Annotated in this window: 44 protein-coding genes, 1 tRNA gene, 1 other RNA gene and 2 pseudogenes (1 of these 48 running past the window's edge); 42 read left to right on the top strand and 6 right to left on the bottom strand. The window is 64.6% G+C overall.

Annotated features, from left to right (window positions below; translation table 11 throughout):
• On the bottom strand, positions 1 to 113 hold the 5' end (the start) of the coding sequence (locus HMPREF1316_RS01655; protein ID WP_021725119.1) for an adenine deaminase. 1,699 nt of this gene lie to the left of the window's left edge; the window shows 113 of its 1,812 coding nt (coding positions 1-113); it begins with the start codon at positions 111 to 113; the stop codon falls past the left edge of the window.
• A 159-nt stretch (positions 114 to 272) separates the two neighbouring features.
• On the opposite strand from HMPREF1316_RS01655, the gene ffs reads away from it, so the two are divergent.
• The 5 genes from ffs to HMPREF1316_RS01635 all read left to right on the top strand — a co-directional run bounded on the left by ffs (position 273) and on the right by HMPREF1316_RS01635 (position 7,489).
• An RNA gene (gene ffs / locus HMPREF1316_RS12990) (signal recognition particle sRNA small type) lies at positions 273 to 368 on the top strand.
• A gap of 66 nt (positions 369 to 434) precedes the next feature.
• Positions 435 to 1,082: a DedA family protein gene (locus tag HMPREF1316_RS01650; protein WP_021725146.1), complete on the top strand. Its 648-nt coding sequence runs from the start codon at positions 435 to 437 to the stop codon at positions 1,080 to 1,082.
• A gap of 241 nt (positions 1,083 to 1,323) precedes the next feature.
• Positions 1,324 to 4,335: a glycoside hydrolase family 3 N-terminal domain-containing protein gene (locus HMPREF1316_RS01645; RefSeq protein ID WP_021725113.1), complete on the top strand. Its 3,012-nt coding sequence runs from the start codon at positions 1,324 to 1,326 to the stop codon at positions 4,333 to 4,335.
• Between the two features lie 57 nt (positions 4,336 to 4,392).
• Positions 4,393 to 6,957 (top strand): beta-glucosidase family protein, encoded by a 2,565-nt coding sequence (locus HMPREF1316_RS01640; RefSeq protein WP_021725139.1) that lies wholly within the window; start codon positions 4,393 to 4,395, stop codon positions 6,955 to 6,957.
• Position 6,958: 1 nt separating this feature from the next.
• Complete coding sequence (locus HMPREF1316_RS01635) at positions 6,959 to 7,489, top strand: GtrA family protein (protein ID WP_021725124.1); 531 nt, start codon at positions 6,959 to 6,961, stop codon at positions 7,487 to 7,489.
• Between the two features lie 14 nt (positions 7,490 to 7,503).
• Here the strand turns inward: HMPREF1316_RS01635 and HMPREF1316_RS01630 are convergent, their stop codons facing one another.
• The 3 genes from HMPREF1316_RS01630 to HMPREF1316_RS01625 are packed head-to-tail and all read right to left on the bottom strand — an operon-like array spanning position 7,504 to position 8,784.
• Positions 7,504 to 8,022 carry an ATP-binding protein gene (locus HMPREF1316_RS01630; protein WP_198009540.1) on the bottom strand — a complete coding sequence of 173 codons (519 nt, stop codon included), beginning with the start codon at positions 8,020 to 8,022 and terminating at the stop codon, positions 7,504 to 7,506.
• On the bottom strand, positions 7,949 to 8,416 hold the full coding sequence (locus HMPREF1316_RS14235; protein WP_051332869.1) for a hypothetical protein: 468 nt from the start codon (positions 8,414 to 8,416) through the stop codon (positions 7,949 to 7,951). The genes HMPREF1316_RS01630 and HMPREF1316_RS14235 overlap by 74 nt, the downstream gene beginning before the upstream one ends.
• The gene (locus tag HMPREF1316_RS01625) at positions 8,413 to 8,784 is read right to left on the bottom strand and encodes a LytR/AlgR family response regulator transcription factor (protein ID WP_021725133.1); all 372 of its coding nucleotides are present in this window, start codon (positions 8,782 to 8,784) and stop codon (positions 8,413 to 8,415) included. Before HMPREF1316_RS01625 ends, HMPREF1316_RS14235 begins: the two co-directional genes overlap by 4 nt.
• A gap of 145 nt (positions 8,785 to 8,929) precedes the next feature.
• On the opposite strand from HMPREF1316_RS01625, the gene dnaX reads away from it, so the two are divergent.
• From dnaX to HMPREF1316_RS01575, 10 genes are all read left to right on the top strand, one after another.
• Entirely contained in the window at positions 8,930 to 10,969 is a 2,040-nt protein-coding gene (dnaX, locus tag HMPREF1316_RS01620) for a DNA polymerase III subunit gamma/tau (RefSeq protein ID WP_021725164.1), read from the top strand.
• Between the two features lie 103 nt (positions 10,970 to 11,072).
• Entirely contained in the window at positions 11,073 to 11,381 is a 309-nt protein-coding gene (locus HMPREF1316_RS01615) for a YbaB/EbfC family nucleoid-associated protein (RefSeq protein ID WP_021725154.1), read from the top strand.
• Positions 11,382 to 11,392: 11 nt separating this feature from the next.
• Positions 11,393 to 12,028, top strand: coding sequence for a recombination mediator RecR (recR, locus tag HMPREF1316_RS01610; RefSeq protein ID WP_021725122.1), 636 nt, complete (start codon positions 11,393 to 11,395; stop codon positions 12,026 to 12,028).
• 68 nt (positions 12,029 to 12,096) lie between these two features.
• Complete coding sequence (locus tag HMPREF1316_RS12980) at positions 12,097 to 12,993, top strand: hypothetical protein (RefSeq protein WP_156900963.1); 897 nt, start codon at positions 12,097 to 12,099, stop codon at positions 12,991 to 12,993.
• Between the two features lie 79 nt (positions 12,994 to 13,072).
• Positions 13,073 to 13,149: transfer RNA gene (locus HMPREF1316_RS01600), tRNA-Asp, on the top strand.
• A 292-nt stretch (positions 13,150 to 13,441) separates the two neighbouring features.
• The gene (locus HMPREF1316_RS01595) at positions 13,442 to 14,116 is read left to right on the top strand and encodes an HAD family hydrolase (RefSeq protein WP_040650846.1); all 675 of its coding nucleotides are present in this window, start codon (positions 13,442 to 13,444) and stop codon (positions 14,114 to 14,116) included.
• A gap of 36 nt (positions 14,117 to 14,152) precedes the next feature.
• On the top strand, positions 14,153 to 14,623 hold the full coding sequence (locus tag HMPREF1316_RS01590; RefSeq protein WP_021725167.1) for an RrF2 family transcriptional regulator: 471 nt from the start codon (positions 14,153 to 14,155) through the stop codon (positions 14,621 to 14,623).
• A 1-nt stretch (position 14,624) separates the two neighbouring features.
• Positions 14,625 to 15,533 (top strand): HhH-GPD family protein, encoded by a 909-nt coding sequence (locus tag HMPREF1316_RS01585; protein WP_021725116.1) that lies wholly within the window; start codon positions 14,625 to 14,627, stop codon positions 15,531 to 15,533.
• Positions 15,534 to 15,632: 99 nt separating this feature from the next.
• Positions 15,633 to 16,178: a rubrerythrin gene (gene rbr, locus HMPREF1316_RS01580; protein ID WP_021725159.1), complete on the top strand. Its 546-nt coding sequence runs from the start codon at positions 15,633 to 15,635 to the stop codon at positions 16,176 to 16,178.
• A 216-nt stretch (positions 16,179 to 16,394) separates the two neighbouring features.
• Positions 16,395 to 17,714 (top strand): O-acetylhomoserine aminocarboxypropyltransferase/cysteine synthase family protein, encoded by a 1,320-nt coding sequence (locus HMPREF1316_RS01575; RefSeq protein ID WP_021725153.1) that lies wholly within the window; start codon positions 16,395 to 16,397, stop codon positions 17,712 to 17,714.
• Positions 17,715 to 18,153: 439 nt separating this feature from the next.
• Here the strand turns inward: HMPREF1316_RS01575 and nth are convergent, their stop codons facing one another.
• Entirely contained in the window at positions 18,154 to 18,843 is a 690-nt protein-coding gene (gene nth / locus HMPREF1316_RS01570; RefSeq protein ID WP_021725117.1) for an endonuclease III, read from the bottom strand.
• 179 nt (positions 18,844 to 19,022) lie between these two features.
• Between nth and glgB the strand changes: the two genes are divergently transcribed.
• The 23 genes and pseudogenes from glgB to HMPREF1316_RS01450 all read left to right on the top strand — a co-directional run bounded on the left by glgB (position 19,023) and on the right by HMPREF1316_RS01450 (position 53,610).
• A complete protein-coding gene (gene glgB, locus HMPREF1316_RS01565) occupies positions 19,023 to 21,305 on the top strand; it encodes a 1,4-alpha-glucan branching protein GlgB (RefSeq protein WP_021725134.1) in 2,283 nt (760 codons plus the stop codon).
• Positions 21,306 to 21,498: 193 nt separating this feature from the next.
• Positions 21,499 to 23,922: a glycogen/starch/alpha-glucan phosphorylase gene (locus HMPREF1316_RS01555; RefSeq protein ID WP_021725137.1), complete on the top strand. Its 2,424-nt coding sequence runs from the start codon at positions 21,499 to 21,501 to the stop codon at positions 23,920 to 23,922.
• 36 nt (positions 23,923 to 23,958) lie between these two features.
• Positions 23,959 to 25,107, top strand: a complete 1,149-nt coding sequence (locus HMPREF1316_RS01550; RefSeq protein ID WP_021725147.1) for a glucose-1-phosphate adenylyltransferase — start codon at positions 23,959 to 23,961, stop codon at positions 25,105 to 25,107.
• A gap of 3 nt (positions 25,108 to 25,110) precedes the next feature.
• On the top strand, positions 25,111 to 26,202 hold the full coding sequence (glgD, locus tag HMPREF1316_RS01545) for a glucose-1-phosphate adenylyltransferase subunit GlgD (RefSeq protein WP_021725132.1): 1,092 nt from the start codon (positions 25,111 to 25,113) through the stop codon (positions 26,200 to 26,202).
• A 75-nt stretch (positions 26,203 to 26,277) separates the two neighbouring features.
• Positions 26,278 to 27,759, top strand: coding sequence for a glycogen synthase GlgA (gene glgA / locus HMPREF1316_RS01540; RefSeq protein ID WP_021725130.1), 1,482 nt, complete (start codon positions 26,278 to 26,280; stop codon positions 27,757 to 27,759).
• A 100-nt stretch (positions 27,760 to 27,859) separates the two neighbouring features.
• Positions 27,860 to 31,066: a 4-alpha-glucanotransferase gene (locus HMPREF1316_RS01535; protein ID WP_232204387.1), complete on the top strand. Its 3,207-nt coding sequence runs from the start codon at positions 27,860 to 27,862 to the stop codon at positions 31,064 to 31,066.
• A gap of 98 nt (positions 31,067 to 31,164) precedes the next feature.
• Positions 31,165 to 34,623 carry a transcription-repair coupling factor gene (gene mfd / locus HMPREF1316_RS01530; protein WP_021725144.1) on the top strand — a complete coding sequence of 1,153 codons (3,459 nt, stop codon included), beginning with the start codon at positions 31,165 to 31,167 and terminating at the stop codon, positions 34,621 to 34,623.
• Positions 34,624 to 34,711: 88 nt separating this feature from the next.
• Entirely contained in the window at positions 34,712 to 34,984 is a 273-nt protein-coding gene (locus tag HMPREF1316_RS01525) for a type II toxin-antitoxin system Phd/YefM family antitoxin (protein ID WP_021725128.1), read from the top strand.
• 23 nt (positions 34,985 to 35,007) lie between these two features.
• Positions 35,008 to 35,292: pseudogene (locus tag HMPREF1316_RS01520) on the top strand (type II toxin-antitoxin system RelE/ParE family toxin); the annotation flags it as partial.
• Between the two features lie 226 nt (positions 35,293 to 35,518).
• Positions 35,519 to 36,499: an SIS domain protein gene (locus tag HMPREF1316_RS01515; protein ID WP_021725125.1), complete on the top strand. Its 981-nt coding sequence runs from the start codon at positions 35,519 to 35,521 to the stop codon at positions 36,497 to 36,499.
• A 126-nt stretch (positions 36,500 to 36,625) separates the two neighbouring features.
• Positions 36,626 to 37,543, top strand: a complete 918-nt coding sequence (locus tag HMPREF1316_RS12975; protein ID WP_021725143.1) for a PTS mannose/fructose/sorbose transporter subunit IIAB — start codon at positions 36,626 to 36,628, stop codon at positions 37,541 to 37,543.
• A 53-nt stretch (positions 37,544 to 37,596) separates the two neighbouring features.
• Positions 37,597 to 38,406 (top strand): PTS mannose/fructose/sorbose/N-acetylgalactosamine transporter subunit IIC, encoded by an 810-nt coding sequence (locus tag HMPREF1316_RS01505; RefSeq protein WP_021725150.1) that lies wholly within the window; start codon positions 37,597 to 37,599, stop codon positions 38,404 to 38,406.
• Between the two features lie 13 nt (positions 38,407 to 38,419).
• Positions 38,420 to 39,277: a PTS system mannose/fructose/sorbose family transporter subunit IID gene (locus HMPREF1316_RS01500; protein ID WP_021725135.1), complete on the top strand. Its 858-nt coding sequence runs from the start codon at positions 38,420 to 38,422 to the stop codon at positions 39,275 to 39,277.
• 49 nt (positions 39,278 to 39,326) lie between these two features.
• Positions 39,327 to 40,310 (top strand): SIS domain-containing protein, encoded by a 984-nt coding sequence (locus HMPREF1316_RS01495; protein WP_021725131.1) that lies wholly within the window; start codon positions 39,327 to 39,329, stop codon positions 40,308 to 40,310.
• Positions 40,311 to 40,386: 76 nt separating this feature from the next.
• Positions 40,387 to 41,037 carry an HAD family hydrolase gene (locus HMPREF1316_RS01490; RefSeq protein WP_021725165.1) on the top strand — a complete coding sequence of 217 codons (651 nt, stop codon included), beginning with the start codon at positions 40,387 to 40,389 and terminating at the stop codon, positions 41,035 to 41,037.
• 86 nt (positions 41,038 to 41,123) lie between these two features.
• On the top strand, positions 41,124 to 41,843 hold the full coding sequence (locus HMPREF1316_RS01485) for a GntR family transcriptional regulator (protein ID WP_040650817.1): 720 nt from the start codon (positions 41,124 to 41,126) through the stop codon (positions 41,841 to 41,843).
• A gap of 311 nt (positions 41,844 to 42,154) precedes the next feature.
• Positions 42,155 to 45,163, top strand: a complete 3,009-nt coding sequence (locus HMPREF1316_RS01480) for a bacterial transcriptional activator domain-containing protein (RefSeq protein ID WP_021725121.1) — start codon at positions 42,155 to 42,157, stop codon at positions 45,161 to 45,163.
• Positions 45,164 to 45,321: 158 nt separating this feature from the next.
• Positions 45,322 to 48,099: a preprotein translocase subunit SecA gene (gene secA / locus HMPREF1316_RS01475; RefSeq protein ID WP_021725163.1), complete on the top strand. Its 2,778-nt coding sequence runs from the start codon at positions 45,322 to 45,324 to the stop codon at positions 48,097 to 48,099.
• Positions 48,100 to 49,215 (top strand): peptide chain release factor 2, encoded by a 1,116-nt coding sequence (gene prfB, locus HMPREF1316_RS01470; RefSeq protein WP_021725126.1) that lies wholly within the window; start codon positions 48,100 to 48,102, stop codon positions 49,213 to 49,215. It begins immediately after the preceding gene.
• Complete coding sequence (locus HMPREF1316_RS01465) at positions 49,208 to 50,083, top strand: YitT family protein (protein WP_021725166.1); 876 nt, start codon at positions 49,208 to 49,210, stop codon at positions 50,081 to 50,083. The genes prfB and HMPREF1316_RS01465 overlap by 8 nt, the downstream gene beginning before the upstream one ends.
• 197 nt (positions 50,084 to 50,280) lie before the next feature.
• On the top strand, positions 50,281 to 52,791 hold the full coding sequence (locus tag HMPREF1316_RS01460; RefSeq protein WP_021725123.1) for a phosphoketolase family protein: 2,511 nt from the start codon (positions 50,281 to 50,283) through the stop codon (positions 52,789 to 52,791).
• A 182-nt stretch (positions 52,792 to 52,973) separates the two neighbouring features.
• Positions 52,974 to 53,159: a PTS sugar transporter subunit IIA gene (locus HMPREF1316_RS14230; RefSeq protein WP_051332867.1), complete on the top strand. Its 186-nt coding sequence runs from the start codon at positions 52,974 to 52,976 to the stop codon at positions 53,157 to 53,159.
• 145 nt (positions 53,160 to 53,304) lie between these two features.
• Positions 53,305 to 53,610, top strand: a complete 306-nt coding sequence (locus HMPREF1316_RS01450; protein ID WP_021725129.1) for a PTS sugar transporter subunit IIB — start codon at positions 53,305 to 53,307, stop codon at positions 53,608 to 53,610.
• Positions 53,611 to 53,677: 67 nt separating this feature from the next.
• On the opposite strand, the gene HMPREF1316_RS01445 is transcribed toward HMPREF1316_RS01450, so the two are convergent.
• On the bottom strand, positions 53,678 to 54,451 hold the full coding sequence (locus HMPREF1316_RS01445) for a DeoR/GlpR family DNA-binding transcription regulator (protein ID WP_021725149.1): 774 nt from the start codon (positions 54,449 to 54,451) through the stop codon (positions 53,678 to 53,680).
• 297 nt (positions 54,452 to 54,748) lie between these two features.
• Between HMPREF1316_RS01445 and HMPREF1316_RS01440 the strand changes: the two genes are divergently transcribed.
• From HMPREF1316_RS01440 to HMPREF1316_RS01425, 4 genes and pseudogenes are all read left to right on the top strand, one after another.
• On the top strand, positions 54,749 to 55,213 hold the full coding sequence (locus tag HMPREF1316_RS01440; RefSeq protein ID WP_021725141.1) for a PTS sugar transporter subunit IIA: 465 nt from the start codon (positions 54,749 to 54,751) through the stop codon (positions 55,211 to 55,213).
• Between the two features lie 34 nt (positions 55,214 to 55,247).
• Complete coding sequence (locus tag HMPREF1316_RS01435; protein WP_021725114.1) at positions 55,248 to 56,897, top strand: PTS ascorbate transporter subunit IIC; 1,650 nt, start codon at positions 55,248 to 55,250, stop codon at positions 56,895 to 56,897.
• A 120-nt stretch (positions 56,898 to 57,017) separates the two neighbouring features.
• Complete coding sequence (locus tag HMPREF1316_RS01430) at positions 57,018 to 57,329, top strand: PTS sugar transporter subunit IIB (RefSeq protein WP_040650826.1); 312 nt, start codon at positions 57,018 to 57,020, stop codon at positions 57,327 to 57,329.
• A 29-nt stretch (positions 57,330 to 57,358) separates the two neighbouring features.
• Positions 57,359 to 57,671 (top strand): annotated as a pseudogene (locus tag HMPREF1316_RS01425) (hypothetical protein); the annotation flags it as partial.

Genomic DNA, 57,671 nt, shown 5'->3' with positions numbered 1-57,671 from the left:
CTCACGAGGCGGACGTCCTTGATGACGGTGTCGGCGGCCTGTTGGCCCTGGGCCACCCTCACGAGCGTCCCATTGCATTCCCAGAGCGGCTTCTTGCAGTAGCTGTTGATCATGGATCCCCCCATCAACGTGGCCATCCGTGGATAGGGTAGCGCATGCGCACGGTATCCCCGTCCCCTGTGCTCGGGGATGGTGGCCCAGGCGTGGCCTGCCCATTCATGCAGTTTTGGCAGACGAGGCGGAGCTTTGGTAAAGTGTAGCTGCGAGTGCGCTCGATGGGTGCGGGCGACGCTACACCTCGAACCTGGTCAGGGTCGGAAGGCAGCAGCCATAAGGGGCCTCTGGCGGGCGCCCGTTCCCATCGAGTGCACTTTTTTGCGCGCATTGCCGCGCGTTGCCTGCCAAGAGGGCCAAGCGAGGGGGAGCTGCGCCGCATGGGATTCTTCAACTTCATCGCCGAGCTTCTCAAGGATCCGCGCGGTGCCATCGCCGGTGCCATAGCCATGGGACCCCTTGCGGCGTACGGTCTGGTCTTCGTCATCGTGTTCATCGAGACGGGCGTGGTGTTCTTCCCCTTCCTGCCGGGGGACTCCCTCCTCTTTGCCTCGGGCTTCTTCGCTCAGGGTGGCGGGTTCAACATCATCGCGCTGCTTGCCGTCGCGTGGTCGGCGGCCATCCTGGGTGACCAGTGCAACTTCATGATCGGCCACTTCTTTGGGCGTCGCATCATCGCATCGGGCAAGGTCAAGGCCATGACGCCCGAACGCATCGAGAAGAGCCGGGCGTTCCTGGACAAGTGGGGCCACCTGGCCATCTTCCTCGGGCGCTTCTTCCCGTTCATCCGCACCTTCGTGCCCTTCATCGCTGGCATGGGCGGCATGCACTGGCGCAACTTCGTCGTGTGGAACGTGCTGGGCGGCATCACGTGGTCCACGCTGTTCACCTTGTTGGGCTTCTTCTTTGGCGGCATACCCGTGGTCCAGGAGCACTTCGAGCTGCTCATCGTGGGCATCGTTGTCGTCTCGCTCGTGCCCACGGTCGTGGGGCTCGTGCGCGCACGGCTCAGGCCCCGTCGCACCTAGGTCGGGTGTCGGCACCTCCCTGCCGTTCGCGGTGGACGAACGGCACCTGCCTCACCAAACCTGCCGTCTGCGCTACCGAATCCGTCAGGCCCCCTCGTTCCCGTGGGGGCCTTCCTACAGTGAGGGGGCAAAGGCGTGAGGGCGGGGCCATGCCTCGGTGTGGGGCGTCCGGCCCATCGCCCGTCAGGGTCGGTGACCTTGGAGGAGGTCGCCTGAGAGCGCCCAGGGAGGGAGCGGCAGCATGCTCAGCATCAACTGGTCCGACGTCATGGCGGTCATTCAGTCGATCGTCCCACAGCTTGTGGTCATCGGTGCGTTTCTCGTCCTCGCCCTCGTGCTCACCATTGCGGTGAACAAGAGGACCGTCAAGGATGGGGCCGTGCGCAAGCTCGTTCACTCCACCGGATGGATTGCGGCATGCGCCGCGCTGATCATCTCGGTGGGCACCATGCTCTATGGCCCGCTCAACACGCTGGTCGCCCAGGTGGGCGGTGTGAGGTACCAGCTCTCCGACGAGACCGTCAGCCAGACCAAGCAGTTTGCCATCGATGCCGAGGGCGAGGGCATCGTCCTGCTCAAGAACGACGGCTCCACGCTGCCGCTGCGGTCGAACAAGGTCAACGTCTTTGGCTGGGCGTCCTCCAACCCCGTCTACGGGGGCACCGGTTCCGGCTCCATGAACGCCCAGTATCCCACCACGAGCCTCATCCAGGGCCTCAACGACGCCGGGATCGAGACCAACTCCGAGCTTACCGACTTCTACACCCAGTACTGCTCGACGCGGCCGAAGGTTGGCATGATGGGGCAGGACTGGACGCTTCCCGAGCCTCCCGCGTCAACCTATGGCGATGACCTCATCAACGATGCCAAGGAGTATTCCGACACCGCCGTCATCGTGCTCGCACGCTCCGGTGGCGAGGGTGCCGACCTTCCCGCGGACATGGGCGCCATCATCAAGCACGAGCGCGACTACGCACCCGACGCCTCCAGCTCGCACTTCGGCTCCACCGAGGTCTACTACAACGAGAACAGCGACGAGTACTCCGACTGGACCCCTGGCCAGGGCTATCTTGACGCGACGAAGTCCGAGCGGGATATGATCGACCTCGTCTGCAGCAACTTCGACAACGTCGTGCTCGTGTACAACGGCGCCAACGCTCTCAACCTGAGCTTCGTGGAGGACTGTCCCCAGATCAAGGGTGTCGTCTGGGCGCCTCCTGCGGGACAGACCGGCTTCGATGCGCTGGGCTCCATCCTCAAGGGCGACGTGAACCCCTCCGGCAGGGCCACCGACACCTTCCTGCGTGACTTCTCGCAGGCGCCGTGGCACAACAACATTGGCTCATACCAGTACACCAACATGTCCGACTACCATGTGGATCAGATGTTCGGCTCCTCGGACCCCACGTACGTCAACTACGTCGAGGGCATCTACGTGGGCTATAAGTACTACGAGACCGCCGCGGCCGAGGGCGTCCTCGACTACGACGCTGCCGTGCAGTACCCGTTTGGCTACGGTCTCTCCTACACCACGTTCTCACAGGAGATGGGTCCCGTCACCGCTGACGGGGACAGCGTGAGCTTCGACGTCACGGTCACCAACATCGGCGACGTGGCCGGCAAGGATGTCGTCGAAGTCTACCACAACCCGCCCTACACCAATGGCGGCATCGAGAAGGCAACGGCCAACCTCGTGCACATTGACAAGACCAAGGTGCTCGGCCCCGGTGAGTCCCAGGTCATCAAGGTGACCTTCGACAAGGAGGACATGGCCTCCTACGACTCCAAGGGCGCGCAGGCGTACGTGCTCGAGCAGGGCGACTATGCGGTGTCCATCAACTCCGACTCCCACACCGCCATCCAGAGTGCGACGGTTACCATTCCGTCCACCATCACCTACTTCGGAGACAACAAGCGCTCCGTGGACCAGACGGCTGCGACCAACGAGTTCCAGGGCGAGTACGGTGAGGGCGACGGCTCCATCACCTACCTGTCCCGCGCGGACCACTTTGCCAACCGCGACCAGGCCCTTGCAGCCCCTGGCGACACGGCGCTCAACGAGCAGTACAAGGCCGGCTTCGTGAACGCCTCCAACTACCGGCAGGGCATGCAGGACGATCCCAACGCCACCGCCATCACGACGGGTGCGCACAACGGCGTCCAGCTCTACCAGCTCTATGGCAAGGACTACGACGACCCGCTGTGGGACCAGCTCCTCGACGAGCTCACGCTCCAGGACATGGGCGACCTCATCTCGTTTGCCGGCTACAACAACGCTGCCGTGAACGCCATCGGCAAGCCGCGCCAGTCCGACGTCGACGGTCCCGCGGCCCTCAACAACAACTTCACGGGCGCCGGCTCCATCGGCTTCCCCGCCTCCGTCGCCATCGCCAACACGTTCAACCCCCAGCTGGCCTACGAGTACGGCGAGTACATCGCCCAGATGGCCAAGGAGCTCAACGTGACGGGTTGGTATGCCCCCGCGATGAACATCCACCGCTCCCCCTATGCCGGCCGTAACTTCGAGTACTTCTCCGAGGACGGCTACCTGTCCGGCATCATCGCCGCCCAGGAGTGCAAGGGTGCCTCTGACAACGGCGTGTATCCGTTCATGAAGCACTTTGCCCTCAACGACCAGGAGACCAACCGTACCAACATGCTGTGCACCTGGGCGAGCGAGCAGGCCATTCGCGAGGTCTACCTCAAGCCCTTCCAGATGTCCGTCACCGATGGCCACGCCACGGCCGTCATGAGCTCGTTCAACTATATCGGTACGCAGGCCAATTGCCGCAACAGCCACCTGCTCAACGACGTCCTGCGCGGCGAGTGGGGCTTCCGGGGCTTCGTGGAGACCGACTACTATAGCGGCTACGGCTACCAGAACGCCAACCTCGCCATCCGCAACGGCAACGATGCCATGCTCGCGACCACGCAGGTGCAGGGTGACGCCACCAACGTCATCACCGACACGGACAACGCCACCACGCAGCAGGCCATGCGCACCGCGGCGCACAACATCCTCTACACCGCGGCCAACAGCTGGCTCTATGCCAACGGAGCCCCTCAGCTTGCCACGGCTCCCTGGGAGATCGCGTTCCGCATCGTCGCCATCGGTGGAGGCGTGATCCTCGCCCTGCTCCTTGTTCTCGCCATCCGCAGGTTCCTCAGGCGCCGTGCAGGCCCACAAGGCGTAAGGTCTGACCCAGGCGCACCCGTCACGGGTGCCCCGGCGGGTGGCCACCCAGACGAGTGAACCGTGCGGGCCAGGCACGCAAGCTGCCTGGCCCGCACATCTGAAGGGACCCCTTCGATGAAACACACGCATCAGGACCTCATCTATCGCATGGACCTCGAGCAGAAGTGCGCCCTGCTCTCAGGCAAGTCCGCCTTTGGCACGCGCGCCTATCCCAAGCTTGGCATCCCCGAGCTACAGTTCTCCGACGGGCCGCATGGCATACGCCACCAGGACCCGAAGCTGGCCAACCACCTGGACATTGGTGGCTCCCTGCCCGCCACGTGCTTCCCCACGGCGGTGACGGTTGCCAACAGCTGGGACCCGTCGCTAGCGGAGCGCCTGGGCAGGGCGCTGGGCGAGGAGGCGGCCGACCAGGGCGTGGGTGCCGTGCTGGGGCCGGGGCTCTGCATCAAGCGCAGCCCGCTCTGCGGTCGCGACTTCGAGTACCTCTCAGAGGACCCGTTTCTGGCGGGACGGATGGCCGCAGGGTACGTGCGGGGCATCCAGGCCAATGGCGTGGCGGCCTGCCCCAAGCACTTTGCCGCCAACAGCCAGGAGACGCGCCGCCAGGCATCCGACTCCGTGATGGACGAGCGCACCCTGCGCGAGATCTACCTGCAGGGGTTCGAGATCGTAGTGCGCGAGGCCAGGCCCTGGCTCGTCATGAGCAGCTACAACATGGTCAACGGCGTCTATGCCAACGAGAACGATCACCTGCTCAAGCAGATTCTGCGTACGGAATGGGGCTACGAGGGCGCCGTCGTCACCGACTGGGGTGGGTCGAACGACCATACGGCGGGCGTGCGCGCGGGCTCCACGTTTGAGATGCCCGCACCGGGTCTCGATCCCGTGCGCGATCTCATGAGGTCGGTCAAGATGGGCACGATCACGCAGGACGAGATCGACGCCCGCGTGGACGAGGCCCTCGAGCTCATCCTCAAGACGGCGCCTGCCGTCCAGGCATCCACGGGTCTGCCCTTTGACGAGGACGCGCATCATGCCCTGGCGCGCGACATCGCCTCCCAGGGCATCGTGCTGCTCAAGAACGACGCACCCGAGGGGGCGCGCCCGCTGCTGCCCCTGGCGCCCGGTGCGCGTGTCGCCCTCATTGGCGACTTTGCCCAGACGCCGCGCTACCAAGGAGCTGGCTCCTCGCTGGTCAACTGCACCAGGCTCGACACGCTGCGGGACGCCGTCAAGGCGTCAGACCTTGACTGCGTGGGGTTTGCCCAGGGCTTCGTGCGCACGGGCTACGCAACGGGGGTGGCCGGCGGTACGGACGTGGCGCTGCACGACGAGGCCGTGGGCCTGGCACGGCAGGCCGATGTGGCCCTCGTGTGCCTGGGCCTGGACGAGCTCGCCGAGAGCGAGGGCATCGACCGCGCGGACATGCGCCTCAACCAGAACCAGATCGACCTGCTTGCCGCCGTGAGCGCGGCAAATCCCCAGGTGGTCGTGCTGCTGAGTGCGGGCAGCTCCGTGGAGACGGGATGGACGGACCGTGCGCGCTCCGTGCTGTACCTGGCCCTGGGCGGTCAGGCGGGTGCGTCCGCTGCCGTCGACGTGCTGACAGGTGCGGTGAATCCCTCGGGCAAGCTGGCCGAGACCTGGGCCGCCAGCCTGGGAGACACCCCGACCTATGGCACCTTCCCGAGCGGCGAGATGGTCGCCACGTATCGCGAGGGCATCTACGTGGGCTACCGCTACTACCAGAAGGCACGGGTGCCCGTCGCATACCCGTTTGGGTACGGCCTCTCCTACACCACGTTCCGGTACGACGACGTGCAGGTGAGCTGCCTCGGCGCGGACACGGAGCTCGAGGTCTCCTTCGACCTCACCAACACGGGCTCCGTCGCAGGGGCCGAGGTTGCCGAGGTCTACGTCTCGAAGCCGGACGTCACGGTGTTCCGCCCGGTGCGCGAGCTCAAGGGCTTCGCCAAGGTGTACCTGGATCCCGGCGAGACACGCCGCGTGCGCGTTGGCTTGGACGACCGCTCGTTCAGCTACTTCAACGACCGGACCAACGCCTGGGAGGTGGAGGGCGGGACCTACCGCGTGGAGGTGGGCGCCTCGGTGGAGGACATCCGGCTTTCTGCGCGCGTGAGCGTGCAGGGCACGGATGCCCCCAACCCCTACGAGGGACGTGACGTCACTCCCTACGAGACGGCCGACATCCGCCATGTGAGCGACGCGCAGTTTGCAGCGCTTCTGGGTCACGAGGTTCCCACGGAGCGCTTCAGGATCGACCGCAACGTATGCTTCCGCGACCTCGGTCGCTGCCGCAGCCCGATCTTCTGGGTCGTGGGTGCCGTGCTGCGCGTCCTCAAGAGGCGCTCGCAAAGGGTGGGCGTGCCCGATCTCAACGTGGAGTTCATCTACAACATGCCCATCCGCGCGCTCGCCAAGAACGCGGGCCAGCTCATCTCGATGGGCATGGTGGACGTCCTTGTAGGCGAGCTCAGGGGCTGGGGCCTTGCGGGTGTCGTGCCTGCGGCCGTCGTGGGCCTTCTACGGCACGACATGGTCATCTTCTGGGGCGTCTGGGCGGCGTGGTTCCTTCTGCCTCCCGTGTGGGAGCTTCTGGTGAATGCCGTGCGCAATGCCGCAGGCGAGCGGCGCCTGGCGAGGAAGGGGAACTGACGTGTCGTTCAAGGAGTGGACCCAGCAGCACGAGGGCGTGTGGCAGTCCATCCTGTTCAACGTCCTGAGCAACATCTCCACCATCACGCGCTTCGCGTGCACCTGGGTCGGCACGGCCGTCCTCATTGGTGCCATGGGGCTCACGACCCCGTTCTCTTTCCTGATCTTCAACTATCCTGGTGCAGCCAGTGGCGGCACGGGCCTGGGCGGCTTCATCACGTTTCTCATCGCCGAGGTGGCGGCCCAGGTGGTCAACTTCTTCATGCAGATGAAGCTCGTCTTCAGGTCCACGGCCGACTTCTCTCAGGCGGCGCCGAAGTTCGCGGTGCTGGCCGTGGTCATCGTGGTGGTCAACCTCATCCTGCCGGGTCATATCACCGCGCTCTGCCAGAACTCCTTTGGTATGGAGGCGGGGCTCTCGGGCACCATCGCCTCCGTGGCCAACACGCTGCTCGCGGTGGTGGTGAGCTTCCCGGCGCTCAAGTTCTGGATCACCGTTCCCAGCAACGATGGGAAGGCGGCCACCAGCTAACCGCCCCAGCTCGCCTAGGTGGCGGGCGCGGGCTGGGGGAGGGGCAGCAAAACGTCAAGGCAGAAGGTGCCGCCGTCGTGGGAGAACACGATCGTTCCCCCATAGCGCGCTGCGGTGGCGCGCATGGATCGGGTGCCGAAGCCGTGGCTCATGCGGTCGCTTTTGGTGGTCTGGGGCAGGCCGCCCTCGAAGTCGAGGTGGGCATCTGGCGCACAGAAGTTCTCCATGTGGATGGAGGCCATGCCCGCCTGGCGGCGCACGAGAAGCGAGATGCTGCGCATGGCGTCGTCGGGAAGGGCACCGATGGCCTCAAGGGCGTTGTCGAGCGCATTGCCGAAGAACGAGTAGATGTCCACCGCGGCCATGACGGCCAGTGCGGAGCCATCGGCCATGCAGGTGAGCGTGACGCCCCGACGCTCGCAGAGCAGGCTCTTCTCGGTGAGGATGGTGTCGAACGCGTCATTGCCGGTGTGCACGCTGGAGTCGTACACGGCCACCTCGCGCGCGATGTCGGCGAGGACGCCCTTGTCCACGACGGCCGCGCCGGTGTCGGAGAGGTGGCGGATCTGGTGGCGCAGGTCGTGGCATTTGAGGTTGATGGCCTCGATGCTCTCGCGAGAGGGCGTATTGGCGCTCGCGCTCGGCCATGAGGCGCTCGGTCGTCTCCACCTCGCCCTCAAGCTGCCGGTTGATGACCATCTCCACCTCGACGAGGAGCACGAAGAGGCACACCACGGCATGAAAGGCGCGCAGGCAGAGCGCCACCAGGGGGCTGAGCAGCGCGAGCACGCTCGCCTTCAGCAGCAGGTCGAAGCCAATGACGGCGAGGATGACGATGACCACCAGCTCTGCCACGAGGATCTCGATGCAGGAGAGCATGCCCGCGCTCGCCCACCCCAGCGCCCCCCAGAACGACGAGCCCGTCATATCGTCCCCTCGAAGAAGCGGGAGAGCTCCTCGAGGCAGGGCTTGCGGCGCGAACGGCTGAAGTACAGCTGCGTTCCATCGTCGAGCTCGATGGAGTCGCCCCGGATGGTGCGCACGTGAGACATGTTGACGATGCAGCCCTGCGAGAGCTTTACGAAGAGCGCCGCGGGCAGCTCCCGTGCGGCGCTCGTGAGGCTGCCGCGCCGCCTGAGCACCCTGTGCTCCAGATGGTACTGCAGGTCGTGCTTGATGAGGTCAACATAGAGGATGTCGCGCAGGGGCACGACGTGCACCTCGTCTGCCGACGAGATGACGAGCGTCTGCCCCCTGTTGCGCTCGAGGACGCGCATGGCCCGGCTCATGCGCATGGCTCCCCTCTGATATGCATCCTACCCAGCATACCAGGCATGGGGGCGGGGCGTACGCGCGCCTGTCCTGGTTCCGTGGCGTTACTCAAGTCGCGTGCATGCCGCAGGTATACTTGAGGTCTCAGGCAACGCCCCAGGAGGCATCATGGAATCGCTCTACAGAACGTACCGCCCACAGAGGTTCGAGGATGTCATCGGACAGCAGCACGTGGTCTCGACCCTCGAGCATGCCGTGCTCGAGGGCCGTACGAGCCATGCCTATCTCTTCTGCGGGCCTCGTGGCACCGGCAAGACCACCATGGCGCGCCTGCTGGCCAAGGCCCTCATGTGCGAGCAGGGTGCGGGCCACCTGCCGGATGGCAGCTGCGAGAACTGTCGGCTCATCGCCGCGGGCGAGCACCCCGACGTCTACGAGCTCGACGCCGCGTCGCGCACCGGTGTGGACAACGTCCGCGAAGAGATCATCAATCGCGTGAGCTATGCGCCCGTGCGGGGCAACTACAAGGTCTACATCATCGACGAGGTGCACATGCTCACGACGGCGGCGTTCAACGCGCTGCTCAAGACCTTGGAGGAACCGCCCGACCACGTGGTCTTCGTGCTCTGCACCACCGATCCGCAGAAGGTTCCCGCGACGATCCTCTCGCGCGTGCAGCGCTTTGACTTTCACGCCATCGGAAACGACGAGATCCTGGCCCATCTCAAGCAGGTGTGCGAGCGTGAGGGGTTCACGTTTGACGAGGCCGCCCTCGACCTGGTGGTGCGCCATGCGCGTGGTGGCATGCGCGATGCCCTCTCCACGCTGGAGCAGCTCTCGACGTTTGGCGGGGGGGACGTGTCGCTGCAGGCGGCGCGCGACCTCTTGGGCGAGGTCTCGGGCTCCACGCTGGCCACGATGGCCTGCGCCCTTGCCCAGCGTGACGTGCCGACGCTCTTCGCCACGGTCGGGGAGCTCGTGGACGGCGGGCGCGACCTGCTACACCTCTCGCGCGAGCTGGCCGCCCACCTGCGCGACGTGTATGTTGCGAGCGTGGTGGGGGATGGGACCGCGAGCGTCCTCGACCTGGGCGCCGAGGAGGGACGACGCCTGCGCGACGAGGCACTGGCCTTTGGCTCGCCCGACCGCATCTCGCGCGCCCTCATCGTGCTGAGCGACGCATCAAGCGAGATGCGTACGGCTCCCAACCAGCGCCTGGTGCTGGAGGTGGCCCTCACGCGCATCGCCCGGCCCAAGGCGGACCTCACACTCGAGTCGCTTGCGGACAGGGTTGCCCAGCTCGAGCGCAGCCTGGCGCCCGCAACGGCTCCCCATGGCGCGGGCGCCGCGCCCGCGGCGCCCGCAACGCGACCCGTCCCACCCGCACAGTCCACCCCGGCGCGGCAGCCGGCTCCGGAGCCGATTCCGGAGCCGGCTCCCCCGGCCTCCCAGTCCGACCTGGTCCCACGGCCCACACCCACTCCGGCCCCCACACCCCAGCCCGTGCCGTCCCCAGCCCCCACACGGAAGCAACGGCCCGATCCCACGGCTTCGGGGGTCACGGGTGCCGTCAGCGATCCCGGCGAGCTCCAGCGCCGATGGAAGCAGGTGGTCGACGGACTCGTCCACAGGGACCCCCCGCGCGGGTCTTTGCTGCTCTCTGCCATCGCCCTTGATGACGATGGCACGACCCTGCAGGTGGGCCTGCCGAGGGGATCCACCTTTGCCACCAAGATGCTTGAGAAGGATGACGTGCGCTCTGCGGTCGGGACGGCCATCGAGGAGGTGTTTGGCACGCGCGCGGTTCGGTACGTCGAGGCGAGCGACGCAGCGACACACGCTTCGGTCCCGGCTGTGGGCACGGCTCCCGCACCGGCCCCGGACGTGCCTCCGCAGCCCGTCTCCGCCCCCAGCGCGCCGTCCGAGGCGCACCCCGAACCGGCATCTGAGGAGGGTCCGGTGGCTCCTTGGGAACCCGAACCGGCGTCACAGCCGGCGTCCCCGTCCGACTCCGCGTCCACCTCGCAGGCTGAGACCGTCCCCCCGTCCGCCCCGGATCCCAAGCCCGAGCCCACGTCGTCCTCTGCACCAGAGACGGCCCCTACGGCCGAGGGGCAGTCCTCCGAGCTCGGCGACATCCTCGACATGCTCACGGACGTGTTTGGCGATGGCGTGACGGTCAAGTCCGACCAGGGTCCCCAGGGATGAGGCGTACCGCCGGCCCGCCCTGCGCCCATCCTCGTGATGGGCTAAGATTCGTAGTGTCGTTTTGGCACCCCCCATTTGACGTCGTACAAGGAGACGTGTGCGCATGAACATGCAGCAGATGATGAAGCAGGCCCAGAAGATGCAGAAGCAGCTTGCGGATGCGCAGGACAGGCTCGGCGACATCGAGGTCTCGGCCTCCGCGGGTGGCGGGATGGTCAAGGTCACCGGTACCGCCGACATGAAGATCACCTCCGTCACCATCGACCCCGAGGCGGTCGATCCCGAGGACGTCGAGCTCCTGCAGGATTCCGTCCTTGCCGCCGTCAACGAGTGCCTCTCGAGCGCACAGGATGCCGCCAACCAGCAGCTGGGGGCCATTACCGGTGGCATGGACGTCCCCGGCCTCTTCTAGGCCCGCCGCGCATGAGTGACGCTTCTGACAGCGACGCCTCATATGGGGACGGCCACGCCCTGCGACGCCTGCTCGACGAGCTTGGTCGCCTGCCTGGCATTGGCCCCAAGTCGGCACAGCGCATCGCCTATTGGATCCTGGAGGCCGATGACGAGACGGCCCACCGGCTTGCGTCGGCCATCATGGACGTCAAGCGGCAGGTGCACTTCTGTCCCATCTGTTTCTCGTATGCCACGCGCGACACCTGTGACATATGTGCCGATGCCACGCGCGACCACAGCCGCATCTGCGTGGTCTCCGAGCCGCGTGACGTGTCCGCCATCGAGCGGACGGACAGCTATCATGGGCTCTACCACGTGCTGGGCGGCGTCATCTCTCCCATGGACAGGATCGGCCCCGACCAGCTGCACGTGCGCGAGCTCTTGGGGCGCTTGGCGGATGGCGGTGTGGAGGAGGTCATCCTTGCCACGAACCCAGACGTGGAGGGGGAGACGACCGCAACCTACCTCTCGCGCATCATCCAGCCCCTGGGTGTGGCCGTCTCGCGCCTGGCCAGTGGCTTGCCCGTGGGCGGTGACCTCGAGTATGCGGACGAGGTCACGCTTGGGCGCGCCATGGAGGAGCGGCGCGCCATCCCGCATGCGTAGGCGTCATCATTGGTTGAGCCAGGCGGCCGACGCGGGCTATACTTCTGGTATTCGATAGGAGGCCTGACATGGCACAGGACACAGCGCCCTCGGCGCCGCATGGAAGACACGCCGCGCGTGCGCAACGGCCCGCACGGGCGTCGCAGACGCGGGAGCGCCCGGCACAGGGTGCTGACCAGGGGGGCCGCGGCGTGCGTGCGTCCAACGTACCGATGGTGGACACCACGGACGAGCAGGATGCCCCGCGTCCCATTGGGGTCAACCCCTCCGAAACCGGTTCGCTCCAGCGCATCTCCGCGAGTGAGGGGGCACGGGTCGAGAATCGCGACAATGTGGGCAGTGTTTCGGCGGACTCCACATCGTCCTGGTCCAATGTGGGGATGGGCGCCCGGAAGCGCATGGGCAAGGCCCATCGTCCCCTCCGTCGCAAGGAGGCGGCCGACGGCAGGCCCATGGGCGGCAGGATGCGGTGGATCGTCGCCCCTTTGGCGGTCCTGGTGCTCGTCATCCTGTTCTTCCTGCTGCGCGGCTGCCTTGACGCCAAGCAGACAGATGTGCCGGAGCAGGCTCAGGTCGAGCAGACCCAGACCACGCCGGCCGGCTCCATCGAGTACCGGGGCACCACCTACTCCATCGAGAAGCAGGATGATGGTGCCTATGCACTGGTCGGCCGCACCGAAGGCGCCACGGATGCCACGGTCTTCATGCAGTTTGACGGAGAGCCCATTCAGCTTGTCCTCTACAACGGCGCGTTCATCATCCCCGAGAACACCAGCGATGGCTGGGACGTCATGGCCTACACCATAGGCAGTGGCTCGGTTGGGGCCCAGGTGGTGGATGCCGATGGCGAGCCCGTCGGCGGGACGGGCCACTCGATCTCCTCGGTCGAGCTCAAGGAGAGCGAGGGCACCATGCTCGTGACGGACGACGCCGGCACCGTGACCACCGTCGCGCTGGCGTTCTGAGTCGCTCAAAATTTCTCGCGATTGGCGCTGGACAACGGAGTGCGCTTCTGGTTAGAATAGCTTCCGCACCACATGGAACGGGGTGTTAGCTCAGCTGGTTAGAGCGCCGGCCTGTCACGTCGGAGGTCGAGGGTTCAAGTCCCTTACATCCCGCCATCGCATTGTCTGGGGCTCCGGTAGCTCGGGGCCTCTTTTTTGTTCGTCGTACCCGTCGGCACCCCATCGGGCGGCGGACCGCATCCTGGCGTCCGGGAGCGCGGCCAGACGGGTACGATAGGAGGGGATCTGTCAGAACTGCTCCTTTTGGTAGCCTATTTTAAGAGGCCATTCAGCATGGACGGAGCCTCTCAGGAACGGGTCGAGAGGGTGCGTGGCGTTGAGCGAAGCCAGCGTTAGCCAGGAGATGTCGGTGGCCGTCAGTCGGGCTACGCCAGCTGCCGCCCAGGCTATGCCAGCTATCATCCAGGTTGCCGTGTTCGATTATGACGGCACGGCCATCAATGGCCAGTCCGGGGCGCTCTTTGCCCGCTACCTGTTTGCGCGCGGCCTGCTCAGCCCGCTGCGCGCCCTCAGGTTGGGGTGGTGGGGCATCCGCTATGTGCTGCATCTCCCCTGCCGCCAGGGGGAGGCGCGCGAGCAGATCTTCGACACGCTGCGTGAGCATTCGTCCCAGGAGGTCAAGGAGATCATGTGCGACTTCCACGACCAGGTGCTTTCTCGGCGCTATCGGCAGGAGGCCCTCAACGAGGTGCGCCGTCGGAAGGAGGAGGGCTGCGTGACGCTCCTGGTGTCCGCGACCTTCAGGGACATCGCCGAGCAGGCCGCACGGCGGTTGGGCGTCGATGGCCTGGTGGCAACGGACATGGAGCGCGACGCCCAGGGCAACTACACCGGCAATGTGGAGGGTGCGGTGGTGGCGGGGCCAGAGAAGACGCGTGCGGTGCGGCGCTGGGCAAACGAGCATTTGGGGCCGGGAACCTGGGAGATCGCCTATTCCTACGGCGATCATCACAGCGACGAGGATCTGCTCAGCGTGTCCAAGCAGGCGTTCGCGGTGAGTCCCGGAAAGGCGCTCAGGCGCAAGGCCAAGCAGATGAACTGGGTCGTCTTGGATTGGAGCTGACCGAGCCGTCTCTGGGGCCTCTAGGGAGGGACCTCGATGGAAATCTCAAGGAAGACCGACTATGCGCTGCGCATGCTGGCGGAGCTCGTCGAGCACGAGGGTGAGGTCGTGTCCGTGCGGCTGGCCGCAGAGAAGCGCGACGTCCCCTATTCGTTCGCGCGATCCATCCAACGCGAGCTTACCGCCGCGGGTCTCATCGAGAGCCTGAGGGGGTCAAAGGGCGGCATGCGCCTGCTCGCCGACTCCCGCCACACGACGATTCGCGCGGTGGTCGAGGCGCTCCAGGGACCCATCCTCCTGGCTGACTGCGACCGTGCCGGCGTCGACGACGGCCCCTGCCCCTTCATCGAGAGCTGCCATTTCAATCCGGTCTGGTGTGAGGCCCAGAAGATGCTCGTGCGGTACTTCGACTCCATCACCATCTACGAGGTGGTGTGCGAGCACAAGCACCCCATCATGGCCCCGGGGGAGGCGTTCGTCACCGTCGGCCCTTGCGAGGACGACTAGCATGTCCGCTCGCATAGATGGCGGCGGAGCCCCCGTGGCGTCCTCACGAGGGCTCGACGGCTTTCGCCGGCACGTGCTCGCGCAGGGACGTGCGCTCTACCGTGACCTCCCCTGGAGGCGCACGCGTGACCCCTATGCCATCTGGGTCAGCGAGGTCATGCTCCAGCAGACCCAGGTCGCGCGTGTCGATGGGCGCTGGCAGCGCTGGCTCGGGCGCTTTCCGACACCGGATGCGCTGGCTGCCGCCGACGCCGCGGACGTGTTGGAGGAGTGGCAGGGTATGGGCTACAATCGCCGGGCGCTCTCGCTCTGGCGGGCGGCGACCCAGGTGAGCGATGCGGGCGGCGTCATGCCCATGGACTACCAGGGGCTTCTGTCCCTGCCCGGCATCGGTCCCGCGACAGCGGCGGGCATACGTGCGTTTGCCTACGACCTTCCCGGCGTCTACCTGGAGACCAACGTGCGCACGGTGTTCCTGCACGAGCTCTATCCCGATGCGGTTGGGGTGACGGACGGGGAGCTTGTGCCCCTGGTGAGGAGCACCTGCCCACCCGATGCCCATGACGGTGACGATGACCCCCGTACCTGGTACTACGCCCTTCTTGACTATGGGGCCCACCTCAAGCGGACGCTGCCCAACCCGTCTCGGCGCTCGGCCACGCACACGCGCCAGTCACGCTTCGAGGGCTCGCATCGCCAGAAGAGGGCGGAGTTGGTGCGCCTGCTGTTGGCGCATCGAACCGCGGACGAGGACGGCGCGGTGGACGGCGAAGCCCTGACCGAGGAGCTCTCGCAGTTGGAGGAGCATGCGGGCAGGGACAGGCTCTCGTATGGCGAGGTGGGATCCCTGCTGTGCGAGTTGCAAAAAGAGGGTTTTTGTCACAAAGAAGGTACCAAATGGTGGGCCTAGGGCCTATCATGGTCTGAGTTGAGGCGGGCCATCAAGGGGGTGGCCCACTGCGGGGCGCGGAGGACATCCGCGCGCATATCCAAGGGAGAGGGGTTTGTCATGGCAGTGGCGTTCGAGAGCTCTCAGACGAAGAAGAACCTTGAGGCGGCCTTTGCGGGCGAGTCTCAGGCCCACACCAAGTACGAGTACTATGCCAGCAAGGCCAAGAAGGAGGGCTACGAACAGCTCGGCGAGATCTTCACCGAGACCTCGGGCAACGAGAAGGAGCACGCCAAGCTCTGGTTCAAGTACCTCCACGGTGGCGAGGTGCCCGACACCCTGACCAACCTCAAGGATGCCGCTGCCGGCGAGAACTACGAGTGGACCGACATGTACAAGGGCTTCGCTAAGACCGCCGACGAGGAGGGCTTCAAGGAGATCGCCGCCAAGTTCCGTCTGGTGGGTGAGGTCGAGAAGCACCACGAGGAGCGCTACAACCGGCTTGCCGAGCGCGTCGAGAGGGGCGAGGTCTTCAGTCGTCCGGGCGTCAAGGTGTGGAAGTGCCGCAACTGTGGCCACCTGCACGTTGGCGAGACCGCTCCCAAGGTCTGTCCCGTATGCAACCACCCGCAGTCCTTCTTCGAGGAGCAGGCGCTCAACTACTAGGCGCCTGACCGCACGCATCCAGGCCCGCCTCCACGGAGGCGGGCCTTTTGCGTGACGGTTTTCATTTCCGTTATCTCATTTTAAGATAACAGATGTCATGAACCATATATAGCTTTTTACCTGCTATTTTTGACTCCTCTCACTAGACTATTCTAATAGTCAGTCGTACAAACCAGAACGGTAAGGCATGTTGTTATCGTACAGAGAGGACACCTCATGGCCTTCGAGCTTGACCCCACCTTTGCCCAGGATCCCGAGAGGCACTTTGACACCCTGCAGGTGCATGCGGGCTTGGCACCAGACCCCGTGACGGGCTCTGCGGCACTGCCCATCTATGCCTCCGCCGCCTTTCAGTTTGATGATGCCGAGGACGGTGCGGCCAAGTTCGCCCTCGCCAAGCCCGGCAACGTCTATGGGCGTCTCACCAACACCACGACCGACGCCATCGCCGCCCGCGTGGCCGCCGTCGAGGGCGGCACGGGTGCCGTGGCCGTCGCCTCGGGCCATGCGGCCGAGATGCTGGCCATCACCAACATCGTGGGTGCCGGTGGGCACATCGTGGCCTCCGACTCGCTCTATGGCGGCACCTGGAACATCCTTTTGCACACCCTCACCGAACTCGGCGTCAAGACCACCTTCGTCCGGAACAACGACATCGACGCCTTCGTGGCCGCTACCACGGAGAACACCAGGCTCTGGTATGTGGAGACCATCGGCAACCCCCTCGTGGACGTGGCGGACGTGCCTGCCCTCGTCGATGCGGCCAACGCGCTTGCCTCACCGGTTCCGGTCTTTGTGGACAACACCTTTGCGACGCCCTATCTCTATCGGCCGGCCGAGGATGGCGCAGCCGTGGTCATCGAGTCTCTCACCAAGTGGATGGGGGGCCATGGTGCCACGCTCGGTGGTGCCGTCGTGGACACGGGCGTGTATGACTGGAAGGCCCAGGCGGACAAGTTTCCCACCATCACCCAGCCCGATCCCTCCTACCATGGCGTGGTGTTCGCCGACGCCGCCCCTGCGGCGCCCTTCTCCACGCGCGTGCTCGCCAACAAGCTGCGCGACTTTGGCCCGACCCTCTCGCCCTATGCGGCGCAGCTCATCGGTATCGGTCTGGAGACGCTGTCCCTGCGCGTCCAGCGTCATTGCGACAACGCCCTGGCGGTCGCCCAGTTTCTTGCCGGTCATCCCAAGGTGAGCTGGGTGCGCTACTCTGGGCTCGAGGATGACCCCAGTCACGAGGTGGCCAGCCGCATGCTGCGCCACGGCTTCGGTGGCGTGGTGGTCTTTGGCGTCAGGGGCGGGCGTGCGGGTGGCCTTAGGGTGGTGGACAGCGTCAAGCTGTTCACGCACCTGGCCAACGTAGGCGACGCGAAGTCGCTCATCATCCACCCGGCGTCCACCACGCACTCGCAGCTCACGGACGAGCAGCTTGCGGCCGCCCACCTCTCCGAGGACCTCGTGCGCCTCTCCGTGGGCATCGAGGATGTGGGTGACCTCATCGCCGACCTCGACCAGGCGTTGGCCAAGGCATAGGGGCTGCGCGCGCTTGGGCCAGGGTCGTGCGGGCAGGCCAGAGGCCGATGATGGCGACGCGGTCCGGCGGACGGCCACCCATCCCCGCGTTGTCCCTGTGGTGTCGCCGCAGTCGGGGCGTCCCGTGCATGCGCACGGCCCTCCGAGGAGCGTTTGGGCCCCAAGTGCGTGGTGGGGTGCCGGAATGCGCCCCCTGAGATGCCCGTTTCGTGGGTCAGAAGGGGGTCGCATGCCCCTGTGGGGCCGCTTTTGGGGGCTGTCCCGTCCCCAAGGGCACGTTCGACGCCCAGACGCGAGGAATTCCATCACGCACTTGGGGCCCAAACGTTCCTCGGCGGCGAGAAGACAGCTGCGGGTGCGCACAGGGAGCAAGGACGTCGTGCCGCGAGGCCGTTGCGGGCGCCCCCTCGTGCCGAGGCGTACCCGCGACGGTCTCGCGCTACCCTTGGGCCCTCCGCCTGCGCTTGGGGTTTCCGTTGACCCGAAAGGCCGACGGACAGATGTCCTGGCAGGGACACCGCTCACACGCAGGGTGCTGTGCGGTGCAGAGCTCGCGCCCAAAGTGAATCCACTGCTCGTTGACGTGTCCCCAGAGCTCGTGCGGCAGCAGCTTGAGCAGGTCCTGCTCCGCGGCGAGCGGCGTGGGGGCGTTCGTGAACCTGAGCCGTGTGGCGATGCGGTACACGTGCGTGTCCACGGCAATGCCATCGACCGTATCGAAGGCCTTCTCGAGCACGATGTTGGCGGTCTTGCGTCCCACCCCGGGCAGGCGGGTGAGCTCGTCCATGGTGTGGGGGACCTCGCCCCCAAAGTCGCCGACCATCATCCGTGCGGCCTCCACACAGTGCCTCGACTTCGACCGCCAGAAGCCCAGCCGGCGAATGACCTCCCCCACGTCAGCGGGGTCGGCCGCGGCCAGCGCCTGGGGCGTGGGCCAGCGTCCGAAGAGCTCGGGCGTCACGCCGTTGACGGCCACATCGGTGGTCTGCGCCGAGAGCAGCACGCTGATAACCAGTTCAAAGGGGTTGCCAAAGTCGAGCGCGCCGCCCACGTCCCCATAGCGCTCCTCCATGCGACCGCAGAACTCCACGGCACGCTCGCGTTTTGACCGCATCGACTCGCGCGGCATGGCACCCTCCTCCGCGTGGGGCGGGAAGACCGCCACCCACGATTCGCTGCCGATAAGTTGCAGCCATTCTTGTGGATTTGAAATAGAATAGGCCTTGCTCCATGCAACCGTCACATTGTCCCTTGCGCGGTGCTTACCAGAAGGCGGGCAACGCCCCGGACATGTCAGGGGAGGGCTCAATGAGTGTCCCGACAAAAGATCTGATCGTTACCAACGATGATCTCTATATGATGGGGGAGGGGAGCTGGTATCGGAGCTACGAGAAGCTCGGCGCCCACCCTGCGTCCGCGGCGGGGACGACAGGCTACCATTTTGCCGTCTGGGTGCCAAAGGCCAAGAGCGTCCGCGTCATCGGTGAGTTCAATGGGTGGGACCAGGATGCCAACTACCTTGAGCCCAGTTCGACGGGGGACATCTGGCGTGGCTACATCGCCGATGTCGAGACCGGCCAGCTTTACAAGTATCTGGTGGAGACCGCCCAGGGGGACTTCCTCTACAAGGCAGACCCCTATGCCTTCCAGGCCGAGTGTCCTCCCGGCACCGCGTCGCGCACGGCGGACATCAGCGGCTACGAGTGGAAGGACGCCGCCTATCTCAGGGAGCGCGCCGGACAAGACATGTTCAAGAGGCCCCTCAACATCTTCGAGGTGCATCTGGGCAGCTGGCGGCGTCACGACGATGGCCTGGCCGGCAACGGCGACCCCGACAGCGACGATACGAGCGGCTCCTATCTCACCTACGACGAGCTCTCCGTCGAACTGGTGGACTACGTCAAGAGGATGGGCTACTCGCACATCGAGGTCCTGCCGGTCATGGAGCATCCGTTCGATGGCTCCTGGGGCTATCAGGTGACGGGCTACTACGCGCCGACGAGCCGCTATGGTGACGCCAAGCAGTTCAAGCACTTTGTGGACGCCTGCCATCAGGCGGGCATCGGCGTCATCCTCGACTGGGTGCCGGGTGGCTTCTGCAGGGACGAGCACGGCCTGGTGCACTTCAATGGCAGCAAGCTCTACGAGAAGGAGGTGCACCCCAACTGGGGCACCTTCAAGTTTGACCTTAGCCGTCCCCAGGTGCGCACCTTCCTCATCTCCAACCTGCTGTACTGGGTGGGCGAGTACCATGCCGACGGCGTGCGCATGGACGGCGTCACCTCCATGCTCTACCTCAACTTTGGCGTCGACGATCCCAGCCAGAAGAAGTTCAACGAGAAGGGTACCGAGGAGGACTTCGTCTCCATCAAGTTCGTGCAGGAGTGCAACGACACGATGGGGAGGTACTACCCCGACGTCATGATGATCGCCGAGGAGTCCACGGCGTGGCCGCTCGTGACGTACCCCACCAAGGACGGTGGCCTCGGCTTCCACCTCAAGTGGGACATGGGCTGGATGAACGACACCCTGCACTACATGCAGACCGACTTCCCGTGGCGCCCGGGCAACCACAAGCTGCTCACGTTCTCCGCCATGTATCAGTTCAACGAGAACTTCGTGCTACCGCTCTCGCACGACGAGGTGGTGCACGGCAAGTGCTCGCTCATCACGCGCCAGCCCGGTGACTACTGGCGCCAGTTTGCCGGCATGCGCACGCTCAACCTGTACCAGATGACTCACGCCGGCGGCAAGCTCAACTTCATGGGCAACGAGATCGCGCAGTTCATCGAGTGGCGCTACTACGAGGGCATCCAGTACTTCCTCACCGAGCAGTACGAGAGCCACGCCCACATCCAGAAGTTCGTTGCGGCCATGAACGGGTTCTACAACGAGCACCCCGCGCTGTGGCAGCATGCCTACTCCTCCGAGGGCTTCGAGTGGATCGATGCGGACAATGCCGACCAGTCGGTGATCAGCTTCGTGCGCAAGGGCGACAATCCCAAGGATGACCTGGTCATCCTCATCAACTTTGATGTCAACCCGCATGAGGAGTTCCGTATCGGCCTTCCTAAGCCTGGCTATTGGCGTGAGGCATTCAATTCGGATGCCATCGAGTTCGGCGGTTCGGGCGTCACCAACGAGGGCGTGCGCTTCGCCTCTCAGGAGAAGTCGTGGAACATGCGTGACACCTCGATCGAACTGCGCGTTCCGCCTCTGGCGGGCCTGATCCTCTCGTACGACGGCCTACTGCCCACCAAGAGGGCCAAGAGGCGGAAGGCGACCGCACGGCCTGCGGCCAAGAAGGTCACCAGGGCAAAGAAGCCTGCCGCATCGAAGGGGACTGCCTCCGCACAGAAGGTGGCCACCAAGGCCGAGGCTGCTGCAACGCCCAAGACGTCTGCCACCAAGGCGAAACCTGCGGCCAAGAAGGCCCCTAGGGCCAAGGGGGCGACCTCTCCCACGAAGGCATCCACCGAGGCGCAGTCCGTGGCCAAGGGGACATCGACGACCAGTTCCTCCGCGTCAGCGGCCTCACGAAGGACCAAGGGCGGCCCGTCGGCTAAGGGCCGCAGGAAGGCAAGGGGGTAAACCATGCCATCCGCGCGTGAGGCGTGGCCCGTCCCCGCACGCGGATGGCATGCATGACATCGGGGAAACCCGATGGCAAAAAGTTGTCACCATTACTGGTGGTTGATGTCACAGTGTGAGATGCTGTAGTGGCGAGGATATCAGCGGTGCACAGCGGTTGTTCTGGCTACATACACCGGAGAGGCATTGGCACATGTCAGAGACTTTCTTCAAGGACAAAGACGATTTCATCGCGCAGTATCGCGACAGCTGTCGCAAGATGCTGGGCAAGAGGTACGAGGATCTCAACGAGCGCGATCGCTACTTCGTGCTTGCGAGCCTGATTGCACACAAGGCACGCGACCTGCGCAGCAGTGCGGCAGACCTCAAGGACGAGAAGCAGGTCTACTACTTCTCCATCGAGTTCCTGCTGGGGCCGCTGCTTGACAACTATCTGCTCAACCTTGGCATCCGAGATGTGGTGAAGGCAGGGTGCAGGGAGCTTGGCACCCCACTTGACGAACTGGAGCAGCGCGAGGTCGATCCCGGCCTCGGCAACGGAGGTCTCGGCCGTCTCGCCGCATGCTTCCTCGACTCCATGGCCGCCGTTGGCATCAATGGACATGGCAACGGCATGCGCTACCGCTATGGCCTCTTCCGCCAGGAGATCGATCATGGGCGGCAGGTCGAGAAGATGGACAACTGGCTGGAGAACGGCTTCTCTTGGGAGGCGCGCAAGGGCGAGTCATCCGTGCTCGTGCGCTTTGGAGGCAATGTCGTCCGCCATGAGGACGATGGCCGCTACTGGTTTGAGACGGAGGGAGGCCAGATCGTGAAGGCCGTCCCCTATGACGTCCCCATCGTTGGGTACGGCGGGGACAAGGTCAACAACCTGCGTATCTGGAGCGCAGAGCCCGCGAGCGAGGACTTTGACCTCCAAGCCTTCAACAACGGCGACTACGCACAGGCGATGCGCTTCCGCGCGGACGTCGAGGCGATCAGCCAGATTCTATACCCCAACGACGCGGGCGAGCACGGCAGGCTGCTGCGCCTCAAGCAGGAGTACCTCTTCGTGAGCGCCGGCCTGCAGACCGTCCTGCGTGACTTCGAGCGCGCCCACGGGAAGGACGACTGGTCCGAGCTGCCCACCTACGTTGCCATCCACACCAACGACACGCATCCCGCCATGTGCGGCCCCGAGCTCATGCGCATCCTCGTCGACGAGAGGGGCATCGACTTCGACGAGGCATTCCAGATAGCGTCTGCCTGCATCTCCTACACCAACCACACGATCATGCCCGAGGCCCTGGAGAAGTGGCCCATCGACATGTTCCGCAACCTGCTGCCGCGCCTGTATATGCTCATCGAGGAGATCGACCACCGCTACCGTGACACCTTCCCGCATGACAGGGACAACTGGCAGGACCTCCTGGCAGAGACGGCCATCCTGTGGGACGGCCAGGTGCGCATGGCCAACCTCTCCGTCATCTTCGCCCACTCCGTCAACGGCGTCTCCGCACTGCATACGGGCATCCTCGAGGACACCACGTTGCATGGCTTCTATGAGCTTACGCCCGAGAAGTTCAACAACAAGACCAACGGCATCAGCCACAGGCGCTTTTTGGGCAACTCCAACCCGCCCTACGGCAAGCTCATCACCGACACCATCGGCGACGGTTGGCTCAAGGATGCCACACAGCTCTCCAGGCTGGGGCAGTACGAGGACGACCCCTCCTTCCAGGAGGAGTTCGCCAAGGCACGCCAGTGGAACAAGGAGCGCCTGGCCTCTTATGTCAAGAGGACCTCGGGTGTCGAGCTGGACTGCTCCATGGTGTTCGACGTGCAGGTCAAGCGCTTCCATGCCTACAAGCGCCAACTGCTCAACATCATGAAGGTCATGGATCTGCGCAACCGTCTGCTTGACGATCCCAGCCTCGAGGTTCGCCCCACGGCCTTCGTCTTCTCGGGCAAGGCTGCCCAGAGCTACACGTTCGCAAAGGAGGTCATCCGCCTCATCAACGCGGTGGCCGACGTGGTCAACAAGGACGGGCGCGTCAACGACAGGATTCGCGTCGCCTTCGTGCCCAACTTTGCGGTGTCCAGCGCCCAGCTCATCTACCCGGCCGCGGACATCTCCGAGCAGATCAGCTGGGCCGGCTCCGAGGCATCGGGCACCTCGAACATGAAGCTCATGATGAACGGTGCCATCACGCTGGGCACCTATGACGGTGCCAACGTCGAGATCGCCAAGCTGGTGGGCGAGGACAGCATCAAGATCTTTGGTCTGCGCACCGAGGAGGTAGACGCCCTGCGCGCCTCGGGCACCTGGTTCGCATGGGACGTCTACAACAAGGATCACGAGCGTCTGGGACGTATCATCGACCAGCTCAACGACGGCACGTTCGCGGAGCTCTCGGGCAGCTTCCAGAGCGTGCACGACGAGCTCATGATGAGCAATGACCACGACCTCGTCCTGGCGGACTTCTACTCCTATGTCAAGGCATGGGAGGAGCTCGTCCAGACGTATGGCGACAGGAGGAGCTGGATTCGCGCATCAATCCATAACACGGCGCAATCGGGATTCTTCTCGAGCGATCGTACGGTTCGCGAGTACAACTCCGAGATTTGGCACGCATAGGAACGGTCCTAGTATTCTCGATAGAGGGGAGATGTCATGAGCAAGAAGGAATGCATCGCAATGCTTCTTGCGGGCGGCCAGGGGAGCAGGCTCGGCGCGCTCACCAAGGACGTCGCAAAGCCGGCCGTCTCGTTCGGCGGGAAGTACCGCATCATCGACTTTGCACTGTCCAACTGCGCCAACTCCGATATCAACACGGTGGGTGTGCTCACGCAGTATCGTCCGTACCTCCTCCACTCCTATCTGGGAACGGGCGATGCCTGGAACCTCAACGAGAGTGGTGGTGGCGTGTCCATCCTGCCGCCGTATGCCACGCAGGCGGGTGGCGCGTGGTATGCCGGCACGGCGGACGCCGTGACCCAGAACATCGGCTTCATCGAGCAGAACGATCCCGAGTATGTGCTCATCCTGTCGGGTGATCAGCTCTATAGCATGGACTACCAGAAGATGCTCGAGAACCACAAGCGTCACAACGCCGACCTCACGGTTGCGGTCATGCCCGTACCCTGGGAGGAGGCCTCGCGCTTTGGCATCATCACGCAGGACGATGACGAGCGCATCCTCAAGTTCACCGAGAAGCCCAACAAGCCTGACAGTAACCTGGCCTCCATGGGCATCTATGTCTTCAATACTCAGCTGCTGGTGGACACCCTCAGGGCCGATGCCATCGACCAGACCTCCGAGCACGACTTCGGCAACGACATCATCCCCAAGCTGCTGGCGGACGGCAAGCGCCTGTACACCTACGAGTACAACGGCTTCTGGCGCGACGTGGGCACCATCTCGAGCTATCACGAGACGAGCATGGATCTCCTGGGCACCAACCCCGACTTCGACCTGTTTGACACCAGGGTTCCCATCATGAGCAACGTCTCCACGAGGCCGCCCGCGTACGTGGGCCCCGATGGTTCCATCGAGGACTGTCTCGTGGGCAACGGCGCCGACATATTTGGCAGGGCCAAGCACTCCATCATCTCGACGGACGCCTACATCGGCGAGCGTGCCGTGGTGGAGGACTCCGTCCTGCTGCCCGGCGCCTACGTCAAGGCGGGCGCCCATGTGGTGCGGGCCATCCTCGGCGAGAACGCCGTCGTGGAGGACGACGTCGTCCTCGGCAGCGTCGATCAGACGCGGGACACGGCCGTCATCGGTAACAACGTCGTAGTTGGAAAGGGGGAGGAGTAGCCCATGAAGGCGATTGGCGTCATCACTGCGAACTATTCCACCAAGTACCCGACCATCCTCTCCGAGGCCAGGCCAGTGGCTTCCATGCCGTTCCTCGGCCGGTACCGCGTGGTCGACTTCGCTCTGTCCAACATGGTCAACTGCGGCATCAGGACCGTGGGCATCATCATGCCGTACAACTACCGCTCGCTCATCGACCATGTTGGCTCTGGTCGCGAGTGGGACCTCAACCGCAAGAAGGGCGGTCTGTTCGTGCTGCCAGGCTCCGCCTTCGGCACCTCGCGCACGGGTTCGCGCTTCCTGCTGCGCGACTTCGCGCACAACAGAACCTACCTTGAGCGCAGCAGCGCCGATTACGTCGTTGCGACGTCCGCGAGCTTCGTCTACAACGCCGACTACCGCAGGATCATCGAGGCGCACGAGAACTCTGGCGCCGACATCACGGTGCTCACCAAGAGGGTCGAGGACAAGGACGTAGACGTCTCCGGCTTCTCCGTGGAGGAGGGCCGCGTGACGGGCGTCAAGCATGGTGTGGAGTTCGGCGATACGGCGTTCCTCGACTGCTTCGTGGTCGGGCGTAACCTTCTGCTCCAGATGCTGGAGTGGTATGCGCAGACCGACTACCTCGATCTCTTTGAGGCCCTGGCTGCTGACTACGCCCGTGTCAAGGTGCTCACGCTCGACTATCCCGGCTACGTTGCCGCCATCTTCAACAAGGATTCTTACTTCACGGCAAACATGGACCTGCTCGACCCCCGGGTCTCGGCGGAGCTCTTCCCCGTGGAGCGTCCAGTGCGCACCAAGGCGCACGACAACGCGCCGGCAAAGTTCGAGGCCGGCTCCCGTGCGAGCAACGCCCGCATTTCAGGAAGCTGTCGCATCTACGGGTCGGTCACCAACTCCATTCTCGGGCGCAGTGTGATCGTGGAGAGTGGCGCCACCATCAACAACGCCATCGTCATGCAGGGTTGCGTCGTCGAAAGCGGTGCGCGCATAGAGAACGCCATCGTCGACCGTGACAACAGGATTCCTGCACGCACGGAGCTGAGGGGCACGCCCGACGCCCTCTTCATCAAGGGCAAGGGCGCGGAGTAGTTCAAGGCCGGATGGCGAGGGGTCGCCCTGTGAGGGGCGGCCCCTTGCTCATCCCAGAGAAAGATAGGGGTGGCCATGGCAGACAAGGTCAGAAGGAAGATCAAGGTCCTCTTTGCGGCATCCGAGGCCGTGCCCTTTGTGAAGACGGGTGGCCTGGGCGATGTCGCGGGGTCACTGCCCGTCGCGCTCAAGGAGGCTGGCGCCAAGGTCTCCGTCATTCTGCCCAAGTACGGCTTCATTCCCGCCGAGTACCGGGAGCAGATGCGGCATATCGCCGACTTCTACGTGCCCCTGGCATGGCGCAGCGTCTACTGCGGCATCGAGAAGCTCACGTACGACGGCGTGAGCTTCTACTTCGTGGACAACGAGGCCTACTTCAAGCGTGACGCCGCCTATGGCTACTTCGACGACGGCGAGCGCTTCGCGTTCTTCTCCAAGGCCATCTGCGAGGCCATCGAGCTCCTACCGGAGCTGCAGGTGGACGTCCTCCACTGCAACGACTGGCAGTGCGCCATGGCGCCCGTCTTCATCCGCGAGTTCTATCAGGCATCCAAGGCCTGCTGCAACGTGAAGACCGTCTTCACCGTGCACAACGTCAAGTTCCAGGGCCAGTTCTCTGAGAAGGTGCTCTCTGACGTGCTGGGCCTTGCGGACAACCCCACCGCCGCCAACCAGCTGTACTGCAACCGCGACACCATCAACTTCATGAAGGGGGCCCTCTGCTACTCTGACGTCATCACCACGGTGAGTCCAAGCTATGCCAACGAGCTGCAGATGCCCTTCTATGGGGAGGGGCTGGACGGGCTCTTCCGCAATCGCTCCAACGTGCTGCGCGGCATCCTCAATGGCATCGACCTCGACGTCTGGAACCCTGCGACCGATGGGCTCATCGCCCAGACATACTCCGCGGACACCCTGGACGGCAAGGCCGCCAATAAGGCCGCCCTCCAGCAGGAGCTGGGCCTCAAGCTCGATCCGGGATGCCCGCTCGTCGTGATGATCGGTCGCCTGACCAACCAGAAGGGCCTGGGCCTGGTGCGCTATGCCATGAGCGGGCTCATGGAGCATGGCATACAGATGGCCGTGCTGGGGACGGGGGACAAGGATCAGGAGGATGCGTTCTCCTACTTCGACTGGACCTATGGTGACATGATGTGCGCGCGCATAGCCTTCGACAATGCGCTCAGCCATCGCATGTATGCGGGCGGAGACATCCTGCTGATGCCGTCGGAGTTCGAGCCGTGCGGCCTCTCGCAGATGATCGCCATGCGCTACGGCACGCTCCCGGTGGTGCGCGAGACGGGTGGCCTGCTTGACAGCGTCACACCGTACAACCAGTTCACGGGTGAGGGTACCGGCTTCCGCTTCACGAACATGAATGCCGATGAGATGGCCGACTGTCTGCTTGGAGCTTGTGAGGTCTTTTGGACCGATCCCGATGCTTGGGGTAAGCTACAGCAGCAGGCGATGCGGGTCGACTTTTCGTGGGATCGTGCCGCAGGCGAGTACTTGAGCATCTACCACGACCTGCATCCCGAGGTCATTCGGTACAGGTGACGGCAGTGAGAGGGAGATCTGTTTGAGGGCCAGACACGTTACGTCTGATGCGGCCTATAGAGTACCCTTCGGCGCTGTGCGAGTTGGCAGCGCCGTTACTTTGGGCATCGACGTTTGGGATGAACCTGATGCCTCGGTACAGCTGCGTCTCTGGGTGGACGAGAAGGGCGAGATCCTGCTCGACATGGCTGCCGCGCCCGAGGAGGACCACGTCCACTTCTCGGTGACCTTCGAGCCCGAAGAGCCTGAGATCATCTGGTACAGCTTTCGCATCACGGCTTCCGACGGTGCCGTGATGCGCTACGGCGCCAGGGGGGACGTGAGCTGTGGCGAGGGGGACCTTTTCTTCGGTGATCCCGCCTCCTTCCAGATCACGGTGTACGACCGCGGGCGCGAGGTGCTGCCCGACTGGTACAAGAATGGCGTGGTCTACCAGATCTTCCCTGACCGCTTTGCGCGAGGCAGGGGCTGGGAGAAGCTCTCCGGTGACGATTTGGCCAGATCCTACAATGGCCCCAAGCGGCGCCTGGTCAAGGACTGGGACGCCTCTCCCAGCTATGAGCGCGACGGTGACGGTGCCATCGTCGCTTGGGACTTCTACGGTGGCAACCTCGAGGGCATTCGCGAGAAGCTGGGCTATCTCGAGGGGCTGGGCATCACCGTCATCTACCTCAACCCCATCTTTGCCGCGGCGTCCAACCATCGCTATGACACGGTCGACTATATGCGCATAGATGGCATGCTCGGCACGGAGCGGGACTTCTCGCGTCTGTGCGCGGATGCCAAGGCGCATGGCATATCGATCATCCTGGACGGCGTCTTCAACCACGTGGGCGCCGACTCCCTCTACTTCAACCGTGCCGGCTTCTTCCCCGATCTGGGGGCCGCGCAGGGTGAGGGCTCCCTCTACCGCAGCTGGTTTACGTTCCACGAGGACGGGAGCTACGACTCATGGTGGGGCAATCCCGACCTCCCGGCCGTGCGGGAGGATTGCCCCGAGTTTCGAGAGCTCATCTGCGGGCGTGACGGCGTCGTGCGCAAGTGGCTGCGCCTGGGCGCCCGGGGCTGGCGTCTCGACGTGGCCGACGAGCTGTCGGACGGCTTCATCGAGGACATCAAGGCTGTCGCCCTTGCCGAGCGCGAGGATGCCGTGGTCATTGGCGAGGTGTGGGAGGACGCCTCCAACAAGCGCGCCTACGGCAGGCTGCGTCGCTACTTCCTGGGCCTCGAGCTCGATGGCACCATGAACTATCCGCTGCGCCATGCCATCATCAGCTTCCTCCGGGGAGAGGGGACGGCGCACACGCTGGCAGACACGCTGGAGTCACTCTACGAGAACTACCCACGCGAGAACTTCATGAGCGAGCTCAACCTGCTGGGGAGCCACGACCGCATGCGACTCCTGACGCTTTTGGGGGGCGCCCCCCTGCCCGACGGTCTCTCGGACGACCAGCGTCGCACCTATCGCTTGGACGAGGGGGCGCACGGGCTTGCCGTGAGCAGGCTGTGGGTCGCCGCGTTCCTGCAGATGTGCCTTCCTGGGGTGCCGAGCGTCTACTACGGTGACGAAGCCGGCCTGGAGGGCTACGCCGACCCCTACTGCCGCGCGCCCTTCCCGTGGGGCAGGGAGAATGCCGACTGCTTCAACGTGTACCGCAATGCCATCGCGCTGCGTAAGGCCCTTCCTGTGCTGGTGGATGGTGACTTCGAGCCGTTCGCACCCAATGATGACGTGTTCTGCTTCTGGCGCCGTGACGAGAGCGATGAGGTGTGCGTGTTGGCCAACGGCTCGCGCTCCGAGAGCCATACGATACGCATCCCCACAGGTGAGCTCGAGGTGACGGACGTGATCTCCGGGCGTGTCGTCACGGTCAGGGATGGTGTGGCCGAGGTCTTCCTCTGGCCGCTGGGAACCTCCGTGATCGCGCTCCATCAGGAGCGGCGGCTCCAGAGGCCCATGAGGCGCGGCATGGGGGTGCTCTGCCACGTGACGTCGCTGCCCAACGAGGACCAACCGTCACTGCCCGGAACGCTAGGCGAGCCCGCCCGGCGCTTCGTCGACCGGCTGGCCGAGGGGCATATGCGCTACTGGCAGGTGCTGCCCGTCAACCCCACGGATGGCTTTGGGTCGCCCTATGCGGGCCCCTCCGCCTTTGCGGGCAACGTCTCGCTCATGTGGGGCGTGAGTCCCGATGGCACCACATCGCTTCCCTCCGATCTTGAGCACTCCGTGCCCTATCGTCGCTTTGTGGAGGGGAACGAGTCATGGCTGCTGCCCTATGCCACCTTCATGGCCATCAAGAAGGTGGAGAAGGGCAGGCCCTGGCAGGAGTGGCCCAACAAGTTTCGTACCTGGAAACCCGCCCTCGCCAGTGACAGGCGCCTCGCAGGTGCCGTCGAGCATGAGTGCGCCCTGCAGTTCTTCTTCATGCGCCAGTGGCTGCAGATCCGTGCCTATGCCAACAGGCGAGGCATTCAGATCATTGGTGACGTGCCCATGTACGTCTCGACGGACTCGTCCGACGTCTGGGCCAACCCCGAGCTCTTCGAGCTGGACGCCAAGGGCTATCCTGCCGTGCTGGCCGGCACGCCGCCCGACGCATTTGCCCAGGAGGGCCAGGTTTGGGGCAACCCCACCTACAACTGGTCGCTCATGCGCGCCGATGGGTACTCGTGGTGGCTCCGTCGCCTGGAGCGGGCCTTTGAGCTCTATGACTACGTGCGCCTCGATCACTTCCTGGGGTTCTCGTCGTACTACGCCATTCCCAAGGGCCAATCAGCACGGGCGGGACAGTGGAACTTTGCCTGTGGCCTGGACCTCTTCCGTACGGCCTACCGCAAGTTCGGCCCCCTGCCCGTGGTGGCGGAGGACCTGGGCAGCGTCACGCCTGCCGTGCGTGCGCTCCTGGAGCAGACGGGCTTTCCCGGCATGGACGTCATCCAGTTTGCCGATGAGGACGTGCGTGCGGGGTATCATCCGGCCCCAGACAAGGTGGTCTATAGCTCCACGCATGACACCAACACCCTGCTTGGCTGGGTGGAGGAGCACTTTGGCTTCGACAAGGGCGATCCCGAGGGCATGCGTCAGGCGTGCGAACTGGCGGAACGGCTGGTGGGGGAATGTCTCACGAGTCCGGCGGACGTGGTGATCCTGCCGCTCCAGGACCTGTTGATGCTGGGTGCGAGCGCCCGCATGAACGTGCCGGGCGTGGCGACGGGCAACTGGGGCTGGCAGGCGAGACCGGATGCGCTCGTTGACGCAAGTCATGTGATGTCCGAGCTTGCCAAGTCGAACGACCGTGCCTAGGCGGGGCCCTGCGGGTGTCCTGCCAGGGCGGCGTCCTCCGTGGACCCTGTGCGGGGCGACGTCCGGGGCGCCACCTCGCATCGTACGATTGGGTTGAGATGTTCATAAACCGTGTGGCACACCAGCTGCTCTCGGCACCGGAGCTTGCGCCGCTCATCCATGAGCTCTCCTTGGGGCACGATGCCACACTGGCCGTGGCCCAGAGCGCCCGTCCGCTCATGGCGGCGGCACTCTGGGCATACGGCCCCCGTCCCTGCCTCATGGTGGTCTCGGGCGAGGAGGCGGCCGAGCGCACCGCGCGCGCCCTTGCCGCATGGCTGGGCATGGATGTGGTCGCCCGCTATCCCCAGCGCAGGGATCGCCCATGGGCGGATGTCCCGGCGGACGACGCCGTCATTGGCGCCCGCACGAGTGCCATCATGCGCCTCGCGGCGGGCGAGGCGTGCCTGGTCGTTGCCAGCGCGGCGGCCCTGCTGAGGCGCGTGCCACCCGTCGGGTCCGGCTACTTTGCCTCCAGCACCTTCTCTGTGGGCGACGAGCTGGAGCTTGCGGACATGAGTCGCCTGCTGGTGGGCATGGGCTATGAGGACGCTGGCGACAGCGCCAGCGTGAACGCCCCCGGCAGCTTCCACGTCCACGGCGATGCCGTGGACGTCTTTCCCGCGCAGGCGACCTCACCGGTGCGCATCGAGTTCTTCGGCGACGAGATAGACCGCGTGCGCGGGATGGTGTCATCCACGGGGCAGACCATCGGTGACCTCGAGGGCGTCACGGTGCTGCCCTGTCGCGAGATCGCCCTCACGAGCGAGACCATCGGCGCCGCGCGCAAGGCGCTCTACCATCGTGCGCTGGACTCCACCAAGGTCGCGGCGGATCTCGAGCTCATCGAGCAGGGGTCCGTGGCCCCATCGCTCGACAAGTACCTGGTCGAGCTCTATGGCTCCTCGGCGAGCCCCATCGAGCACATCTCCCGGGACGCGCTTGTGATCCTTGCGGAGCCACGCGCCCTCTTCGATGACTGCCAGCGGGCCACGGACGAGATCGAGGCATCGGCTGCGGCGGCGCACGAGCGCACGGACGGACTGTTCACGCCCCCGCGCGCGTTGGACTTCGGCCACCAGCAGCGCCTGAGCCTCTCGTCCCTCATGCGCTCGGGCGCTGCGACCACGGCCGAGCTTGAGGTGCGCCAGCCCTCCATCGCCGGCTCCGACGCCAAGCTGCTGAGTCGCGTGCGGCAGCTTACCCAGGACGGCTCGTCCGTGGTCTTTGCCGTGCCCGACCGCGCGGCACGCGAGGCGCTGGAGCTGAGCCTCACCGACGAGGGCATCGCGCTGCAGGAGTCGCTGGGCACGGCCCCCGAGAACGCCGTGCCCGTTGCGTCAGAGGCGGCCAGGCGGGACGTCGCCCCCCTCAGGCGGGGCATGGTCACGTTCTTCGATGCCCCGGTGCCCGCGGGCATCGTGGTGCCCGCGGCGCGCCTGGCGGTGCTCTCGGTGTCCGACCTCACGGCACGCCGCGCGCGCCACCAGCGTTCGCGCCGCGTGGACCCCACTGCCGTCACGTTCCCGTTCAAGCCCGGTGACTATGTGGTGCACGCCACCCATGGCATCGCGCTCTTCTCCCGGATCGTGCGCCAGGAGGTTGGGGGCCGCGAGCGCGACTACTTCCTGCTCGAGTATGCGGGTGGCGACAAGCTCTTCGTGCCTCTGGAGCAGGTTGACCGCGTTACGCGCTATGTGGGGCCCGACGGCAGCGCGCCCAGGCTCACGCGGCTCAACACAGCGGACTGGTCGCGTGCCACAGGCAAGGCGCGCACGAGCGCCAAGAGGCTCGCCTTCGACTTGGTGGACCTCTACACGCGCCGCTCGGCCGTGCGGGGGCACGCCTGTTCGCCCGACACACCGGCCCAGGCCGAGATGGAGGCGAGCTTCCCCTATCGGCTGACGCCCGACCAGGCCTCCGCCATCGCGGACATCAAGGCCGACATGGAATCAACGAGACCCATGGATCGTCTGCTCTGCGGTGACGTGGGCTTTGGCAAGACGGAGGTGGCCCTGCGCGCCGCCTTCAAGTGCTGCCAGGATGCGCGACAGGTGATGGTGCTGTGTCCCACGACGATCCTGGCGCAGCAGCACTTCGAGACGTTCAATGCGCGCTTTGCCCCCTTTGGCCTCGACGTCAAGGTGCTCTCGCGCTTCGTGACGCCCGCCTGGCAGCGCCGCGCGCTCGAGGGCTTCCGCGAGGGCACGGTGGACGTGCTCATCGGCACGCACCGCCTGCTCTCCGCAGATGTGAGCCCACATGACCTGGGACTCGTGATCATCGACGAGGAGCAGCGCTTTGGCGTGCAGCACAAGGAGCAGCTCAAGAACATGCGGGAGCAGGTGGACGTGCTCACGCTCTCCGCCACGCCCATACCGCGCACCATGCAGATGGCCATGAGCGGCGTGCGCGACATGTCGCTCATCCTCACGCCGCCACCGGGACGCCTGCCCGTGAAGGTGACGGTCGGCGAGTGGGATCCCGACGTGGTCTCCGACGCCATCCGCAGCGAGATCGAGCGCAGGGGCCAGGTCTACTACGTGAGCAACCGCGTGCACACCATCGAGGACGCCGTCGAGCGCGTGCGCGAGGTGGCACCCGAGGCCTGCATCGGCGTAGCGCACGGCAAGATGGGTGCCGCTCAGGTGGAGGATGTGATGCTACAGTTCTCGGAGCACGAGATCGACGTACTCGTGGCCACCACCATCATCGAGAGCGGCATCGACAACCCGCACACCAACACACTCATCATCGAGGATGCGCAGCGCCTGGGCCTCGCACAGCTCTACCAGCTCAAGGGTCGCGTGGGGCGCGGGCGGCAGCAGGCGTACGCCTACTTCATGTTCCCGGCCGACCAGCCGCTCACGCCCGAGGCGACCGATCGCCTTACGGCCATCAACGAGTACCAGGACCTGGGGAGCGGCATGCGCATCGCCATGCGCGACCTCGAGATCCGCGGTGCCGGCTCCCTCATGGGCGCCGAGCAGCACGGCAACCTCTCCAGCGTGGGCTTCGACCTCTTCACGCAGATGCTGGGCCAGGCCGTGGCCGAGGCGCGTGGGGAGGGCGGCGACGTGGAGCTCTCCGAGGTCACCATCAACCTCCCGGCGGACTTCTACCTGGCGGAGGAGTACCTGCCCGAGGTGGACCGGCGCGTGCTCGCCTACCGGCGGCTCGCCGCCGCCACGGAGCTCGCCGTCGTGGATGCGCTGCAGCGGGATCTGGAGGACAGCCACGGTGCGTTGCCGCTGGCGGGCAGGAACCTCTTCGACCGCGCGCGCATCCGCATCCGTGCGGAGCGCCTGGGGGTGACCTCGGTCTCGCTGACGAACGGTCGGCTCATCTACCAGGGTGCGGAGCTCACGCGCCAACAGGCGCTCGCGTTCAAGGGGCGGCGCGGCATCTACCAGCCCAAGAGCAAACGGCTCTCGTACCCGTTCCACACGGGCAGGGAGGAGCTGCTGCCCGCGGCCCTCGGCGTGCTCGAGGAGATGGGTGGCGATGACGAGGCGTAGGGACGGGAACGGACTGTCTTTCTTGGCCATATCGGTCTATACTATGGTCTAGAAACAGCCCTGTTTTTAGGCGAATGAAGGGGGAACCATGAGCGCATCTATTGAGACGACGCTCACCGTGGGCATGTCGGATGCAAAGACGCACTTCTCCAAGCTCACGGCACAGGCCAACCGCAGCGGGCACAGCGTCACGGTGTTCAAGAACAACAGGCCCTGGGTGGAGATCCGGCCGCTGGCTGTGGAGGATGGGGTTCCGCCTGAGACGCGTTGGGCCATGCACGAGGCTGATGGGCTTGCGGATGACTCCTCGCACAAGACCTATCAGACTGCCGAGAGCCTGTTCTCGGCCCTCGGCATGTAGCGCAGACCGTATATGATGCGTCATATACTCCGCGCTTTCTGCGGGATGTGAAGGTCTGCAAGAGACGGCACTGGAACATGGAGGCCCTCAAGACGGCCATCTCCGACCTACTTGCGAGCGATGAGACGAGTCTGAGTCCACGCTATCGTGCCCATGCCCTGACCGATGCCCTCGAGGGGTATCGTTCCTTGCATGTGGGCTCGGCACCAAATCCCCCAAAGGACAAGTGGGTACTGATGTACCGGCTGTCGGGGCACGAGGTCATCCTTGTGCGTACGGGCACACATGACGAGGTCTACGGAAAATAGACGGCTGTCATACCGCTGGAGCTCGCTTACGGCACGCTGTCCCAGAAGCGCCAGCTTGACGTGGCCATTGATGTCTGTGTTGGGCGGTGCGGACCGTATCGGCTGTCCCTTCGAGCGTCCAGATGTATTCAACAATAACAAAACATCTATAATGACTATGATATTATGCTGAACCAAGAGAGGCTTGGAAGGTCTTTCCTCACTCGTCGAGAGGGGTTCGGTAGCTATGACCATTCAGGAAGAGGTAGCAAGCGTCGTCTCCCAGCTGCTTGCCAGTCATGAGATCAAGCGCGTTGCCTGGGTTGCCGCGGGTGGGTCGTTCGGGGGCTTCCACGCTGCCCACTACTTCATGGAGCGCGAGGCGAAGACGATTCCCTCGGCCACCTATACCAGCAACGAGTTCGTGCTGGCGCCGCCCGCCTATCTCGATGAGCACACGCTCGCCATCATCTGCTCCATGCGCGGCACCAAGGAGACCTGCGAGGCGGCCCGGGTTGCGAAGGAACACGGTGCCGCGACCATCGCACTCTACGTCAATGAGTCCGAGCTCACCGACATCTGCGACCAGCGCATCGCCTACGAGTCCATCGCCCTGGACGAGTCTCGTACCGAGCGCGTCAACTCCAGCATCGCTCTGCAGCTTGCCATGACCCTGGTTCAAAAGACCGAGGGCTACGCCGACTACGACGTGGCCATGCGGGCCTTCGACGTCGTCGACGCCATCTATCGCAAGGCCGTCGCCTACACCCAGCCCCTTGCTAAGAGCTGGGCGGAGCAGGTTGCCGGTGAGAAGACCATCTACGTCATGGGTTCCGGCCCGGCCTATGGCTCGGCCTACATCTTTTCGATCTGTAACATCGAGGAGATGCTGCAGATCGACTCGCCCACCATCAACTGCTGTGAGTTCTTCCACGGGCCCTTTGAGGTGCTGGACAAGGCGAAATCCGTCTTCCTGCTGATGAGCGTGGGCCGCTGCCGCGCGGCGGATGAGCGTGCCCTCAGCTTCCTCAAGCGTTACGGTGGCCAGAAGGTCTACATCCTAGACGGCAAGGAGATAGGCCTCAACGATCTCCCTGATACCGTTTCGGAATATTTCAACCACGTGCTCTTCTCGCCCATCCTGAACAACGTGTACATGCGGGCGCTTTCCGCGACCACCTCCAAGGACTACCTGACACGTCGCTACATGTGGAAGGTCGAGTACTAACTCCCTCTCCGCTGGGCTGCGATTCTCTGCCGCTTACCCTGCTCTTGCGCACAGGGAGTTACTACTGTGCTAGACATATATAACGACTAGAACGTCATGATGCATCATGAAAAGGAGGGACAAGCTATGAACCAGATCATCCTTGCATCCCACGGCGAGTTGGCGCTTGGCGCGCTAGACACCGTCCACATGATCGTGGGGGAGGCTCCCAACGTGCATGCGGTCACGCTCGGGCGTGATGACATGCAGCCCATCACCGCGGAGGTGGAGCGCCTCATGGCGTCGTTTGCCGCTGATGATGCCGTCTACGTCCTCACGGACATGCTGGGCTCCAGCGTCAACAACTCAATGGTCGAGCTCATGGCCCAGGACAAGGACATCACGGTGATCTCGGGCATGAACATGCCCCTGATCCTTACGCTCGTCATGAGCGATGTGCCGCTCGCCGAGAGCGATGTGCGCGGCCTTATCGCCGAGGGCCGTCGCGGCATCGTTGACTGTGCGCACCCCGAGGAGGAAGTCGACGTCAACCCTGTTGCAACGCCTGCGGCCGGGAGGGGAGGCGCGTCCAGAATCGAGCTCGTTCGCCTGGACTATCGTCTGCTGCACGGCCAGGTCGTCTTCTCCTGGGTGGGCAAGACCGGGGTCAACCGCATCATCATCGTGGACGATGCGTCCGCAAACGATGCGGTGAAGAAGGGCGCGCTCAGGCTCGCCAAGCCCGCCAACGTCCGCCTCAACGTCTTTACCGTCGAGCGGGCCCTCTCCAAGATGGATAAGCTCAACACCCTGGGCGACAAGGTCATGTTCATCTTCGGCAACACGCGAGAGCTGCTCGAGTTCTCCCAGCGCCACAGGTTTGCCGAGGTCAACTATGGGGCAACGGCAAACAGGGAAGGCGCCAGGCAGTATGGCGGCAAGGACGGGTCGGTGTTCCTGGACGCCAGGGAGCGGGCCGACACCCAGGCACTGCTCGACCTGGGCACCAAGATCTACGTGCAGCAGACCCCCGCGTACAGGCGCGTGGAGCTGAATGGCATCTAGGCACTCTCCCCGTCAGTGAGCGCCTTGGAAAGGCATCTCGAAAGGAGAAAGACATGAGTTCGCTTGTTAGTGCGATTCTCGTCGGCCTCGTCGGCGTGTTCTGCATGCTCGACTCGCGCCTGCTTGGTCGCCTTAACTTCGAGCAGCCGCTCATCGGAGCCACGCTTGTGGGCATCGTGCTTGGGGACCCTGCGACGGGCCTTGCCGTTGGTGCCGCGACGGAGCTCGTGAGCATGGGGCTTGTGGCCGTTGGTGCTGCGGTCCCGCCCGATATGGTCCTCGGGGGCATTGTCGCCTCCGCCTTTGCCTGCCTCACCGGCGCCAGCGCTGAGACGGCAATGACCATCGCCATCCCCATCGCGGTCTTGGGCCAGCTGCTGGGCATCGTCTTCCGCTCCGTCATCGCCATCCTCACCCACAGAGCCGATGCCGCGATTTCGGAGGGCAGGTTCAAGCAGGCTACCAACATGCACATCGTCGTGGGCACCATTCTCTACTCCCTCATGTACTTCGTGCCCATCTTCTTTGCCGTGTTCCTGGGCACCGACGCGGTCCAAGCGGTCGTGGACCTAATTCCCGAGTGGCTCTCTACCGGCCTCAATGTCTCCGCCATGCTCCTCACCGCCTACGGCCTCGCGCTCCTGCTCTCCCTCATGCTCAACAGGAAGATGGCCGCATTCTTGGCGCTGGGCTTCCTGCTTGCCTCGTACCTCGGGCTCTCCGTCACCGCCGTGTCGCTCATCGCCGTGTGTCTCGCCGTGATCCTGCTGGGCGTGAGACATCGCGAGGGCGGAAGCGCACGGCTTGTATCAGCGGGACCCGACAATGCCGATTACGATCCGCTCGAAGATGACGACGAGTAAGGGGGACACGACCATGGCAGACTCCACCACGCACAGCCAGGCGCTCGCCGCCTCGGACGTGCCTGAGAACAAGAAGCTGAGCGAGTTCTTCTGGCGCTCCTGGGCCATCCAGGACTCCTGGAACTACGAGCGGCAGATGAACATGGGCTTCCTCTATGGCATCGCACCCACCATCGACCGCTGCTACCCCAATGCCGACCACGACCCCAAGGAGCTGGAACGCAAACAGGAGGCCTACGAGCGACACATGGCCTTCTACAACTGCACCCCGCAGACCAGCGCGTTCGTGCTCGGCCTGTCGGCCTCTATGGAGGAGGAGTACGCGAAGGCCCCCGGCATCGTCGACCCCGATAGCATCAACGCCATGAAGACGGCGCTCATGGGCCCGCTGTCGGGCATTGGCGACTCGTTCTTCCAGGGCACCATTCGCGTCATCGCCTTTGGCCTCGGCGTCTCCCTTGCCCAGCAGGGGTCGTTCCTCGGGCCCATCCTCGCCATGGCCATCTCGATCATCCCCTCGGTGCTTATCACCTGGTTTGCCGGGAAGATCGGCTATGAGGGTGGCGCGAGGTACCTTGACAGGCTGCAGGGTGACACCATGGAGAAGGTCATGTACGCCTGCGGCATCGTCGGCCTCATGGCGGTGGGAGGCATGATAGCCACACTCGTCGGCGCCACGACCCCGGCGACCTTCGCGGACGGCACGCTCGTGCTCCAGGACGTCCTCGACTCCATCATGCCACAGATGATTCCGCTCGCCCTGACCATGCTCTTCTACGTGCTCATCAAGAGGGACGTCAGGAGCGGCTGGCTGCTCATCATCGCCATCGTGGGCGGCGTCGCCCTCTCAGCCCTGGGCGTCCTTGCCTAGCCATCAGTTGGTTTCCAGATACGACCGACCTTCCAAGGAGGATCACAGCATGTACGAGATCGACCTCACTCTGCCCAAGACCATCGTCGCCGACGTCTTGTCCAGGCACGCCATCGACTCGGTTGCCTTCGTCGGCTGCGGGGCCTCGATGTCCGAGCTCTATCCCGCCAAGTACTTCCTGGCCAACAACACCAAGACCCTCAACGTCCAGCTCTTCACGTCCAACGAGTTCAACTATGACACGCCTGCCTGGGTGGGCCCCAACACCTTCGTGGTCACCTGCTCACTGGGCGGCTCCACCCCCGAGACCGTGGCTGCCAACAAGACCGCCAAGGCCCTCAGTGCCCCCGTCACCGCCATCACGCACGTCGCGGGCTCCCCACTCGCCGAGGGCGTCGACCATGTGGTCATCCACGGCTTCGAGGAAAACTACGCCGCCAAGGTCGAGAAGATGGGCTATGCCCTGGCGCTTGCCGTCGAGCTCCTCCAGCAGTTGGAGGGCAGCGACCTCTACAATGACATGATTGGTGGCCTTGGCAAGATCTTCAAGCTCTCCGAGGACGCGGCCGAGCATGCCGGCAGGGCCGCCCACCAGTTTGCCCAGGACTACAAGAACGAGCGGGGCATCTACGTGCTGGGCTCCGGAGCCAGCGCCAAGGTCGCCTATTCCACCTCCATGTTCCTCCTCTCTGAGATGCAGTGGCTCGACTCCGGCTCATACAACTCCGGCGAATACTTCCACGGGCCCTTCGAGCTCACCGAGAGGGACAAGCCCTATCTGCTATTCATGTCCGACGGCGCCACCCGCGCCATGGACGCCCGCGCCCTCACCTTCATGCAGCGCTTCGGTGCCAAGGTCACCATCATCGACGCCAAGGACTATGGCCTGTCTGGCATGGTGGGTGACAGGGTCGCCACGTACTTCAGCCCCTTCGTGCACACGGCCGTCATGCGCGTCTTTGCCGAGCAGCTTGCCGAAGCCCGTCAGCACCCGCTGACCCTGAGGCGCTACATGTGGAAGCTCAGCTACTAGTGGGTGGGTCCCTTGCTTGACAGACGTTGTGGGGGCGGGCTGCAGCCATGGTCCGCCCCGTTCTTGGGAGGGCACGATGGCCAAGGCGGTCCTCTTCGACATGGACGGCGTTCTGGCGTTCACGGAGCAGTTCTACAACCAGCGCCGCGTAGACTACCTTGCGGAGCATGACCTTTTCCTTGACGAGGTCCCGGACTTCTCGGGCTCAGATGATGCTGCCATGTGGGAGGCGCTCATACCGGACGATGCCGGTCGCCGCCGGCGACTCCATGCGGGGTACGAGGAGTACTCCCGGGCACACCCCACGCCGTGGGCTGCGGTCGCCAACCCCCAGGCGGCAACCACGTTTGGCCTCTTGCGTCGTCGGGGCATCAGGGTGGCGATCTGCTCGTCGTCCCCGCGTGCCCTCGTGGACGAGCTCGTGGTGGCGCTGGACCTCGAGGGTCTCGTTGACTGTACGATGAGCGGTTACGACTTCTCCGAGTTCAAGCCCTCACCCGAGATCTACCTGCGCACCATGGGCGGTCTCGGCGTGTCTGCCGACCAGTCGATCGTGGTGGAGGACTCCCCCATTGGCATTGCTGCGGGCAAGCGCTCCGGCGCGCTCGTGTGCGCCCTGAGGCCTCCGGCGGGCGTGAGGTTGGATCAGTCGGGGGCCGACGTCATCATCGACCATCTCATGGATGTAGTACCCTTGGCGATGTCTGGTCGTGTGCCCCGTCAATAACGAGTATCATGACCAGATGAGTCCGAGATGTGTAAGTGGGGGCGTCCCCGGAGACGCGTCCTGCAAGGAGGAAGAGGGTGGCAGGTATGGTCAGCACGACTCCCCTCTACCAGAGGATCTACGACGATCTCAAGGCGGCCATCAAGAGTGGCAGCTATCAGCAGGGCGACAGGATCCCCTCCGAGGCCGAGCTAAGCCAGAAGTACTCGGTAAGCCGTATCACCGTTCGCCGTGCCATAGAGGACCTCTGCTCAGATGGCTACCTCATGAAGATGCAAGGGCGCGGGACCTTTGTGGGCACGCGGCATCTGAGCAGTCGCCTTGCGCAGACGCGTGACACCCGGAGCTTCACGGAACTCTGTGCCGAGATCGGAGCACAGCCGGGCTCGCACGTGGTCGACCGCCAAATTGTACCCGCGCGTCCGGACGAAGTGAAGTTCTTCGGACTCGGCAAGGGTGCCCTGCTCCTCTTCGTCAGGCGCGTTCGCATGGCGGATGGCCTTCCCATCGGTGACGAGCGTGTGCTCATCCCCTATGACTGGGCGGCCGATCTCCTCACGGCTCCCCTCGAGAACCGGTCCATCTTCGATGCCATCGAGGGGCTGATTGGGCGTCGCCCCCACTCCACGTCGGTGTGGACGGTCAACGCGGGACGCGCCTCCACCGAGCAGGCGGCCCTTCTCGGCATTTCCGCTGGTGACCCCATGCTCAACAGTGAGACGTACTATGTAGACAAGGATGGCAGACCCGTCTGCATCAGCCGCGACTACTTCGTGGGTGGTCGCTACGAATTGGATCTGGCATAAGGCCTCCCAACGGGGCTGGGACAGGTTCGGATTCACACCGTAGACACGCTAGGTACTCGGCCACGCCGTCGTGCGTGTCGACGGGACTCCGCGCGGGGCTGCATCGACCATCCGGGTGCGCGCAGACGGGGACGCCGATGGGAGGTCTAACGTCTGTCGCCCTTCGCCTCGTGCTAGTTAAGGTGCCGCTTGCCGTTCTTTCGGCAGTTTAAATTCAATGACATAAAAGCGAGTCTATAAATAGGTTCCTTACGTGTTCGCACAGTGCAGTTCCATGCCAGCCGCTGGCATGGGTGAGGAGGCGATGGGGTATGGCACATCCGATACGTTCGATTGCGTCACAGGGGCGGGGCACGGCATTGGTTCCACAGAAGAGCGGCGTGCTTGCCTCGGCGTCACGGTTCGCGCGCGACCAGAAGCATGGTGAGGAGCCGCGCCTCATCGTCGTGTGTGCCGAGCCGGGGTTCCAGAAGACGGCGTTGATGGACTCCGTCCTTCTCCTCGAAGCTCAGGCTGGGGCGACGATCAGGCGCGTGGAGCTGGGTCCGGGCAGAGAGGAAGGTGCCGCCATGCGCCTGACGCGCCTCTCTCGCGAGGTGGTTGGCTTGCGCCAGCGCGGGCCGAGGGTTGCCGTCGGCGTGACCCTGTCGGGCAGCCTCTCCGAGGCCGATGTCGCGCGAGAGGCGCGCGCCCTGCGCAAGATGACGACTGCCGGTTGTCTGGTCATGGCGTGCATGAGGCCCGAGGCGCTCGACCTCTACGAGGCGCTTCGCGAGGCCATTCACCTCGACTGCCATGACCTGATGGGACTCGCCGCATCCGACTATGAGTATGGGTCGGGGCTCACGTATGGGATTCCGCGCCTTCTGGATGCCCTGACCTTTGATGACCTTGCCTGGGAGGGCCGATTTGGGCGGGGCTCATGCCCGGGGAAATACGCATCGGCCGTGTGCGATGTCGTCAGGGGATGCCTCCGTGACACGCTGATCGACGAGGAGCTCTCGCTGCGGCTCGTCATGGTGCTCCTGGGCACGGGTACCTACGATGACCTTGCGATGGTCCTGCCGCGACTGGACGACGAGGCGCTGCAGTGGCTTCATGACACGTGCCCCCTTTTGGGCATCGACCCCCTGCGGGAGTCCTTTGCCGTTGCGGGATGCAGGGAGGACGAGGTGATGGCGTTCTGCATTCCCTCGCTGAGGCCGCTGTGCGCGTCGCGGGAGCATCTTTTGGGCGCCGTGGTTCGCGCGCTCTGCGCGCAGGGTAGGCTTGCGCGTGCGGAGCTCCTCACGGCCATCCTTTCCGATGAGGCGGAGCTGTGCGAGATAGGGCAGGCATGGGGCATCGAGTTCCTCATGGCGGGAAGGGCCGACGCCCTCGGCAGGGCGCTGCGCATCTCCGTCGAGGCGGGGCGGGACCAAGACGTGGACAGCGTGCTCGTTGACCAGGCACTGCGCGAGCTGTGTGACCACTTTGAGATGGCCGCGGCGGGGCGCGAGCGCCTGTGCGACCTGACGGGGCTCAGCGCGCGGCAGACGGAGGCGCTCGACCTGGTGGAGGCGCTGGGCGCCTGCAGGGACGTATGGGCCAAGAGCAGGAGGTCCCGTCGCCTGGTGTCCAAGGCGCCGCCCGACCATCGGGTGCGCTCCCTGGCCATCCATCGAAAGGTCCTTGCCTATCTGTTTGACGGCCGCTTCCGTGACACCTACGCCCTCCTATTGAACAACGTGCAGCGCCGAAGCGTCGACACTTTGTGCGGTGCGCTCCTGTGCCTGGACTTCTGCATTGCGGAGCGGTTTGCCGTGGGGGCCGAGGATGCGAACGCCCTGCGTGACGTGCGCCGCGCGGAGCGTGTCGTGCATGACGTCTCGCCGGGTCGGTTGGGGTGCTACGCCGACGCCATCGGTGACTCGTTTGCGGTGCTCTACAAGGGGGCCGAGCGGCTGCCCCAGGCAGAGCGACTCATCTCGTGCTCGAGCGTCTGCCAGGACGTCCTGGCGGAGGCGTGCCTGCTCTGCGTGGCGGCGATTGCCGATGCGCGGTCGGCAAAGCCCGCGCGCGCCCATGTGCGTGCGGAGCGGGCCCGCACCCTCGCCCGTCGCATGTGCGTCGCTTTTCTCGAGGACGTGGCGACGCTCGTCGACGTTGCCGCACGCCTGCAGCTTGGCGAGGCGCCTCGCGCCCTATCCGCATGGCTCGCCGGAGAGGTGGAAGGGAACGCCCGAGCGAGGACGTCCCCGCTGCTCGATCTGACCCATTGCCTGCTAGGCGTCGCGGATGGGATGGACATGGGCGACGTATGCCTGAAGGAGCTGGATCGATCGCAGCTGCCCCACGAGCTGGTCTGGGCGCTCGACGTTGCGGTTGGCTGCTCGGGAAGGGGCGGTGGCCTTCTCTACGACGCCCTGCCACCCGCCTGGTCGCTCGTCCTGGGAGACAGGCCGCATCCGCCGCAGCCGGCCCCGGGGCCCCCAGGATCCGTAGCCGAGAAGCCCGAGGCACCGACTCCCTCTGACCATGCCATCATGAGGCTCGATGGCGAACCTGCCGCCGCGTACGAGGACGGGCACATCCACATCAGGATCCTTGGCGGCTTTGCACTCGAGGTCGACGGCGTCCCCGTGAATCCGAACAGGCTCAATGCCCGCCATGCCCGCGAACTGCTGGTGCTCCTTTCGCTTGCCAAGGGGCACAAGGTACGAAAACGGGACGCCTTGCTTGCCATCTGGGGTGACATCGACTATGTGAAGGGTCGTCAGAGGCTGTACGAGTCCATATCCGTCGTGCGCAGGGCGGTGCGAACCGTACGGGATGGCCTCGAGCCCATTGTGAGCAGCAGGTCGGAGGGGACCATCTGCCTCAACCGGTGCTGCGTCGTCTGCGATGTGGACGAATTCGAGGAAGAGGCCGTGCTCTCCATATCGGGTGACGGAGATGACCGGGGCGCGGTTGCACACAGCTGCAACGCGCGGCGCTCCTACGGCGCCGGACCCGCTGTCGCGTTCGATGACGTGACGGGCATCGCCCGCAGAAGGACGCATCGTCTCAAGGAGCTGCTCGTGAGCGCGCTCTCGGCTGGGGGCCGGGCGGCCCTCAGACAGGGCAGGCCCTATCTCGCCTCGCAGCTGTCTCGCGAGGCCCTCGGCGGCGAGCCCCAGCGCGAGGACGCCGCCCTCTGCCTGGTGGCATCCCTCACGCAGCTGGGCAGGGCCAAGGAGATCGAGGCCCTGCGCGATGCCTATCGGCGACAGACCGCCCGTGGCACGCGCAGGGCCTCCAAGATGTTGGACCAGGCGTTCGATGACGCGCTCGAGGCATAGGCGCACGGTGGCGAGGGCTCAGGTCAGCACATGCTGTTTTCATGGCAGGGCGGACGTACAGGGGATAGACCAAAGCCAATTGATAAAGTATCGAGGAATACGCGTGTGGCCCGTTCGGCGGAACGGGCCCTCCTCGAGAGGCAAAAAAAGGACGTCCTATGGCCAATCTCTTCACACGCCTTCTCTCTCGTGGTGCCGACAGGCAGCTTCGGGAGTTCCAGCAGACGGTCGATCAGATCAACGATCTCTCCGATGAGTTTGGGGACATGAGCGACGACGAGCTGAGGTCCATGACGGGGGAGCTCCGGGAGCGCTATCGGAACGGCGAGACGCTCGACGACCTGTTGCCCGAGGCCTTTGCCACGGTGCGTGAGGCCTCCGAGCGCACGCTGGGCATGCGCCACTTCGACGTGCAGCTCATCGGTGGCATCACGCTGCACAAGGGCATGATCGCCGAGATGCGCACGGGCGAGGGAAAGACGCTCGTCTCCACGCTGGCCGGGTACCTCAACGCCATTCCAGGTGATGGCGTGCATATCGTGACGGTCAACGACTACCTGGCCAAGCGCGACAGCGAATGGATGGGTGGCATCTATGAGTTCCTGGGCATGTCGGTCGGCCTCATCCAGAACGGTATGAGGCCCGACCTCAAGAGGCCTGCCTATGAGGCGGACGTCACGTATGGGACCAACTCCGAGTTTGGCTTCGACTACCTGCGCGATAACATGGTCACCCAAGCGGACATGCGCGTCCAGCGTGGGCATCACTATGCCATCGTCGATGAGGTGGACTCCATCCTCATCGACGAGGCACGCACCCCCCTCATCATCTCTGGTGCCGGCACCAAGTCGGCAAGCACCTACAAGGACTTCGCGCGTGCCGTGCGCGGCCTTACGGCCGATGTCGACTACGAGCTGGACGAGGCCAAGCACACCATCGCCGCCACGGAGGTGGGACTGCGCAAGATAGAGCGCAGGGTGGGCATCGACGACATCTACTCCGATCCGTCCGGCCAGCTCGTCAACCACCTGCAGCAGGCGCTCAAGGCGCAGTACATGTTCCATCGCGACCAGCAGTACATGGTCGTCGATGGCGAGGTGAAGATCGTCGACGAGTTCACGGGGCGCGCCATGGAGGGCAGGCGCTACTCCGAAGGCCTGCACCAGGCCATCGAGGCCAAGGAAGGCGTCTACATTCGCGAGGAGAACCAGACGCTTGCCACGATCACGCTGCAGAACTACTTCCGCCTGTACGAGAAGCTCGCCGGCATGACGGGCACCGCCATGACCGAGGATGCCGAGTTCCGGGAGATCTATGACCTGCCGGTGCAGGTGATCCCTCCCAACAGGCCCATCATCCGCGTCGATCACGACGACCTCGTGTATCAGAATGTCGGTGCCAAGTTCGATGCCGTGGCGGACGACGTCGAGGAGCGTCACGAGAACGGTCAGCCCTGTCTGGTTGGGACGGTCTCCATCGAGAGTTCCGAGAGGCTCTCGCGCATCCTCGACAAGCGGGGCATCGCCCACGAGGTCCTCAATGCCAAGCACCATGAGCGCGAGGCGCAGATCGTGGCGCAGGCCGGTCGTGAGGGCGCCGTCACCATTGCCACCAACATGGCCGGTCGTGGCACGGACATCCTTCTGGGGGGCAACCCTGAGGAGCTCGCGCGCGAGCACCTGCGCGAGCAAGGCTACTATGCACCGGAGGCCGAGGGCGAGGAGCCCCTGGAGCCCAGCGAGGAGGAGTACGAGGCCGCGCTGGACGAGGCTCAGGGGATCTGTGCCGAGGAGCGTGAGCACGTGATCGAGGTGGGTGGCCTCTGCGTGCTGGGCACCGAGCGCCATGAGTCGCGACGCATCGACAATCAGCTGCGCGGCCGCTCCGGGCGTCAGGGCGATCCTGGCGAGACCCAGTTCTACCTCGCACTCGACGATGACCTCATGCGTCTGTTCGGCGGAGACCGCATGGACAGGATCGCGGCCATGATGTCCCGCTATGACATGCCCGAGGATGTGCCCATCCAGGCGAAGATGGTCACCAGGGCGGTCGAGGGCGCACAGCGCAAGGTGGAGGAGATAAACTTCTCCATGCGCAAGAACGTGCTCGATTACGACGACGTCATGAACAAGCAGCGCCAGGTCATCTATGAGGAGCGCAACAAGATCCTGGACGGCAAGGATCTCGTCGCCCATGTGATAGAGGTGCTCGCCGACACCGTTGGCCGCCGTGTGCAGGAGTTCTGCCCCGAGGGTGCAGACCCCGAGGAGGACTGGGACGTCACGGGCCTGCGGAAGTGGATGCGCGAGCTCACGGGCAGGGACGATGTGCCCGAGGTGCACGACGACGAGGACACGGCACGCCTCATCGAGCGCTTCACGGACTACGTGAGCACCTGCTACCGCGAGAAGTCCGAACGCCTCTCCGACGAGATCATGCAGGCCCTCTCCGCCCAGGTGATGCTTCGCGTGATCGACACGCGGTGGATGACCTACCTGCAGGAGATGGACTATCTCAAGACGGGCATTGGCCTTCGGGGATTTGGCCAGCGCGACCCGCTCGTGGAGTACAAGACCGAGGCCTACGCCGCCTTTACCGAGCTTGTGAACACCATGTACGAGGACTTCCTGCGCACGATCCTGCGCATCGAGCTCGCCCCCCAGGTGCAGGCACAGATGGACGCGTCCGAGGACGGCGGCCTGCGTGGTGCGAGGTTCTCGGGCCCCGCCGATGTCGATGGCGACCAGGGCTCCCTGCCGGCCTCACGCGGAGCCGCTGGCGGTCGGCGAGGCTCCGAGGCCGCCCCCGCCACGTCCAAGCCGAAGACCTACCGCAAGGCCGATGACCCCGACCCCTATGCCAACGTCGGACGCAACGACCCCTGCCCCTGTGGCAGTGGCAAGAAGTTCAAGAACTGTCACGGTAGGAACCGCTAGATGGAAGAGGTCAGCGAGGCTCGCATCGAGGGGATGCGCGAGCGTATCGACCGGGTGGAAGGCTACCTCCACCTCGACGAGAGGCGCGTGCGCGTGAGGGAGCTCGAGGCACAGAGTGCGCGCCCGGACTTCTGGAACGATGCCGCCAGCGCGAGCAAGGCGATGGGCGAGCTCACCCAGGCCAGGGAGGACATCGCCCGCATCGAGGCAGCACGTGCGGGCCTGGAGGACGTGCAGGCGGCGTTCGAGCTGGCACAGGAGGCGGGTGACGACTCCCTGCTCGACGAGGCGGCACGGCAGATGAGGCGTCTGGAGGACGACCTCTCCGACCTTGAGCTTGCCAGTTGGTTTACCGACGAGTTCGATCATGGCGACGCCATCGTGACCATCACGCCGGGGCAGGGGGGCCTCGAGGCCCAGGACTGGTGCGGGATGCTCTTCCACATGTACCTGGCCTACTGCGACCGCCGGGGGTGGAAGGTCACGGTCAACGACGCGCCGGTCGCCGAGGTCATCGGCCTCGACCGTGCCACCTTCACCGTCTCGGGCAAGAACGCCTACGGCATGCTGCGTGGCGAGCGGGGCGTGCACCGCCTGGTGCGCATCTCCCCCACGGACCTCAAGAAGCGGCGACAGACCACGTTTGCGGGCGTGGAGGTGCTCCCCGTGCTCCCCGATGACGTACAGGTGGACATCGACCCCAAGGACCTGCGCGTCGACGTCTTCCATGCCACCGGGCACGGGGGGCAGGGCGTCAACACCACCGATTCCGCCGTGCGCATCACGCATCTTCCCACGGGTACCGTGGTCACCTGCCAGAACGAGCGGAGCCAGCTCCAGAACAAGGCCTTTGCGATGAGCATCCTGCGCAGCCGCCTCTTTGAGCAGGAGCTCGCCAGGCGCGAGGCGGAGCTTGACGAGCTGCGCGGGCCCAAGCACGACATCGGCTTCGGCAACCAGATAAGGAGCTACGTGCTCTATCCCTACCAGCTGGTCAAGGACCTGCGGACGGGCGTGGAGACGGGCAACGTCGACTCCGTGCTCTCCGGTGGTGACCTCGACAGGTTCATCGTGGGATACCATCGCTGGGCGGTGGGGGAGCACGACGATGCCTAGGGTTGGGGCGCGCTCGCTTGCGCGCAGGGTCTTCCTCATACTCGCGGGATCCTTCGTGTTCGCCCTGGGCGTCGACATGTTCGAGATTCCCAACGGCCTTGCCGCGGGCGGGCTCACGGGCCTTGCCACCATCACGTCCGCGGCTGCTGCCCAGGTGGGCATAACGTTGCCGGTGGGCATCCAGACCATCGCCATGAATGCGGTGCTCCTGCTCTATGTGTACGTCTCCACGCGCGATGTGAGCTATGTCGCCCAGAGCGTGCTGGGGATCCTCGCCTCGGGCTTCCTCACGGACGCCCTGGCGCCCGTGGTGCCCCTTCCCACCCAGGGACAGCTGCTCATCTCCGCCATCTGGGGTGGCGTCATCGTGGGCGTGGGCCTTGGCATCGTGTTCTTGAGCGGTGGCAACACGGGCGGCACCGACATCGTGTGCCAGCTGGTCGCGCGCAGGACGGGCATATCGCTCGGCGCCCTCACCATGATCGTCGATGGCGCCATCATGCTGGTGTCCATTCCCGTGTTCTCGCTCACCAACGCCCTCTATGCAGGCGTTGCCCTCTTTGTGGCCGGCCGTGTGGTGGACACGGTAGTGGAGGGTCCGCTGACGGCGCGCATGTGCCACATCATCTCGGAGCGGCACGCCGAGATCGCCAAAGCCATCCTCTACAAGCTCGACCGCGGCTGCACGGAGCTCCAGGCGCGTGGCGTGTGGAGCGGCAGCCGCCGGCCAGTGCTCATGGTGGTCCTGGGCCGATCCGAGACGGCCCGTCTCAAGGAGCTCGTGGCCGACATCGACCCCGACGCCATCGTCGTGGTCTCCGAGGTGCACGAGGCCTTCGGGGAGGGGTTCCATGGGCTCGACACATAGGCGACGGACCCCCGTCCGTGCCATGCGCCTTCCAAACTTTTGAGATGAATGGGAGATCTGTATGTTTTTATCGATTAAAGTGTACTGACGTACACATTGGAAAGACGCTTCCGTCTGTCCGCATGCGCCCCCTTCGACCAAGAAGGCATTTCTGGGTACCAGCATGGGGCCGGTGCCCACGGTGATAGGAGAGAGGCATGGCAGAAGACTTGGGTACCCCTTGGAGGAAGGTCGACGCCCCCGTTCCCGAGGAGGAGGTCGCCTGGGTCGACAGGTACTGGCGCGCGGCCAACTACCTGTCGATTGGGCAGATCTACCTGCGGAGCAACCCGCTCATGCGCGATGACTTCACGGATGAGGGGACAGGCCAGGTACGGCCCTTCGGTCGCGAGGACGTGAAGCACCGCCTCGTGGGGCACTGGGGCACCACGCCCGGCATCAACTTCCTGATGGGCCATGTCAACCGCTTCATCCACGACCATGGCCAGAGCGTCGTGTTCTTCATGGGGCCGGGGCATGGTGGGCCGGCGGGTACCAGCCAGGCGCTGCTTGACGGCACCTACCGCGAGCGCTACCCCAAGATCACGGATGATGAGGCTGGCCTCCAGAGGTTCTTCCGCCGCTTCTCCTACCCCGGCGGCATCCCCAGCCACTTTGCCCCCGAGACCCCTGGGTCCATCCACGAGGGTGGCGAGCTGGGCTACACCCTGAGTCACGCCTATGGCGCCGTGCTCAACAACCCCGACCTCCTGGCGTTTGCCGTCGTGGGCGATGGCGAGGCCGAGACGGGCCCGCTTGCGACGTCCTGGCAGACCAACAAGCTCGTGAACCCGCTCACCGATGGCATCGTCCTGCCCGTCCTGCACCTCAATGGCTACAAGATCGCCAACCCCACGATCCTCGCGCGCATCTCCGACGAGGAGCGCAACGAGTTCTTCCGCGGCATGGGCTACCACCCCTATACCTTCGTGGCGGGCTTCGATGACGAGCCGCAGCTCTCGATCCACCGTCGCTTTGCCGCCCTGCTCGAGTGGGTCTTCGATGAGATCTGCGACATCAAGCGCTACGCGCTTGCCGGCAACGCCGAGCGCCCGGCCTACCCCATGATCGTCTTCAAGACGCCCAAGGGCTGGACGTGCCCCACGTACATCGACGGCAAGAAGACGCAGGGGAGCTGGCGCGCCCACCAGGTGCCGCTGGTCTCGGCCAAGGACACGCACGAGCACTTCCGCGTGCTGCGCAGCTGGCTCAGGTCATACGGGCCCGAGGAGCTCTGGGACGAGGGCGGGTCCCTGCGCCCCGAGGTCACGGAGTTCATGCCCCAGGGGGACCTGCGCCTGGGGGCCAACCCCAACGCCAATGGGGGCCTGCTGCGTCATGACCTCACGTTGCCCGATATCCACGACTACGAGATTCCCGTCGACGAGCGGGGTCATGGCTATGGCACCACGGAGGCCACGCGCGTCTTTGGTGACTACACGCGCGACGTCATGAAGCTCAACCTCACCAAGTTCCGCGTCTTCGGTCCCGACGAGACGGCCTCCAACCGCCTGCAGTCCGTGTATCACCTCACGGACAAGCAATGGGACGCGGGCTTTGGCGCCGACCCCGAGAACGACTCCTACCTCTCCGTCTCGGGCTCCGTCATCGAGCAGCTCTCCGAGCATCAGTGCGAGGGCCTGCTGGAGGGCTTCGTGCTCACGGGGCGCCATGGCGTGTGGAGCTCCTACGAGTCGTTCATCCATGTGATCGACTCCATGGTCAACCAGCATGCCAAGTGGCTCGAGGCCACCGTGCGCCACATCCCCTGGCGCGCCCCCATCGCCGGCCTCAACATCCTGCTCACGAGCCATGTCTGGCGCCAGGACCACAACGGCTTCTCCCACCAGGATCCCGGCTTCGTCGACCTGCTGCTCAACAAGAACTTCCACAACGACCACGTGGTCAACATCTACTACCCCTGCGACGCCAACATGCTGCTCGTGTGCGGCCAGGCGGCCTACCAGTCGACCAACTGCATCAATGCCATCTTCGCGGGCAAGCAGCCGGCACCCACGTTCCTCTCGATAGGCGAGGCGGAGGAGGAGTTCAGGGAGGGTGTGGCCGAGTGGGAGTGGGCCGGCAGCGTCACGGCCGGCGAGACGCCCGACATCGTGCTCGCCTGCTGCGGCGACGTGCCCACGCTCGAGCTGCTCGCGGCGTCCGACGCCCTCCAGGACCTGGGGATCAAGGTCAGGTTCGTCAACGTGGTCAAGCCGCTCGCCATCCAGAACGCCGCCGAGAACGACCAGGCCGTGAGTGACCAGCGCTTCAGGGAGCTGTTCGGCACAGGCGTGCCCGTGCTCTTCGCCTTCCATGCCTACGCGCACACGATCCATGGCCTGATCTATGACCGTCCCGGCCACGACGACTTCCATGTGCACGGCTATAGGGAGGAGGGCTCCACGACCACGCCCTTCGACATGCTGCGGCTCAACGAGATGGATCGCTGGGCGCTCGCCGCGCACGCCTTGGAGCTGGTGGACGGCGAGAGGTATGCCAAGCGGATCGCCGACTGGCGCGCCTTCCGCGACGAGGCGTTCCAGTTCGCGGTGGACCACGGCTACGACCACCCACGGTTCACCGAGTGGGTGTGGCGCGACGTCGTGGGGCAGCAGGACAACTCCGCGGCCGCGATGTCATCCACGGGCGGCGACAACGACGAGTAGGTGACGCCGGTGCGACGCCCCACCCGGGATGCCGGATGGGGCTGCCAGAGGGGGGCGCATATGGCATCCGACCTCTTGAGGCCCAGCCACGTCCAGCTGGCGGTATTCGCCAGGGACTGGCGCGATGCCGTGCGCCGGTCATTCGCCCCCTCCGCGTCGCAGAGGAGGTCAGCCAAGGCTACGTGGATGACGTCATCGCTGGTGTCGAGGAGCAGGGGCCCTACATCGTCATCACGCCGCGCGTGGCGATTCCCCATGCGCGGTCCGAGTGCGGTGCCCATGGGGAGGCCATCGGCATCACCACACTCGACGGGCCCGTGGCCTTCGGTAGCACGGACAACGATCCGGTGCGCTATCTTTTCCCTTGAGCGCCCCAACGTCCGTGGGGAATCTGGAGGTACTCTCCTCACTCGTGGAGCTGCTCTCACATCCCAGCTTCCTCGCCGCGCTTGACGAGGCGGAAAGCGCACACGACGTCGTGGACGCCGTCCGCGACATGGAAAGGAGCCACCAGTGTCTTCCAACACGTATCAGGCGCTCGTCTGCTGCAGGGCGGGCGTCGCATCCTCCCAGATGCTCAAGATAAAGTGCGACCAGGTCATCAGCGAGGAGGGCTACCCGATCGAGACGCGTACGGGCACCATCGCCGACATCGACTCCTTCGCTGGCGACCTCGTCATCACCATGAGCGACCTCGCCGAGGACCTTGAGGCCCACGCAGGCGTCGCGCATGCCCTGGGCATCCGCGACATCGTGAACAAGCAGGAGATCAAGGATAAGCTCCAGAGTTTCCTGGAGGCCGTGGGCGCCGACCAGTAGCGCGCCCACCCTCCCGTGACACCTGCGGGGCGGCCGGGGGGGACGTCCCGCAGGTGCTCCCATACGCCTAGACGCCCTCACCGCAGGCGTAGCGTGCCTCGCGTACGCCTGCGGCCTCGAGGAGCGCCATCTCGTCCGCATCGGCGCTGCCATCGGTGACGAGCACGTCCACCTGCTCTGGATTGCCATACCTGAAGCTGGAGTTCACGCCGATCTTGGTGCCGTCCGCTACGATGATGCGCCTGTCGGAGTGCTCGAGCATGAGCGAGTTGATGCTCGTCTCGTGCGACACCAGGGTCGTGAGCCCGCGCTTCGCCGAAAGTCCCGAACACCCCAGGATGGCCTTGGCCGCATTGACGCGATTGATGCTCGCAAGGGCAAACTCACCCGACATCGACCACTTGGGCTGGCGGATCTCGCCGCCCGTGAGGATGATCGAGACGGAGGCGGGGGAGGAGAGCTGCAGCGCCCGCCCATTGTTGGTGACGACGGTCACGTTCTGGGCCGTGATGTGCTCGATGGCCAACAGCGCCGTGGAGCTCGTGTTGATGAAGACGGTGTCGCCATCCTCGATGAGACCCGCCGCATATTCGGCGATGCTGCGCTTGGCGAGGATGGCGGTCGAGCTGATGGGGCTGCCTAGCGGGTCAACCAGCTCGGCGTAGCCATGCGTGCGGCGCACGAGGCGCTTCGACCCCAGGAAGTCGAGGTCGCGACGCATGGTAAGCGGGGAGACGCCAAAGCGTTCGGCAAGTTCGGAGACCTTGACCCTACCGTTGCCGCTGAGGAAGTCCAGGATCTCTGCATGTCGACCGTCAACGAGGCTTGTGCGGGAGGACATTGTTCGCTTCTCTCGTTCCGTGGCCATTCACCTGTAAAAGCATACCATTCGGCCTCGGAGCCAAAACATACGACTTTGAACGTTCATTCTCGAATGCGGTGCGCCTTTCCCTGCCCTTCCTGGTGCAGGAGGCTAAATAGTAACGAACGAATATAATAATAGTTCTAAACGTACTTTTTGAACAGACGAATAGAAAACAATTTGCAACCATTTCGCACACTTGTCTTATCATAGCAGCAGGAGGGAACGCAAGGTTCCGTAGCTGCCCTTTTGAACGCAGCGGGGGAGGTGAACGAAATGCTACTGAGCCAACTGTACGAGCTGAGGCACTACAACCTCGTTGATGGACCCCTCACATGGCGCGACGCGCTCCGCGAGGGCATCAAGCCCCTGGTTGCGGATGGCTCCGTCGAGGAGGTGTATGCGGACTGCCTCATCAGGAACGTCGAGAAGCACGGTCCGTACATCGTGCTGATTCCGGGTGTCGCGATGCCGCATGCGGTCGAGGGCGCCGTGGGCACCAACCGCGAGGCCATCAGCTTCATGCGCGTCAAGCAGCCGGTGCACTTTGGGGCCAAGGACGACCCCGATACCACGGCACAGATCTTCTTCACACTCAGCGACGTCGATGCCGCCTCGCATCTCACGAACATGCAGCACCTTGCGGCCGTCATGTCCAACGAGGAGGTCGTCGAGAAGCTCTCCAAGATCGAGAGCCCTGAGGAGCTGCTCGAGATCGACAAACTTGTGGGAGACGAGTGATCATCTCCCCCATCTCATTCTGTAAGGAGAGGATATGGACGTTCTGATGTCTGTGGTCACGTGGTTCTCCAGTACCATCCTGTCACAGCCTGCCTGGATCATCGGCCTCATCGTGGTCATCGGGTATGCGCTGCTTGGGAAGAACTGGTATGAGGTCCTGGCGGGCTTCATCAAGGCCTCCGTCGGCTACATGATCCTTTCGGTGGGTTCGGCCGGTCTGGTCAACTCGTTCAGACCCATCACCGTTGGCCTCAGCCAGCGCTTTGGCCTGAGCGCCATGGTCATCGACCCGTACTTTGGCAACAATGCGGTCGACGCGGGCGTGAAGGCGGCGCAGGCCGGGGACTTCTCGCTTGCGAACGTGCAGTTCCTGCAGGGTGCCGACGTCTCTCAGTACATGCTGCTGCTGCTCTTTGCCTACATCCTGAACATCCTGCTGGTGGCCCTCAAGAGGCAGACCAAGCTGCGCGCCATCTTCACGACGGGCAACGTCCAGGTGCAACAGGCGGCGACCGCGCTCTGGCTCATCATGTTCTGCTTCCCCAACCTCATGAGCGTCCCCGCGCTCGTCGTCATGACCATCCTGCTGGGCCTGTACTGGGCGGTCGGCTCCAACCTCACGATCGGCCCGACCCAGGAGCTTACCGAGGGTGCCGGCTTCGCCATTGGCCACCAGCAGATGTTCGGCATATTCTTTGCTTCCAAGTTTGCGGGATGGCTGGGCCGCCGCGACGCCGCCAGGCGCGAGCGCCTCGAGAAGGCCGGCGCCTCAAGGAAGCCCTCCGCCTTTGACAGGAAGCTCGAGGACATCGAGCTGCCGGGCTGGCTCTCGATCTTCAACGAGAACATGGTCTCCACGGCCCTGTTGATGACGTTCTTCTTCGGCATCATCCTCATCGTCATCGGCCCCGACTTCCTGATCAGGCTCTCTGATGCCGCCCAGACGGACAAGGCCTACCTGCTGACGGGTAGCGCCGCTCTCAAGCCAGGCCAGGACTTCGTCTTCTACATCCTGTACAACTGCTTCCAGTTCGCCGTGTACCTGACGATCCTCCAGCTCGGCGTCCGCACGTTCGTCGCCGAGCTGACCGTGTCCTTCCAGGGCATCTCCACCAAGCTCCTCAAGGGCTCCGTGCCTGGCGTCGACTGCGCCGTCACCTTTGGCTTCGGCAGCACCAATGCGGTCACCCTCGGCTTCATGGCCGGTGCCGTGGGCCAGTTCATCGCCATCGGCGCCCTGCTCGTCATGCACAGCCCCGTCGTGGTGGTCGCAGGCTTCATCCCCCTGTTCTTCGACAACGCGGTCCTCGGCGTGTACGCCAACAACAAGGGCGGCCTCAAGGCGTGCCTGATCGCGCCGTTCATCTGCGGTCTGCTGCAGGTCTTTGGCTCCGCGGCCATCGCGTCCTGGGTTCAGATGTACGCCTTCGGTGGCTACCTTGGCATGTTCGACTGGGCAACCATCTGGCCTGTCTTCACGGTCATCATGAGGTACCTCGGCTGGATCGGCGTCGCCGTCGTCGCTCTCATCCTCATCGTCATCCCGCAGCTCCAGTACAGGGCTGCCCCCAAGGACGAGAACGGCGACAGCACCTACTTCCTCGAGGTCGAGGATTACGACAGGTATTGCGAGTATTGTGATGCTGCCGAGAGGAAGGCCATAGACGCGGCCGCCGCCAAGTAGGGGTGGGGTGCGTCTGACTGTCTGTGAGATGTGGGGCCGGCTCACCTCGCCGGGCGTCGGCCCCATAGCGTAGGAGAGCGGGCGGCGGCGCGGTCGCCGCCCCCAAGGAAAGGACGAATGATGGCAGCAAAGATTCTGTGTGCGTGCGCCAACGGCTCCGGCACCTCGCTCATGATGCAGCTCACCATAGAGCGCGTCGCCAAGAAGCTGGGCATGGACGTCTCCGAGGTCCATCACTGTGCGCTTGCCGAGGGCACCTCCACGGCGACGCAGTATGACGTCGCATGCTTCCCCCGCAACTTCGAGAACATGTTCAAGTCTGCGGCGGACTCCGGCAAGGTCATCTGCATCCCCCTGAAGAACGTCCTGTCCGACAAGGAGATCGAGGAGAGGTTCGTCGAGGCCGGGCTGGACAAGAAGTTCTCAAAGTAGCACGAGTCCTGAGGGAGACATGAGGCACCATGAAGTACACCAAGAAGGTCATAGCGGCCGACATGGCCAAGCCGTATGCGATCGGCATGCTCCATGGCGACGACTTCGACGGCTTCGTCGTCGCGACCGAGAAGGAGGGCCCCATCAGGCGCTTCAGGCTCGACGGGACCGCCGAGGGGGACGTCTGCGACGGCCCCGGCGGCGTCATGACGGTCATGCAGGCCCCCGGCCGCAGCGACCAGCTCATGGCCACCTACAAGTTCTTCTCTCCCAACTTCGGGGCCGATGACGCGAAGATCGTCACCTACACGCGCCAGGCGGACGGCCCCTGGAGGCGCTCCA

The sequence above is a fragment of the Olsenella profusa F0195 genome (assembly GCF_000468755.1).
GTDB lineage: Bacteria > Actinomycetota > Coriobacteriia > Coriobacteriales > Atopobiaceae > Olsenella_F > Olsenella_F profusa.
Note: the sequence above shows the minus strand (reverse complement) of the source record. Positions and strands in the feature narration are given on the sequence as shown.

Bases quoted from the DNA above. Each gene is read 5' to 3' on its own strand.
- HMPREF1316_RS01575 (WP_021725153.1), top strand. From the start codon at position 16,395: ATGGCCTTCGAGCTTGACCCCACCTTTGCCCAGGATCCCGAGAGGCAC.
- dnaX (WP_021725164.1), top strand. From the start codon at position 8,930: ATGGAATCGCTCTACAGAACGTACCGCCCACAGAGGTTCGAGGATGTC.
- prfB (WP_021725126.1), top strand. From the start codon at position 48,100: ATGGAAGAGGTCAGCGAGGCTCGCATCGAGGGGATGCGCGAGCGTATC.
- HMPREF1316_RS01645 (WP_021725113.1), top strand. From the start codon at position 1,324: ATGCTCAGCATCAACTGGTCCGACGTCATGGCGGTCATTCAGTCGATC.
- HMPREF1316_RS01490 (WP_021725165.1), top strand. From the start codon at position 40,387: ATGGCCAAGGCGGTCCTCTTCGACATGGACGGCGTTCTGGCGTTCACG.
- HMPREF1316_RS12975 (WP_021725143.1), top strand. From the start codon at position 36,626: ATGAACCAGATCATCCTTGCATCCCACGGCGAGTTGGCGCTTGGCGCG.
- glgA (WP_021725130.1), top strand. From the start codon at position 26,278: ATGGCAGACAAGGTCAGAAGGAAGATCAAGGTCCTCTTTGCGGCATCC.
- HMPREF1316_RS01465 (WP_021725166.1), top strand. From the start codon at position 49,208: ATGCCTAGGGTTGGGGCGCGCTCGCTTGCGCGCAGGGTCTTCCTCATA.
- HMPREF1316_RS01590 (WP_021725167.1), top strand. From the start codon at position 14,153: ATGGAAATCTCAAGGAAGACCGACTATGCGCTGCGCATGCTGGCGGAG.
- HMPREF1316_RS01525 (WP_021725128.1), top strand. From the start codon at position 34,712: ATGAGCGCATCTATTGAGACGACGCTCACCGTGGGCATGTCGGATGCA.
- HMPREF1316_RS01615 (WP_021725154.1), top strand. From the start codon at position 11,073: ATGAACATGCAGCAGATGATGAAGCAGGCCCAGAAGATGCAGAAGCAG.
- HMPREF1316_RS14235 (WP_051332869.1), bottom strand. From the start codon at position 8,416: ATGACGGGCTCGTCGTTCTGGGGGGCGCTGGGGTGGGCGAGCGCGGGC.
- mfd (WP_021725144.1), top strand. From the start codon at position 31,165: ATGTTCATAAACCGTGTGGCACACCAGCTGCTCTCGGCACCGGAGCTT.
- HMPREF1316_RS01485 (WP_040650817.1), top strand. From the start codon at position 41,124: ATGGTCAGCACGACTCCCCTCTACCAGAGGATCTACGACGATCTCAAG.
- HMPREF1316_RS01430 (WP_040650826.1), top strand. From the start codon at position 57,018: ATGGCAGCAAAGATTCTGTGTGCGTGCGCCAACGGCTCCGGCACCTCG.
- HMPREF1316_RS01500 (WP_021725135.1), top strand. From the start codon at position 38,420: ATGGCAGACTCCACCACGCACAGCCAGGCGCTCGCCGCCTCGGACGTG.
- recR (WP_021725122.1), top strand. From the start codon at position 11,393: ATGAGTGACGCTTCTGACAGCGACGCCTCATATGGGGACGGCCACGCC.
- HMPREF1316_RS01650 (WP_021725146.1), top strand. From the start codon at position 435: ATGGGATTCTTCAACTTCATCGCCGAGCTTCTCAAGGATCCGCGCGGT.
- HMPREF1316_RS01515 (WP_021725125.1), top strand. From the start codon at position 35,519: ATGACCATTCAGGAAGAGGTAGCAAGCGTCGTCTCCCAGCTGCTTGCC.
- HMPREF1316_RS01550 (WP_021725147.1), top strand. From the start codon at position 23,959: ATGAGCAAGAAGGAATGCATCGCAATGCTTCTTGCGGGCGGCCAGGGG.
- HMPREF1316_RS01595 (WP_040650846.1), top strand. From the start codon at position 13,442: ATGCCAGCTATCATCCAGGTTGCCGTGTTCGATTATGACGGCACGGCC.
- glgD (WP_021725132.1), top strand. From the start codon at position 25,111: ATGAAGGCGATTGGCGTCATCACTGCGAACTATTCCACCAAGTACCCG.
- HMPREF1316_RS01640 (WP_021725139.1), top strand. From the start codon at position 4,393: ATGAAACACACGCATCAGGACCTCATCTATCGCATGGACCTCGAGCAG.
- HMPREF1316_RS01495 (WP_021725131.1), top strand. From the start codon at position 39,327: ATGTACGAGATCGACCTCACTCTGCCCAAGACCATCGTCGCCGACGTC.
- HMPREF1316_RS01440 (WP_021725141.1), top strand. From the start codon at position 54,749: ATGCTACTGAGCCAACTGTACGAGCTGAGGCACTACAACCTCGTTGAT.
- HMPREF1316_RS12980 (WP_156900963.1), top strand. From the start codon at position 12,097: ATGGCACAGGACACAGCGCCCTCGGCGCCGCATGGAAGACACGCCGCG.
- HMPREF1316_RS01505 (WP_021725150.1), top strand. From the start codon at position 37,597: ATGAGTTCGCTTGTTAGTGCGATTCTCGTCGGCCTCGTCGGCGTGTTC.
- HMPREF1316_RS01585 (WP_021725116.1), top strand. From the start codon at position 14,625: ATGTCCGCTCGCATAGATGGCGGCGGAGCCCCCGTGGCGTCCTCACGA.
- rbr (WP_021725159.1), top strand. From the start codon at position 15,633: ATGGCAGTGGCGTTCGAGAGCTCTCAGACGAAGAAGAACCTTGAGGCG.
- nth (WP_021725117.1), bottom strand. From the start codon at position 18,843: ATGCCGCGCGAGTCGATGCGGTCAAAACGCGAGCGTGCCGTGGAGTTC.
- secA (WP_021725163.1), top strand. From the start codon at position 45,322: ATGGCCAATCTCTTCACACGCCTTCTCTCTCGTGGTGCCGACAGGCAG.
- HMPREF1316_RS01435 (WP_021725114.1), top strand. From the start codon at position 55,248: ATGGACGTTCTGATGTCTGTGGTCACGTGGTTCTCCAGTACCATCCTG.
- HMPREF1316_RS01445 (WP_021725149.1), bottom strand. From the start codon at position 54,451: ATGTCCTCCCGCACAAGCCTCGTTGACGGTCGACATGCAGAGATCCTG.
- HMPREF1316_RS01555 (WP_021725137.1), top strand. From the start codon at position 21,499: ATGTCAGAGACTTTCTTCAAGGACAAAGACGATTTCATCGCGCAGTAT.
- HMPREF1316_RS01625 (WP_021725133.1), bottom strand. From the start codon at position 8,784: ATGCGCATGAGCCGGGCCATGCGCGTCCTCGAGCGCAACAGGGGGCAG.
- glgB (WP_021725134.1), top strand. From the start codon at position 19,023: ATGAGTGTCCCGACAAAAGATCTGATCGTTACCAACGATGATCTCTAT.
- HMPREF1316_RS01480 (WP_021725121.1), top strand. From the start codon at position 42,155: ATGGCACATCCGATACGTTCGATTGCGTCACAGGGGCGGGGCACGGCA.
- HMPREF1316_RS01460 (WP_021725123.1), top strand. From the start codon at position 50,281: ATGGCAGAAGACTTGGGTACCCCTTGGAGGAAGGTCGACGCCCCCGTT.